This window comes from Mesorhizobium australicum WSM2073, assembly GCF_000230995.2.
GTDB classification, from domain to species: Bacteria; Pseudomonadota; Alphaproteobacteria; order Rhizobiales; family Rhizobiaceae; genus Mesorhizobium; species Mesorhizobium australicum.
In genome coordinates, this window is record NC_019973.1 from 1750001 (window position 1) to 1805712 (window position 55712).

Annotated in this window: 53 protein-coding genes, 1 tRNA gene, 2 rRNA genes and 2 pseudogenes (2 of these 58 running past the window's edge); 23 read left to right on the forward strand and 35 right to left on the reverse strand. The window is 63.4% G+C overall.

What is annotated here, in order from left to right; translation table 11 throughout:
- From MESAU_RS08340 to MESAU_RS08350, 3 genes are all read left to right on the forward strand, one after another.
- Positions 1–1267 (forward strand): 23S ribosomal RNA (locus tag MESAU_RS08340) (it extends 1565 nt beyond the left edge of the window).
- Between the two features lie 272 nt (positions 1268–1539).
- Positions 1540–1654, forward strand: a 5S ribosomal RNA gene (rrf, locus tag MESAU_RS08345).
- Positions 1655–1898: 244 nt separating this feature from the next.
- Positions 1899–1975: transfer RNA gene (locus MESAU_RS08350), tRNA-Met, on the forward strand.
- A gap of 106 nt (positions 1976–2081) precedes the next feature.
- On the opposite strand, the gene MESAU_RS08355 is transcribed toward MESAU_RS08350, so the two are convergent.
- Positions 2082–2999 (reverse strand): LysR family transcriptional regulator, encoded by a 918-nt coding sequence (locus tag MESAU_RS08355; RefSeq protein WP_015315612.1) that lies wholly within the window; start codon positions 2997–2999, stop codon positions 2082–2084.
- 140 nt (positions 3000–3139) lie between these two features.
- Here MESAU_RS08355 and MESAU_RS08360 point away from each other — a divergent pair, with 140 nt between their 5' ends.
- Positions 3140–3778, forward strand: coding sequence for a DsbA family protein (locus MESAU_RS08360; RefSeq protein ID WP_015315613.1), 639 nt, complete (start codon positions 3140–3142; stop codon positions 3776–3778).
- 36 nt (positions 3779–3814) lie between these two features.
- Positions 3815–4426, forward strand: a complete 612-nt coding sequence (locus MESAU_RS08365; RefSeq protein WP_015315614.1) for an NAD(P)-dependent oxidoreductase — start codon at positions 3815–3817, stop codon at positions 4424–4426.
- Here the strand turns inward: MESAU_RS08365 and MESAU_RS08370 are convergent.
- Positions 4410–5867, reverse strand: a complete 1458-nt coding sequence (locus tag MESAU_RS08370) for an ROK family protein (protein WP_245262951.1) — start codon at positions 5865–5867, stop codon at positions 4410–4412. The two genes, MESAU_RS08365 and MESAU_RS08370, sit on opposite strands and share 17 nt — an antisense overlap.
- Positions 5868–5917: 50 nt before the next feature.
- The gene (locus tag MESAU_RS08375) at positions 5918–6826 is read right to left on the reverse strand and encodes a tagatose-bisphosphate aldolase (protein WP_015315616.1); all 909 of its coding nucleotides are present in this window, start codon (positions 6824–6826) and stop codon (positions 5918–5920) included.
- Between the two features lie 251 nt (positions 6827–7077).
- Between MESAU_RS08375 and MESAU_RS08380 the strand changes: the two genes are divergently transcribed.
- The 4 genes from MESAU_RS08380 to MESAU_RS08395 all read left to right on the forward strand — a co-directional run bounded on the left by MESAU_RS08380 (position 7078) and on the right by MESAU_RS08395 (position 11300).
- Complete coding sequence (locus MESAU_RS08380) at positions 7078–7983, forward strand: sugar-binding transcriptional regulator (protein WP_015315617.1); 906 nt, start codon at positions 7078–7080, stop codon at positions 7981–7983.
- Between the two features lie 428 nt (positions 7984–8411).
- Positions 8412–9389: an ABC transporter substrate-binding protein gene (locus MESAU_RS08385; RefSeq protein WP_015315618.1), complete on the forward strand. Its 978-nt coding sequence runs from the start codon at positions 8412–8414 to the stop codon at positions 9387–9389.
- Positions 9390–9487: 98 nt separating this feature from the next.
- Positions 9488–10552: an ABC transporter permease subunit gene (locus tag MESAU_RS08390; protein ID WP_015315619.1), complete on the forward strand. Its 1065-nt coding sequence runs from the start codon at positions 9488–9490 to the stop codon at positions 10550–10552.
- Positions 10545–11300 (forward strand): ATP-binding cassette domain-containing protein, encoded by a 756-nt coding sequence (locus MESAU_RS08395; RefSeq protein ID WP_015315620.1) that lies wholly within the window; start codon positions 10545–10547, stop codon positions 11298–11300. Before MESAU_RS08390 ends, MESAU_RS08395 begins: the two co-directional genes overlap by 8 nt.
- 36 nt (positions 11301–11336) lie before the next feature.
- On the opposite strand, the gene MESAU_RS08400 is transcribed toward MESAU_RS08395, so the two are convergent.
- The 5 genes from MESAU_RS08400 to MESAU_RS08420 all read right to left on the reverse strand — a co-directional run bounded on the left by MESAU_RS08400 (position 11337) and on the right by MESAU_RS08420 (position 16550).
- Positions 11337–12113, reverse strand: a complete 777-nt coding sequence (locus MESAU_RS08400) for an ATP-binding cassette domain-containing protein (RefSeq protein ID WP_015315621.1) — start codon at positions 12111–12113, stop codon at positions 11337–11339.
- Positions 12110–12991, reverse strand: coding sequence for an ABC transporter ATP-binding protein (locus MESAU_RS08405; RefSeq protein ID WP_015315622.1), 882 nt, complete (start codon positions 12989–12991; stop codon positions 12110–12112). Before MESAU_RS08405 ends, MESAU_RS08400 begins: the two co-directional genes overlap by 4 nt.
- The gene (locus MESAU_RS08410) at positions 12988–13818 is read right to left on the reverse strand and encodes an ABC transporter permease (protein ID WP_015315623.1); all 831 of its coding nucleotides are present in this window, start codon (positions 13816–13818) and stop codon (positions 12988–12990) included. Before MESAU_RS08410 ends, MESAU_RS08405 begins: the two co-directional genes overlap by 4 nt.
- Positions 13815–14795: an ABC transporter permease gene (locus MESAU_RS08415; RefSeq protein WP_015315624.1), complete on the reverse strand. Its 981-nt coding sequence runs from the start codon at positions 14793–14795 to the stop codon at positions 13815–13817. Before MESAU_RS08415 ends, MESAU_RS08410 begins: the two co-directional genes overlap by 4 nt.
- Before the next feature lie 144 nt (positions 14796–14939).
- Positions 14940–16550, reverse strand: a complete 1611-nt coding sequence (locus tag MESAU_RS08420; RefSeq protein ID WP_015315625.1) for an ABC transporter substrate-binding protein — start codon at positions 16548–16550, stop codon at positions 14940–14942.
- A gap of 366 nt (positions 16551–16916) precedes the next feature.
- Here MESAU_RS08420 and MESAU_RS08430 point away from each other — a divergent pair, with 366 nt between their 5' ends.
- Positions 16917–18107: a M24 family metallopeptidase gene (locus tag MESAU_RS08430; RefSeq protein ID WP_015315626.1), complete on the forward strand. Its 1191-nt coding sequence runs from the start codon at positions 16917–16919 to the stop codon at positions 18105–18107.
- Here the strand turns inward: MESAU_RS08430 and MESAU_RS08435 are convergent.
- Genes MESAU_RS08435 through MESAU_RS08445 form a run of 3 tightly spaced genes read right to left on the reverse strand, consistent with a single transcriptional unit; the run spans position 18104 to position 20601 of the window.
- Positions 18104–18532, reverse strand: a complete 429-nt coding sequence (locus tag MESAU_RS08435; RefSeq protein WP_015315627.1) for a cupin domain-containing protein — start codon at positions 18530–18532, stop codon at positions 18104–18106. The two genes, MESAU_RS08430 and MESAU_RS08435, sit on opposite strands and share 4 nt — an antisense overlap.
- Positions 18533–18537: 5 nt before the next feature.
- Positions 18538–19395 carry a phosphoenolpyruvate hydrolase family protein gene (locus MESAU_RS08440; protein ID WP_015315628.1) on the reverse strand — a complete coding sequence of 286 codons (858 nt, stop codon included), beginning with the start codon at positions 19393–19395 and terminating at the stop codon, positions 18538–18540.
- Positions 19396–19404: 9 nt separating this feature from the next.
- Positions 19405–20601: a Tm-1-like ATP-binding domain-containing protein gene (locus tag MESAU_RS08445; protein WP_015315629.1), complete on the reverse strand. Its 1197-nt coding sequence runs from the start codon at positions 20599–20601 to the stop codon at positions 19405–19407.
- 139 nt (positions 20602–20740) lie between these two features.
- On the opposite strand from MESAU_RS08445, the gene MESAU_RS08450 reads away from it, so the two are divergent.
- The 7 genes from MESAU_RS08450 (at position 20741) to MESAU_RS08480 (ending at position 27464) form a co-directional block, all read left to right on the forward strand.
- Positions 20741–21421 carry a TetR/AcrR family transcriptional regulator gene (locus MESAU_RS08450; protein ID WP_041163315.1) on the forward strand — a complete coding sequence of 227 codons (681 nt, stop codon included), beginning with the start codon at positions 20741–20743 and terminating at the stop codon, positions 21419–21421.
- A 360-nt stretch (positions 21422–21781) separates the two neighbouring features.
- Positions 21782–23098, forward strand: a complete 1317-nt coding sequence (locus tag MESAU_RS08455; protein WP_015315631.1) for an ABC transporter substrate-binding protein — start codon at positions 21782–21784, stop codon at positions 23096–23098.
- Positions 23099–23167: 69 nt separating this feature from the next.
- Positions 23168–24073, forward strand: coding sequence for a carbohydrate ABC transporter permease (locus MESAU_RS08460; protein ID WP_015315632.1), 906 nt, complete (start codon positions 23168–23170; stop codon positions 24071–24073).
- Position 24074: 1 nt separating this feature from the next.
- Positions 24075–25034: a carbohydrate ABC transporter permease gene (locus MESAU_RS08465; RefSeq protein WP_015315633.1), complete on the forward strand. Its 960-nt coding sequence runs from the start codon at positions 24075–24077 to the stop codon at positions 25032–25034.
- The gene (locus tag MESAU_RS08470; protein WP_015315634.1) at positions 25031–25261 is read left to right on the forward strand and encodes a hypothetical protein; all 231 of its coding nucleotides are present in this window, start codon (positions 25031–25033) and stop codon (positions 25259–25261) included. Before MESAU_RS08465 ends, MESAU_RS08470 begins: the two co-directional genes overlap by 4 nt.
- Positions 25258–26361, forward strand: coding sequence for an ABC transporter ATP-binding protein (locus tag MESAU_RS08475; protein ID WP_015315635.1), 1104 nt, complete (start codon positions 25258–25260; stop codon positions 26359–26361). Before MESAU_RS08470 ends, MESAU_RS08475 begins: the two co-directional genes overlap by 4 nt.
- The gene (locus MESAU_RS08480; protein ID WP_015315636.1) at positions 26361–27464 is read left to right on the forward strand and encodes an ABC transporter ATP-binding protein; all 1104 of its coding nucleotides are present in this window, start codon (positions 26361–26363) and stop codon (positions 27462–27464) included. Before MESAU_RS08475 ends, MESAU_RS08480 begins: the two co-directional genes overlap by 1 nt.
- A gap of 7 nt (positions 27465–27471) precedes the next feature.
- On the opposite strand, the pseudogene MESAU_RS31790 reads toward MESAU_RS08480, so the two are convergent.
- Positions 27472–27745 (reverse strand): annotated as a pseudogene (locus MESAU_RS31790) (DUF4437 domain-containing protein); the annotation flags it as partial.
- Between MESAU_RS31790 and MESAU_RS29580 the strand changes: the two are divergent.
- Positions 27688–27915: pseudogene (locus MESAU_RS29580) on the forward strand (MFS transporter); the annotation flags it as partial. The pseudogenes MESAU_RS31790 and MESAU_RS29580 overlap by 58 nt on opposite strands.
- Positions 27916–27953: 38 nt before the next feature.
- Here the strand turns inward: MESAU_RS29580 and MESAU_RS08490 are convergent.
- A complete protein-coding gene (locus tag MESAU_RS08490) occupies positions 27954–28301 on the reverse strand; it encodes a GFA family protein (protein ID WP_015315637.1) in 348 nt (115 codons plus the stop codon).
- A gap of 115 nt (positions 28302–28416) precedes the next feature.
- Here MESAU_RS08490 and MESAU_RS08495 point away from each other — a divergent pair, with 115 nt between their 5' ends.
- The gene (locus MESAU_RS08495) at positions 28417–29748 is read left to right on the forward strand and encodes an amidase (RefSeq protein ID WP_015315638.1); all 1332 of its coding nucleotides are present in this window, start codon (positions 28417–28419) and stop codon (positions 29746–29748) included.
- On the opposite strand, the gene MESAU_RS08500 is transcribed toward MESAU_RS08495, so the two are convergent.
- The 5 genes from MESAU_RS08500 to MESAU_RS08520 are packed head-to-tail and all read right to left on the reverse strand — an operon-like array spanning position 29737 to position 34001.
- Positions 29737–30126 (reverse strand): hypothetical protein, encoded by a 390-nt coding sequence (locus MESAU_RS08500; protein ID WP_015315639.1) that lies wholly within the window; start codon positions 30124–30126, stop codon positions 29737–29739. The two genes, MESAU_RS08495 and MESAU_RS08500, sit on opposite strands and share 12 nt — an antisense overlap.
- 40 nt (positions 30127–30166) lie before the next feature.
- Positions 30167–31147 carry a hydroxyacid dehydrogenase gene (locus MESAU_RS08505; protein WP_041163666.1) on the reverse strand — a complete coding sequence of 327 codons (981 nt, stop codon included), beginning with the start codon at positions 31145–31147 and terminating at the stop codon, positions 30167–30169.
- Between the two features lie 14 nt (positions 31148–31161).
- The gene (locus MESAU_RS08510; protein WP_015315641.1) at positions 31162–31881 is read right to left on the reverse strand and encodes a FadR/GntR family transcriptional regulator; all 720 of its coding nucleotides are present in this window, start codon (positions 31879–31881) and stop codon (positions 31162–31164) included.
- Between the two features lie 2 nt (positions 31882–31883).
- Positions 31884–33053: a mandelate racemase/muconate lactonizing enzyme family protein gene (locus MESAU_RS08515; RefSeq protein ID WP_015315642.1), complete on the reverse strand. Its 1170-nt coding sequence runs from the start codon at positions 33051–33053 to the stop codon at positions 31884–31886.
- A gap of 60 nt (positions 33054–33113) precedes the next feature.
- The gene (locus MESAU_RS08520) at positions 33114–34001 is read right to left on the reverse strand and encodes a sugar phosphate isomerase/epimerase family protein (protein WP_015315643.1); all 888 of its coding nucleotides are present in this window, start codon (positions 33999–34001) and stop codon (positions 33114–33116) included.
- A gap of 400 nt (positions 34002–34401) precedes the next feature.
- Here MESAU_RS08520 and MESAU_RS08525 point away from each other — a divergent pair, with 400 nt between their 5' ends.
- From MESAU_RS08525 to MESAU_RS08535, 3 genes are all read left to right on the forward strand, one after another.
- On the forward strand, positions 34402–35457 hold the full coding sequence (locus tag MESAU_RS08525) for a sugar phosphate isomerase/epimerase family protein (RefSeq protein ID WP_015315644.1): 1056 nt from the start codon (positions 34402–34404) through the stop codon (positions 35455–35457).
- 53 nt (positions 35458–35510) lie between these two features.
- Positions 35511–36698 carry a Gfo/Idh/MocA family protein gene (locus MESAU_RS08530; RefSeq protein WP_015315645.1) on the forward strand — a complete coding sequence of 396 codons (1188 nt, stop codon included), beginning with the start codon at positions 35511–35513 and terminating at the stop codon, positions 36696–36698.
- Between the two features lie 213 nt (positions 36699–36911).
- Entirely contained in the window at positions 36912–37763 is an 852-nt protein-coding gene (locus MESAU_RS08535) for a sugar phosphate isomerase/epimerase family protein (RefSeq protein WP_015315646.1), read from the forward strand.
- 294 nt (positions 37764–38057) lie between these two features.
- On the opposite strand, the gene phnE (MESAU_RS08540) is transcribed toward MESAU_RS08535, so the two are convergent.
- The 12 genes from phnE (MESAU_RS08540) to phnG form a co-directional block, all read right to left on the reverse strand.
- Positions 38058–39425, reverse strand: a complete 1368-nt coding sequence (phnE, locus tag MESAU_RS08540) for a phosphonate ABC transporter, permease protein PhnE (protein WP_015315647.1) — start codon at positions 39423–39425, stop codon at positions 38058–38060.
- Positions 39426–39428: 3 nt separating this feature from the next.
- A complete protein-coding gene (phnE, locus tag MESAU_RS08545) occupies positions 39429–40385 on the reverse strand; it encodes a phosphonate ABC transporter, permease protein PhnE (protein ID WP_015315648.1) in 957 nt (318 codons plus the stop codon).
- A 59-nt stretch (positions 40386–40444) separates the two neighbouring features.
- The gene (gene phnD / locus MESAU_RS08550) at positions 40445–41353 is read right to left on the reverse strand and encodes a phosphonate ABC transporter substrate-binding protein (protein ID WP_015315649.1); all 909 of its coding nucleotides are present in this window, start codon (positions 41351–41353) and stop codon (positions 40445–40447) included.
- Between the two features lie 111 nt (positions 41354–41464).
- Complete coding sequence (gene phnC, locus MESAU_RS08555) at positions 41465–42322, reverse strand: phosphonate ABC transporter ATP-binding protein (protein ID WP_015315650.1); 858 nt, start codon at positions 42320–42322, stop codon at positions 41465–41467.
- Between the two features lie 130 nt (positions 42323–42452).
- Complete coding sequence (locus tag MESAU_RS08560; protein ID WP_015315651.1) at positions 42453–43163, reverse strand: DUF1868 domain-containing protein; 711 nt, start codon at positions 43161–43163, stop codon at positions 42453–42455.
- Between the two features lie 443 nt (positions 43164–43606).
- Complete coding sequence (locus tag MESAU_RS08570; RefSeq protein WP_015315652.1) at positions 43607–44221, reverse strand: DapH/DapD/GlmU-related protein; 615 nt, start codon at positions 44219–44221, stop codon at positions 43607–43609.
- Positions 44218–44925, reverse strand: a complete 708-nt coding sequence (phnL, locus tag MESAU_RS08575) for a phosphonate C-P lyase system protein PhnL (protein ID WP_015315653.1) — start codon at positions 44923–44925, stop codon at positions 44218–44220. The genes MESAU_RS08570 and phnL overlap by 4 nt, the downstream gene beginning before the upstream one ends.
- A gap of 46 nt (positions 44926–44971) precedes the next feature.
- Complete coding sequence (phnK, locus tag MESAU_RS08580) at positions 44972–45748, reverse strand: phosphonate C-P lyase system protein PhnK (protein ID WP_015315654.1); 777 nt, start codon at positions 45746–45748, stop codon at positions 44972–44974.
- Positions 45745–46656: an alpha-D-ribose 1-methylphosphonate 5-phosphate C-P-lyase PhnJ gene (locus MESAU_RS08585; RefSeq protein ID WP_015315655.1), complete on the reverse strand. Its 912-nt coding sequence runs from the start codon at positions 46654–46656 to the stop codon at positions 45745–45747. Before MESAU_RS08585 ends, phnK begins: the two co-directional genes overlap by 4 nt.
- The gene (locus MESAU_RS08590; RefSeq protein WP_015315656.1) at positions 46653–47765 is read right to left on the reverse strand and encodes a carbon-phosphorus lyase complex subunit; all 1113 of its coding nucleotides are present in this window, start codon (positions 47763–47765) and stop codon (positions 46653–46655) included. Before MESAU_RS08590 ends, MESAU_RS08585 begins: the two co-directional genes overlap by 4 nt.
- 1 nt (position 47766) lies before the next feature.
- Positions 47767–48378, reverse strand: coding sequence for a phosphonate C-P lyase system protein PhnH (gene phnH / locus MESAU_RS08595; protein ID WP_015315657.1), 612 nt, complete (start codon positions 48376–48378; stop codon positions 47767–47769).
- A complete protein-coding gene (gene phnG, locus MESAU_RS08600; protein ID WP_015315658.1) occupies positions 48378–48839 on the reverse strand; it encodes a phosphonate C-P lyase system protein PhnG in 462 nt (153 codons plus the stop codon). Before phnG ends, phnH begins: the two co-directional genes overlap by 1 nt.
- Before the next feature lie 111 nt (positions 48840–48950).
- Between phnG and phnF the strand changes: the two genes are divergently transcribed.
- A complete protein-coding gene (gene phnF / locus MESAU_RS08605) occupies positions 48951–49700 on the forward strand; it encodes a phosphonate metabolism transcriptional regulator PhnF (protein WP_015315659.1) in 750 nt (249 codons plus the stop codon).
- A 2-nt stretch (positions 49701–49702) separates the two neighbouring features.
- Here phnF and MESAU_RS08610 read toward each other — a convergent pair whose 3' ends face one another.
- The 5 genes from MESAU_RS08610 to MESAU_RS08630 form a co-directional block, all read right to left on the reverse strand.
- The gene (locus tag MESAU_RS08610; RefSeq protein ID WP_015315660.1) at positions 49703–50719 is read right to left on the reverse strand and encodes a zinc-binding alcohol dehydrogenase family protein; all 1017 of its coding nucleotides are present in this window, start codon (positions 50717–50719) and stop codon (positions 49703–49705) included.
- A gap of 64 nt (positions 50720–50783) precedes the next feature.
- Entirely contained in the window at positions 50784–51749 is a 966-nt protein-coding gene (locus MESAU_RS08615; protein WP_015315661.1) for an ABC transporter permease, read from the reverse strand.
- Positions 51746–53299 carry a sugar ABC transporter ATP-binding protein gene (locus tag MESAU_RS08620; RefSeq protein ID WP_015315662.1) on the reverse strand — a complete coding sequence of 518 codons (1554 nt, stop codon included), beginning with the start codon at positions 53297–53299 and terminating at the stop codon, positions 51746–51748. Before MESAU_RS08620 ends, MESAU_RS08615 begins: the two co-directional genes overlap by 4 nt.
- Before the next feature lie 151 nt (positions 53300–53450).
- A complete protein-coding gene (locus tag MESAU_RS08625; protein ID WP_015315663.1) occupies positions 53451–54443 on the reverse strand; it encodes an ABC transporter substrate-binding protein in 993 nt (330 codons plus the stop codon).
- 330 nt (positions 54444–54773) lie between these two features.
- Positions 54774–55712, reverse strand: partial view of an aldo/keto reductase gene (locus MESAU_RS08630; protein WP_015315664.1) — the 3' portion only. 60 nt of this gene lie beyond the right edge of the window; only the last 939 of its 999 coding nucleotides appear in the window; its start codon lies beyond the right edge, outside the window; it ends in the stop codon at positions 54774–54776.

A 55712-nucleotide genomic window follows, 5' to 3' on the forward strand; every position in this document is an offset into this window, starting at 1 on the left:
ATAAACCGTACCCGAAACCGACACTGGTGGTCTGGTAGAGTATACCAAGGCGCTTGAGAGAACTATGCTGAAGGAACTCGGCAAATTGCACGCGTAACTTCGGAAGAAGCGTGACCCTTTTCCACGCAAGTGGAGGAGGGTGGCACAGACCAGGGGGTAGCGACTGTTTATCAAAAACACAGGGCTCTGCGAAGTCGCAAGACGACGTATAGGGTCTGACGCCTGCCCGGTGCTGGAAGGTTAAGAGGAGGGGTGCAAGCTCTGAATCGAAGCCCCAGTAAACGGCGGCCGTAACTATAACGGTCCTAAGGTAGCGAAATTCCTTGTCGGGTAAGTTCCGACCTGCACGAATGGCGTAACGACTTCCCCGCTGTCTCCAGCATAGACTCAGTGAAATTGAATTCCCCGTGAAGATGCGGGGTTCCTGCGGTTAGACGGAAAGACCCCGTGCACCTTTACTATAGCTTTACATTGGCATTCGTAGTGGCATGTGTAGGATAGGTGGTAGGCTTTGAAACCTGGGCGCCAGCTCAGGTGGAGCCACCCTTGAAATACCACCCTTATCACTATGGATGTCTAACCGCGGCCCGTTATCCGGGTCCGGGACAATGTATGGTGGGTAGTTTGACTGGGGCGGTCGCCTCCTAAAGAGTAACGGAGGCGCGCGATGGTGGGCTCAGAACGGTCGGAAATCGTTCGCTGAGTGCAATGGCATAAGCCTGCCTGACTGCGAGACTGACAAGTCGAGCAGAGACGAAAGTCGGTCATAGTGATCCGGTGGTCCCGCGTGGAAGGGCCATCGCTCAACGGATAAAAGGTACGCCGGGGATAACAGGCTGATGACCCCCAAGAGTCCATATCGACGGGGTTGTTTGGCACCTCGATGTCGACTCATCGCATCCTGGGGCTGGAGCAGGTCCCAAGGGTATGGCTGTTCGCCATTTAAAGCGGTACGTGAGTTGGGTTCAGAACGTCGTGAGACAGTTCGGTCCCTATCTGCCGTGGGTGTAGGAATATTGAAAGGATCTGTCCCTAGTACGAGAGGACCGGGATGGACGGATCTCTGGTGGACCTGTTGTGGCGCCAGCCGCATAGCAGGGTAGCTATATCCGGACGGGATAACCGCTGAAGGCATCTAAGCGGGAAACCCACCTTAAAACGAGTATTCCCTGAGAACCGTGGAAGACGACCACGTTGATAGGCCGGGTGTGGAAGAGCGGCAACGCTTGAAGCTTACCGGTACTAATAGTTCGATCGGCTTGATCGTTCTCATTCCTAATATCCATTTGAAGTCAAATGGTCTGACCAGCGCTCACGCATGAGCGGCCCTTACGGGCCTAAGCTTAAGCGAGGGCGCCGGACGACCGGCGACGCGCAGTCGCGCTTGCGGGCTTTGCCCGGAAGCAAACTGCGGATGTCGCTCAGGCACAAAAAGACAGGTGAAGAGCAGTGAGCCAATGGCGAATAGGTATCCCCTACTCACTATTCGCTACTCACTATTCCCTATTCCAGCTTCTCGAATAACGTGCGTTTTGCCGACCTGGTGGTTATGGCGGAGCGGCTGCACCCGATCCCATTCCGAACTCGGCCGTGAAACGCTCCAGCGCTGATGGTACTTCGTCTCAAGACGCGGGAGAGTAGGTCGCTGCCAGGTCTGCAAAACGCACGTTCAAACTCTCATCCAATCGGATGACCGTGAAATCTTCTCTGCACTTCGTTCGATGCATGTCGTTGCCCCAAAACCGCTAACTCTTTTGGGCAACATCCATAAAGGCCCGCCAAGGGATCCCGGGCCGCTCTAAGCGGCCCTTTCATTTGGTGGAGACAGAATACCGCAATCGCCAAATAAAACGGCGATCGCAAATACCGCAATCGCCACAAGGCGATCATGGTGGTGACGCGGGGTGGAGCAGCCCGGTAGCTCGTCAGGCTCATAACCTGAAGGTCACAGGTTCAAATCCTGTCCCCGCAACCAAACAAAAACGGCCCGCCTGGCTCTATGCCGGCGGGCCGTTCGCGTTCCGATCTCATATTGCTGCGGACGACTTGTTTCGGGTACCGACCTTCTGCCGCGGTTGCATTCACGCCACGACACTGCCGCGCGATCGCTTTCTCTCGGCGGCGGCGAGCAGGTCCACAAACGCGCGCACCTTGGCGGGCCTGAACCTTGCCGGCGGAAAGACGGCGTGGATGCCGCCGGTGGGCAAGGCCCAGTCGGCAAAGACCGGCACCAGCCGCCCCTCGGCGATGTCGTCGCTGACGCTGTAGTCGGGAAACACACCCAGCCCTATGCCGGCAAGCACGCAGGCATGGGCAGCCGGGCTCTTGTCGCATGTGATGACCGGGTTGAGTTCGGTCAGTACCTTGTCGCCATCCCTGGAAAACAGCCATTGGCCGACGCCGCGAAGCTGGGCGTTTCCGACCCAGGCCAGCGACCGCGCCTGCCGCGGGCTCACGCCCTGCGGCAGGCTTGCGGCGAACGCAGGACTTGCCACCACGATCTGCCGGATCGTGCCCAAGCGCCGCGCCTGGTTGGAGGAATCAGCAAGCCAGCCGACGCGGATGCCGAGGTCGATCTGCTCGTCGACCAGATTGCTTACCGCGTCGTCGAAGATCACCTCGACGCGCATATGCGGATAAGTTCTCAGATAGGCGGCGATGACCGGTGCAACCACCTTCGTGCCGTAGTCGAGCGGCGCCGTCAGTCTCAACATTCCAGCCGGTTCGACGGCCGCGCGCGAAATCTCGCCATAGGCGGCCTCCGCTTCCCGCAGGATTATCATCGCACGATCATAGAAGAGGCGTCCCTCTTCGGTCGGCGCGACACGCCGTGTCGTTCGTCGCATGAGTGTCGCGCCCAACTCCTCCTCGAGCTTGCCGATCTGATGGCTGACCACGGCTTTGGCGACGCCAAGCCGGTCGGCCGCCGATGTGAAGGAGCCGGTCTCCATCACGGTGGTGAAGTAGACCAGTCGATTGAGGTTCAGCAGGTCAGCCACGGCGATCGCTTTGTATGAACTGGTCAGACAATCTATATTATTGGATGGTGTTTATCGCAAGATCGTTGTCTGCCACATAGGAGCAACAGATTTTGGCAATCCAGACCGCTGCACGCCGCGCCAAGGGATATCAGGCAATCATGAGCAATTCGGATGTGATTTATCTTTTCGATCCGCTCTGCGGCTGGTGCTACGGCGCCGCCCCGATGCTGGACAAATTGGCTGCCAGCGGCGTGCGCGTCGAATTGCTGCCGACTGGTCTGTTTTCGGGAGCGGGCGCGAGGCCGATGGATGAAGGTTTTGCCGCTCACGCCTGGGCGAACGACCAGCGTATCGAGCGTCTGACCGGACAAGCGTTCACGCAGCCCTATCAGCACAATGTCCTCGGCATCCGTGGCACCTTGCTGGACTCGCATGCGGCGACCCTCGGCATCAGCGCCGCCGGCCTGGAAGACCCAAGCCGCCGGTGGACCGCGCTCAAGGCAATCCAACGTGCGCGCTATGTCGACGGTCGCGATATCGTGACTGTCGAAGGCGTGGCTGCCGTGCTCGGCGGCGCGGGCATGATGGATGCCGCCGCGATCCTGAAGAGCCCGACCGAAACCTTGCTGACGGCGCACCTCGACCTGGTCAATCGTGGCCGCGCGCTATTCCAGCGCTTGCATGCCAACGGCGTGCCTTCGCTGGCGGTCATCCGCAACGAAGCGCCTCGGCTCATCGGTTCGAACGCGCTGTTCGGCAGCTTTGACAATCTTGTCGCCCATATAGCGGCGGCGTAATCCCCAACCGACCTCCAACAAGGACTGGAAAAGAACATGGCAAACCTCGCTCTCATCGGTGCATCCGGCGCTGTCGGCTCGCGCATACTCAAGGAACTCTCCGATCGTGGCCACACGGTCACCGGTATCGCCCGCAGCCCTGAAAAAATTGCCGCGCTGCCCGGCGTGACCGCCAAGAAGGGCGATGTCTTTGACAAGGAAGGCCTTGCCGAGTTGATCCGCGACCATGACGCGGTGATCAGCGCGGTGCATTTCGTGGATAGCGACCCCGACACGCTGATCGCCGCGGTGCGTGCCTCGGGCGTGAAGCGCTATCTCGTCGTGGGCGGCGCGGGCAGTCTCGAAGTCGCGCCCGGCAAGCGTCTGGTCGATACCGCCGAATTTCCTGCGATCTACAAGGCCGAGGCACAGAAGGGCGCCGACTTCCTGGACAAGTTGAAGACAGTCAGCGACCTCGACTGGACGTTCCTGTCGCCGTCCGCGATGTTCGTCCCAGGTGAGCGCACCGGCAAGTTCCGCGTCGGCAAGGACACGCTTCTCGCCTCGGATAAGGGTAGCAGCATCTCCTTCGAGGACTATGCGATCGCGATGGTCGACGAAATCGAGAAGCCGACGCATGTCAGGCAGCGCTTCACCGTCGGTTATTGATTGAAAGGACCGACGTGTCGCCGGCCAGGGTCGCGCGGAGCCATGCGGCGATGGCCTCGAAGTCGATCGGCTGCGTCGTGTCGACGTCGAACAGCGGCCCGCGCCGCAGCGGTTCGGCGCGCTTGGCCAGCTCGATCAATTCGGGGATATAGGCAGCGCCGGGATGACCCGGGAGGCGCTGACCTAGCCGGGCGCCGTAGCGTTCGGCCAGAACTTCGCCCGGCGCGTGGCACCAGATTTCGACCGTATGTTCGACGCCGGCGTTGCGCAGATGATCCTCGAGCACTTGCCGCGGCTGGAAGCCGAACCAGGCATCGACGATGAAGGTGCTGCCGGCCGGGGCGTCGCCGACGAGCGACCAGATTGCCTGGTAGCTGGCGCGGCCCAGCGTGCGGTTGAATTCGCGGTCGCCGCCGCCGAGCACTTCGAGGAACGGGTTCTTGACCGTATCGAGCGCGAGCAGCGGCCATCCCATGCGGTCGGCGATGCCGCGTGATACCGTGCTCTTGCCGCTGGCCGGGATGCCGTTGACGAGCACGGCGCGTCTGGCGCGGCCGGGCTGAACGGAAAGCGATGTCGATGTCGGTGCCGAAAGCGCCTGGAGACCGGCGCCGATCACTCCGGCGTCGTCGCCGAGCTGCGCCGGCGCCACCGGGCATTGGTACCACGGCGCCAGCGCCGGCGCGTGGCCAAGCGCTCTGTGTGCCGCCCGGCCAAGACCGCCGCCAAGCAGGACGAGGTCGGGGTCGAACACGGCAACGGTGGTATCGATGGCCGCGCGCAGTGGCCTCGCCCAGGCTTCCAATATGCCTCGCGCCTGGATGTCGCCGGCGGCATCGCGGGCAAAGAGTTGGTCGACCGAAACCTCGGGACCAAGGCCAGCCCGCGCTATGTGACGGCCGAGCGCCGTACCCGAACTGGTGGTTTCGACACAGCCGCGCCGCCCGCAAGCGCAGAGTTCGCCGTTGACATCGACGGTGATGTGCCCCAGTTGCCCCGCTGTTGCCCGGCCGCGCATGATCCGTCGGTTCTGGACGACGGCGCCGCCAATGCCGGTGCCGATGGTGAACATGGCGATGTTGTCGTGGCCTTGGCCGGCGCCAAGCGCCATCTCGGCGGCCAGCGCCATGTTGCAGTCATTGTCGACGATGACAGGCTTGCCGGTCATGCTTTCCAGCCGCTGCGCGAGCGCGACCGAAGCGAGGTTGACATAGCCTCCCGACAGGACCGCGCCGCGCCGCGCGTCGACGCGGCCGGGAACGCCGACGCCGATGGCCGCCACATCAGGCGTATCGAGAAGGCGCGCCATGTCGGCGATGCGGCCAAGCACCAGCTCCGCGTCGGCCGCGCTCTTTTCGGAAAGACGTTCGAGGATTTCACCGGCGCCCGAGATGCGGGCGGCACGCAAATTGGTGCCGCCGATATCGATTCCTATGGCCATCGACTTTTGTGGCATGACGTCCTGCACGTGCCGGCGCTCAAACGTGGATATCAGGCGGCAGCCTTCCGCCGATAGTGCCCGATCACCGCCTGGATCTCTCGCAGCCGCGGGACCGCGATGGTCATAAGCCTTTCGCGCTGAATGTCACGATCGAGCGAGATGCAGTCCTTCCACAGCGATCGGCCGGCGATGACGCCGGAGGCGCCATTTTGCATGGCGACCTCGACCTGGCCAAGGAAAGTGGTGTGGTTGACGCCGGCCGAAAGTACGGCCCACGGCACTTCGCCGGCCATTTCAGTGATGTTGGCGCAGGCTTCCGGCGTTCCGGGGTAGGGAAGCTTCAGCACCTTCGCCCCGCATTCCAGCGAAATCCTCGTACCCTCCTCGACCAGCCAGGGCGTCTTGGCCGCATAGTCCTCGGGGCTTTCCCCTTCGAGCTGATAGGTCAGGAATTCGACGACGAGCAGCAGGTCCTCTTTGCCGAAGTCGGCGATGCATTGGTGCAGGATGGCGATGTTGTGTTCGTTGGCTTCAGGCTTGTCGGCTCTGAGATACACCATGATCTTGCCGCCCGTGCCGCCGAGTTCGCGCACGCGCCGCGCATCGATGCCGGGGACCAGCCGCGACAGCCGGTAGCCCTCCGGCGAAACGTCGAAACCGGACGCGTCGAGGCCGATGAGGAGTGCGGTATCCCGGTTCAGTACGCCGTCGTCGACAACTCTCGGCACCGCGCAGAGCGGGTCGAGCAGCACGCAGGACGCCGCACTTGCGAGGTAGCGCGTGATGTCGGCCTTGGTGTCGCCGAGCATGTCGTTGGTGATTCTGGCCTGGTCCTCGGGGTCCGACGCCAACAAGGTGCGCATGCCGCCGCGCTGATCGCAAGCGATGGCCACCATGGCTCCGTCCTTGCCGCATATCTGCTGGTAGCCGCGCAGTTCCGCGGTGGTCATCCTGGTCATGGTTTTCTTCTGTCCGATGTTGGCGCGCCGAGGCGCTGATCCCGTGGAAACAAATGGTCAGTTTGCCGCCTGATACATCGCCGGCTGCTGGGATAAGCAGCCCAACCGGCGTTTGGCCTGGTATGCCTCAAGTTGCGAGTTCACCGGATTTGCGCGATAACTCGCATCGGCGTATACGTGTGTAACACGTTGCTGAAAGGAATTGCAAGCTGTCTGTTCCCTCCGCCCAGGACGCGACCGCATCGCGCACCATGCTGCACACGGTTGCCAAGTTGCACTATGTGGAGGAGATGTCGCAGGTCGATATAGCGCGGCAGCTCGGTGTCTCCACCGCGACGATTTCGCGCCTGCTGCAGCGGGCGCGGGCCGAAGGGATCGTGCGTATCGAGGTGATCGACCTGGCGACGCCGGAGGATATTACCAGGCAACTTGTCGACGGATTGAAATTGCGGGACGCCGCCGTTGTCGAAACGCCGGCAGCGGGTGCGCTGACTGCGCTTTCCGCCCCGCTTGGCGCTTTGCTCAGGCAGGCGCAACTGGTTGCCGGCTCCGTGGTCGCCATCGGCTGGGGACGCGCCGTGCGCGAGGTCATTCGAGCCGGCCTGCCGCGCATGCCGGGCGTGCTGACTGTGGCCGCGACTGGCGGCATGCAGCAGCACGCGGCGCATTTCCAGGTCAATGAATTCGTGCGGCTCGCCGCCGAAGAGTTTGGCGGGACACCGCACTTTATCCATGCGCCCTATCTGCCGTCCAGCGAACTGCGTGACGTCTTCCTCGGAGACGCCACCATCCGCGATGCCGTCGGGCTGTGGGACAGGACCGACGTTGCCATCGTCGGCATTGGCCTGCCGCACGCCATCAACCCACCCGAGGCGAGTGCCGCCACGCCGACCGAGCAGGCGCTGGTCCATGCGGCTGGCGACGTCCTTCGCCATTATTTCGATGCGGAAGGCGCCCTGATGGCCTGGGAAGGGGAGAGCCGGATGATCGCCATGTCGCCGGCGCAGCTTCGCGCCGTGCCCCTGGTGATCGGCGTCGCAGCCTCGCCGGAGAAGGCGACGGCAATCATCGGCGCCGTTCGTTCCGGGCTCATCAACACGCTGGTGACGGATACCAAGACGGCTCAGGCCATCCTCGCGGTTCTTGCAACGCGATAGCGGCAGATATGCGGACTGATGCGGCGCTGTCGGTGCGGAGAGAAGCCGCTGCGAAATCGATTGTGTCGCCGGGGAGTCGGGACGATAGTTCGCCAGGGCTCGGAGGAGCAGTCAGATGGCGTCTGGAAAAGCCGGCGTTGCGGTCGCGGAAAAACCGAGTTGCAATTTATTTCTGCAAAGTGTTACAAAATGCGGACCCATCGTGCAGGCATGTCGGCGCGATGGTTCCCGGACCTCGCGGGCGAGGAAAGTGAGCACGGGATGCTGGTCGGTTCGACCGGCTGATATTTAGACTGGAGGGCGCTTGGGAGGAGCTGCCCGCGAAAGGCAAACAGGCGTTCCGGCCGTCGGCATCCTGCCTCTGAGCGGATAACGGCCATTCCAATGTCACCGAAAACGGCAGAACTGCCAACAATGAGGAGGATGTCATGAAGAAGATCGTTGCCGCGCTCGCGGCGCTTGCCGTCAGCGCAACGGTGCTGATGGCGCCCGCGCAGGCGCAGGACAAAAAATACACCATTGCGCTCATTCCGGGCCTCACCACCGACGGCTTTTACATCACCATGCGCAAGGGTGCCCAAGCGGCCGCCGATGCGCTCGGCGTGAACCTGGTCTTTCAGGGCGCTCCGGACTTCAACCCGGTCACCCAGGTGCCGGTGCTCGACGCGGTCATCGCCAAGAAGCCGGATGCGATCCTGATCGCGCCGACCGACAAGGTCCAGCTGGTCGAGCCGCTGCGCAAGGCCAACGACGCCGGCATTCCGGTCATAACAGTCGATACTTTCATCGGCAGCGGCGTCTACCAGACGGGTGCTGGCGATGCCGATTTCCCGCTGGCCTACATTGCTTCTGACAATGTTCTGGGCGGCGAGATCGCCGCGCGTGCGCTTGCCACCGCCGTCGGCGACAAGGGCAAGGTCTATGTGTCGAACGTCAAGCCCGGCATCTCGACCACCGACCAGCGCGAAGAAGGCTTCAAGAAGGAAATGGCCAAGCATACGGGCATCACCGTGCTGGAGACCCAATTCAATGACGACGACGCCAACAAGGCGGCCTCGCAGCTGCAGGCCGTCTTCGCGCGCAATCCCGATCTGGTCGGCGTGTTCGGCGCCAATCTGTTCTCCGCGCTGGGTGCGGCCAACGGCGTCAAGCAGGCCGGGCAGAGCGGCACCGTCAAGGTCGTTGCCTTCGATGCACCGACCAGCATCGTCGACAACATCAACACCGGCCTGGTGGACGTGGCGATCGCCCAGCATCCCGCCGAGATCGGCTACTTCGGCGTCGTCTCGGCCTATGCCCACCTGACCGGCCATTCCATCCCGGTCACGATCGGCACCGGCTTCACGATCATGGACAAGTCCAACATCGCCGACCCGAACATCTCGAAGTACCTCTACTCCGAGTAGGTCAAGACGAGCTTGGCTCCTCCCGGTCCGCCGGGGGGAGCTCGTGCCGGGTCCCAAAGGCGGGGCCTGTTTGAACGCAGCCGCGCCGCGGAGTATTCATGACCTCGACGACATCACCAGCCCAGCCGGCCGAGAAGCATGTCGCCCCCCAGGCCGATCATGGCGATCCGGCCAGGACCCTGATCGGACGCATCGCCGAAGGGCGCGCCTGGTTGTTCCTCGCCGGTCTGATCATCTGTTTCGAGGTATGGTCGAGGTTCGCCTTCGGCGCGACGTTCGTGCTCAACCCGTTCAACCTGCAATCCATCGCGATCTTTGCCATAGCGCCGCTGCTGCTTGCGACCGGACAGACCTTCGTCATCATTTCGGGCGGCATCGATCTGTCGCTGGGGTTCATCATGGGGCTTGCCGCCGTCGTTGCCGCGCATGCCACCAATATGGCGGGCGCCGCCATTCCCTTGCCGCTGGCCATGCTGGCGGGCATCCTCGCCGCGGTGATCGTCGCCGGCTTTCCCGGCATCATCAACGGCCTGCTCATCTCGCGCCTCAGGGTGCCGCCGTTCATCGGCACGCTCGGCATGTTCGGCGTCGCGCGCGGCGTTGCCTTCCTGCTTGCCGGCGGCACGACGGTGCCGGTTCAGAATTCCTGGTTCGCGCTGCTCGGTAATGGCAAGTTCTACGGCGTGCCCTATCTGGTCATGATCGCTGCCGTGTTCGTCATCGTGATGCATTATCTGCTCAGCCAGACACGGTTCGGCCAGCACAATTATGCCATCGGCGCCAATGTGCAGGCGGCGCGGCGCGCCGGCATCGACATCAGGGGCCACATATTGCGGCTCTATGTGCTGTCGGCGATGTGCGCCGGCCTTGGCGGGGCGCTCTACGCGGCGCGCTTCACGGCCGGTGCGGCACAAGCCGGCGAGCCGCTGCTGCTCGACAGCGTCGCGGCGGTCGTCATCGGCGGCGCCAGCCTGTTCGGTGGCTCCGGCACCATCCTGGGCACGGTCGCCGGCGCGCTGGTGATCGCGGTCATCCAGTACGGGCTGGTCTTCGTCAATGTCGAGCCGTTCTGGCAGTTCATCGCCGTTGGCGTCGTCATCATCATTTCCGTGCTCATAGACCAGGCGCAGCGCCGGTTCAGTGGAGGCCGCCAGGATGAATAGCACCGACCAGAACACCCCCTTGCTCGAGGTCCGCAACCTGTCCAAGCATTTCGGCGCCGTGCGCGCGCTCAACGATTTCTCCATGGCAGTGCGGCCGGGCGAAGTGGTGGCGCTGGCCGGCGACAATGGTGCCGGCAAGACGACGCTGATCAAGGCAATCTCGGGCGTGTTCCAGCCGACAGGCGGCGAAATCCTGCTCAGGGGCCAGCCGGTGGCATTCGCGACGCCGCAAGAGGCGCGCGAAAAAGGCATCGAGACGATCTACCAGGATCTGGCTCTCGCCGACAATCTGTCGATCGGCGCCAACATTTTCCTTGGCCGCGAACCGATGCGCAAGGCGTTCGGCTTCCTGCCGATGCTCGACCGCAAGGCCATGGCCGAGGCGGCCAGGGAGACGATGAAGCGGCTGGATTTCCACGTCAGCCGGATGAACGCCCCGGTCAGCAATTTCTCCGGCGGCCAACGCCAAGCCGTCGCCATCGGCCGCGCTGTCTACTGGGATGCGCAGATCCTCATCATGGACGAACCGACCGCGGCACTTGGCGTGCCGGAACAGCGCAAGGTGATCTCGCTCATCCACCAGCTCAAGGCGCAAGGACGCGGCGTGATCTTCATCTCGCACAATCTGCAGGATATCTTCGCGGTCTCGGACCGCATCGTCGTGCTGCGCCGCGGCGTCCAGGCCGGCGAGCGCAAGATTTCCGAGACCAACCATGACGAGGTCGTCAGGTTGATGGTTGGAGGGTAGGCCGTCCTGTCGGTGTGATCTTGTTCGAAGAGCGGATCATGGTCTGTTTCTGTTCAATCTGGGCGCAGCCGCCACCAGTGCCTTGCCGATGGCCGATTGCGGCGCGTCGATGACGGTTCGGGCATCGCCGCTCTCGGCAATCCGCCCGGCATCGAGAAGGATGACGCGGTGGGCGACCGCCCGGACGACGCCAAGATCATGCGAAATGAAGAGATAGGCGATCCGTTCCTCGCGCTGCAGGTCCAGCAGGAGATCGAGGATCTGGCCGCGCACCGAGACATCGAGCGCCGACACCGCTTCGTCAAGCACGATCAGCGACGGCTTGGTGGCGATGGCGCGGGCAATCGCCACACGCTGCCGCTGACCGCCGGAGATTTCATGGATTGCGCGGGGCGCGAGATCGGCCGCCAGGCCGACCCGCTCCAGCAAGGCGGCGATGCGGCGCGGGCGCTCCGTGCGCGGGGCGACGCCATGAATGCGCAAGGGGTCATCGAGGACGCGCGCCACTGTGGCGCGCGGGTTGAAGGCGGCCAGCGGATCCTGGAACACCATTTGCACGCGCGCGCGACGGGCTCGAAGTGCCGAGCCGCCCAGAGCCAGGAAATCATCGCCTTCGAATTCAATGCGTCCGCCATCCGGCTCGATCAGGCGCAGCACCAACCGCGCGATGGTCGACTTGCCGCTGCCGGAAGGGCCTGCCAGCGCCAGCGTTTCGCCGGGCTCGATATGAAAGGAGACATCGCTCACCGCAGCAAGGGTCTTGCCGCCGCGACTGTAGCGTTTGGTGAGATTGGACACTGTCAGCAGGCTCATGCATTCAGCCTGCTTCGGTGCAGCAGCGGCTCGGCGTCGAGGTCGATATGGGCGTCGAGCAGCGCGCGGGTATAGGCTTGCGTCGGGGCTTCGACAATCTGCTCGGTCTTGCCAAACTCCACCAACTCGCCGTGGCGGAACACGGCGATGCGTTCGGCAAGCTCCGCGGCGAGCGCAATGTCATGGCTGATGAACAGCAGCGTCATGCCGTCCTCGGCCACAAGCCGTCGAATCAAAGCGACGATCTCGGCCTGCACGATGGTGTCGAGCGCACTGGTCGCCTCGTCGGCGATCAGCAGTTTCGGCCCGGCGGCAATCGCGGCGGCAATCGCCACGCGCTGCTTCTGGCCGCCGGAAAGCTGATGCGGGAAGGCGTGCAGGGCGGAGTCGGGGTCGGGCAAGCGGACGCGTTCGAGAAGGGTTTTGGCTTTGGCATATGCCTGGGCCCATGTGAGGCCGAGATGCGTGCGCGCGACTTCGGCGATTTGTTTGCCGACTGCCATTACCGGATCGAGGCTGGCGGACGGATCCTGGAAGACGAAGCCGATGTCGCGGCCGCCAAGGGAGGCTTGATTGTGACGGTTGAGAGATAGGCGATCCTTCCCACCCCCCTCTATCCTGCCGGAGGGGGGTGCCTTGGCCCCCAACGTTGGCGGTGATCGCATGAACCAGTCGATACTCCCCTCAATCCTGGCGCTCGCCGGCAACAATCCCGCGATCGCCAGCGCCAGCGTGCTCTTGCCCGAACCGCTTTCACCGATGATGGCCAGCCGTTCGCCTGGCTGGATATCGAGAATAATATTCTTCAGCGCGGCGACCTCGCTGCCATCACGGCGGTAGGTCACCGTCAGATCTCGGATCGACGCCAGTACCGTCACGACAGGCCCCTTCGCACGGCCGTCGTCTCGACGATGCCTTCGCCGGCGAGATAGACGCCGAGCACCGTCAGCACCAGCGCAATGCCCGGGACGATCGAGAGGAACGGCGCGGTGCGCAAGACAGCGCGACCTTCCGCGATCATGCCACCCCAGGTGACCCGGTTGGGGTCGCCAAGACCAAGGAAAGACAGGGCTGCTTCGGTGAGGATCGCGGCGGCGACGATCACCGACGACATCGCCAAGATCGGCGGCAAGGCATTGGGCAGCACCTCGCGAAAGGCGATTTCCAGGGGATGCATGCCAATGACACGGGCACTGGCGACATAGTCGCGTTCGCGAATGGAGAGGACTTCCGCGCGGGCGACCCGCGCCGGCCCCGTCCAGGTGCCGAGCGCTATTGCGACGACGACGACGCCGAGCGAGGGCCCAACCACGCTGACGAAGGCCAGTGCCAGCAGGAAGCCCGGCACGGTCTGGAAAGCATCGGTGACGCGCATCAGCACCTCGTCGATCAGGCCGCCGGCGAAGCCGGCCAGCGTGCCGATCACCGCGCCGAAAGCGAGTGCCGCGGCCGCCGCGGCCAGACCGACGGCCAGCGAGGTACGGGCGCCATGAAACAGCTCGGCCAACACGTCCCGGCCGAGCCGGTCGGTGCCGAGCGGCAGCGACCAGTCCTGGAAAGGCGGCAGCAACGCCGCGCCAGCAATGGCTTGCGGGTCGCCGGGAAACAGCAGCGAGGCCGACAGCGCCATGGCAAAAAGCGCCGCCAGGATGATGGCACCGGCGGCCGCCTCGGGCGTGCGCAGAAAGCGGCGCAGACGGCTCATGCACCGGCCCCGCTGGCGCCGACGCGCGGGTCAAGGAACGCGTAGGCGATGTCGACGACAAGATTGATGACGATGACCAGGACGGCGCTGGTAAGAATGATGCCGAGCAGCAGCGGCGTGTCGCGCGCGGCGACCGCTTCCTGCGCCAGCCGACCAAGGCCGGGCACGGCAAAGACGCTCTCGATGACGACACTGCCGCCCAGCATCTGCGCCGACTGCAGGCCGAGCATGGTGACCAGCGGCAGCAGCGCATTTCGGGCGACATGAGCAAGCACGATGCGGCGGCGCGACAACCCCCGGGCGCGGGCGGCCAGCACAAAATCCTGGCGCCAGGCCTCGGCCATGCCGGCGCGCATCATGCGCAGATAAAGCGCCAGATAGATGAAACCGAGTGCGCAAACCGGCAGCACCAGATGGATGGCGATGTCGGCGGCGCGGTCGAGACCGGTCTTGTCCGAGGCCAGCGTCTCGACGCCGCCGATCGGCAGCCAGCGCAGGTCGACGGCGAAGATCACGATCAGCACCAGGCCGAGCCAGAAGCCGGGCACCGCGTAGAGAGCCAGCGAGGCGACGGAGAGAAAACGGTCGCGGAAGCTGCCTGGCCTGGCGCCGGCATAGATGCCGAGCACCGAGCCGAGGCCAAAGGAGAGCGCGGTGGCGCTGACCATCAGGACGAGCGTGGTCGGCAGGCGCTCGAGGATGACGTCCCGGATCGGCCGGGAAAAAGTGACGGACTGGCCGAGATCGAGATGCAGCAGTGCCCAGAGGTAGTTGGCGAGCCGCGTCAGCTCCGACTGGTCGAGACCCCAGCGGTGGCGCAACAGCTCGATCATGCCGGCGTCGCCGCCGGTCGAGACGATGTAGGCGTCGACCGCATCGCCGGGCGCTGCTTCTAGCAAAAGGAAAGTGCCGATGACGACGATCAAAAGCACGAAGATGCTGCCGACGAGGCGACGGCGCAGGAGGACGAGGGTCATGCGGACCTCGAATGCGCGATAAGGGACATAACGAAATGTCGAGCCCAGGCGCGCCCCTCTGTCCTGCCGGACATCTCCCCCTCAAGGAGGGGGATTGGCTGCTGCCGACGGCTTTCCTCGCGAATTCTCATCCGCGTGAGTGTGTCACGATTCCAAATATGTGTCCGCCCAGTTCGAGACCGCCCAGCGCGGGTTGTTGGCGATGTTGCTGACCTTGTCACTGGCGACGCTGATAAAACTCCATTCGGCGACGTTGATCAGCGGCAGGTCGGCCGCGACCTGTTTCTGGAACTCCTTGTAGAGGTCGGTGCGCGCCGTGGTGTCGAGCGTTTCGGAGGCCTTGGTGATCAGGGCGTCGAGCGCGTCATTCTTGTAGCCGCCCTGATTGGAAAACGGCACGCCATCGGGAATGCCGCTCTGCACCAGGATGGTGGTCGAGATCGCCGGGTCGCCGCGGAAAACCGGCGGACCGACCGCAAGGTCGAAGGCGTGGTCGGTATAGACCGCCTTGATGTGGGCGGCCGAGTCGTTGTTGACCAGCTGCGCGTCGATGCCTATTGCCGCGAGCGCCTGGCGCAGGTAGTCGCCGAACTGTTTCGTCTCATTAAAATAGGGGGCAGGCAAGAGCCTGAGCGAGAAGCGGTTGCCGTCGGCGCCTTTCTTATAACCAGCTTCATCGAGCAGCGCGTTGGCCTTGGCGACGTCGAAGGCATAGATCGGCACGTCGGCGGTGTAGAATTGCGGATCGTTCTTCGGCACCGGGCCGGTGGCCGTGGCGGCGTAGCCGAGGAACACTGTCTTGACGACGAAGTCCTTGTCGATGGCGTGCGCGATGGCCTGGCGCACCTTGAGGTCGGCCAATTCCTTGCGGCGATGGTTGATCTCCACCACGAGCTGGTAGGTCAGACCCTCATAGCCCTTGGTGATGACCTTCAGGCCGGGAACCTTGGAGATGCGGTCGAGATCGGCCAGCGGCACGGCCGAGAAAGCCGCGAGCTGGATTTCCTCGGCCTCCAGCGCGGCGGCGGCCGAGGTACGGTCGGGCAGGACCTGATAGATGATCTCGTCAAGATAGGGCTCGTCCTTGCCCCAGTAGTCGGCGTTCTTCGTCAGCCGGTAATACTGGCCGGCCTTGTACTCGCCGAACTTGAACGGACCCGTACCGATCGGTGCGTTGTTGGCGGGGTTGTCCTCGATCTTGCCGACTTCGTAGATGTGCTTCGGCACCACGCTCGACAGCGCCGGCAAGGCGTTGCGGATCAGCTGGAACGGCGTCGGCTTGGCGAATTTGAACACGGCGGTCAGATCGTCTGGCGTGTCGACCGTGCTGAGGTCCTTGAACACGGTGCGGCCGAGATTCTGCAGCGGCTTCCATATCTGCAGCGCCGAGAAGGCGACGTCGGCCGAGGTGAACGGCTTGCCGTCATGCCATTTGACTCCTTCGCGCAGCTTGAAGGTCGCCGAGAGACCGTCGGCGGCACCTTCCCAGCTCACCGCCAGCCGAGGCGCGAGCCCGTCCTTGCCGTCGAAGGAGGCTTCGGCCAGCGTCTCGACGATCTTGCTGGAGATGAAGAAAACGCCGTTGGAGGCGACGATCGCCGGGTTGAGATTGCGCGGCTCGGAATCGGCGGCAAGCACGAGCCGTCCGCCCTTCTTTGGCGTCTGCGTCCAGCCCAGGGCCGGCATGGCGGTGGACGCCAGCAGCATTGCCGACCCGGTAAGCATGGTGCGTCTGGAAATCGTGAAACCTGACATGATCGACCTCAATCCTCTCCTCCACCCGACCGGGCGCGACCTCGAACGCCGGCGCGCGCATCGGCATCCTTGCGGCGGGATTATGGGCCTTGCCGAGGGTTTCGCCAGAGACGGAATTGGCGCATCCCTGCTTGGCTTTGAAATTTCCGTCCGCTGGACCAGTTTAGCACAAGTCCAGTCAATTCGGCTGGCTGGTAGGACCAGATTTCCGGATATGTGAACAAATGACGCTTTGGTGACCGCCCTGGCGCTGTGTTCGTAAACATTCTGGCTGGACCAGAGCGAGAAAAATGGTGCAGATTTGACCGCGAGCCGGCGGATCGGGTGCGAAACAGCGCCGATCCCGGGCAATTCTGGGAGAGAGTGATGAACATTGCGCCGGGCAAGAGTGCCGTCAGCAATATCCCGTTCGAGCAGGCCAGGGTCGACCGGCTGATGGAGGAGGCCGGCATCGACGTGCTGCTCGCGACCTCCAAGCACAACACGCAGTATCTGCTGGGCGGCTACAAGTTCATCTTCTTCGCCGCCATGGATGCGATCGGCCACAGCCGCTATTTGCCGATCGTGGTCTACGAGAAGGGCGGTCCGGATCATGCAGCCTATATCGGCAACCGCATGGAAGGCGGCGAGCACCAGAACCACCCGTTCTGGACGCCGACGCTGCATGCCGCCTGCTGGGGCACCCTCGACGCCGCCAATCTTGCCGTCGAGCATGTCAGGAAGATCGGCAAGGGCGATGCCCGCATCGGTATCGAGCCCGGTTTCCTGCCGTCGGACGCCTATGCGCTGATCCGCAAGGCATTGCCCGACGCGAAGCTGATCGATGCGACTGACATGCTGGAACGCATGCGTGCCATCAAGACCGACGCGGAGTTGGAGAAGCTGCGCACGGCCTCCGAGCTGATCACCGATTCCATGCTGGCGACCATCGCCTGGGCGCGCGAGGGCACGACCAAGGCCGAGATGATCGAGCAGATCAGGCGCGAAGAGACCAATCGCGGTGCGCATTTCGAATATTGCCTGCTCACGCTGGGCTCCAGCCACAATCGCGCCACCTCCCCGCAAGCGTGGAAGAAGGGCGAGGTGCTGTCGATCGATTCCGGCGGCAATTATCACGGTTATATTGGCGATCTCTGCAGGATGGGCATTTTGGGCGAACCCGATGCCGAGCTCGAGGATCTGCTGGCCGAGGTCGAGACGGTGCAGCAGGCGGCCTTCTCGAAGGTGAAGGCGGGCACGCTTGGCGGCGACATGATTTCTCATGCGGAGAGTGTGCTGAAGACATCCAAGGTCGCGCCCTATACGGATTTCTTCGCCCACGGCATGGGCCTGATCACGCATGAGGCGCCGTTCCTGATGACCAACCATCCAGTGACTTATGAAGGCACCTATGCGGCCAAACCGCTGGAGAAAAACATGGTGCTGTCGGTGGAGACCACCATGCTTCACCCGACGCGCGGCTTCATCAAGCTGGAGGATACGCTGGCGGTGACCGAGAGCGGGTACGTGATGTTTGGCGATCGGGGCCGGGGATGGAATAGGGGTGGGACGGCCTAATTTTGGAGGCCGGCGCCCGGCGGGATCAGCCTGAAATCCGGCAGTTCGCGCAGACCCAGTTCCGGCCCGGCCGGCGAATAGACGACGAACAGCTGCATGGGCCCGTCGCCGGTGTTGAGCGTCGAATGAAACCGACTCTCCGGCACGTAGATGGTGCAGCCGGGGCCGACTTTCTCCACCACCGGATTGCCCTTCTCATCCTCGACCATCTGCTCGCCATGGCCCGAGATGACGAAGATAATCTCTTCCGCGCCCGGATGGTTGTGGCGGGTATGGCCCTTGCCTGAGGGCAGGTCGACGACGCCGCCGGAAAAGCGGGTCGCGCCGTTCACTTCAGGTGCCACCGTCAAAGACAGTTTTCCCCAGTCGAAGCCGAAGGCGCTGACGTCCTTCGGGTAGACAAACACCTTGCTCCTGTCGGTCATCTCTCTCATCCCTTCTTGTTCTTTGCGGCGGCGCCGAGCGTCACCGCCTTGAAATCCGCCGTCTGCCCGGCGATCGCGGCTTCCGCCGGCAGCCGTTCCATCGAGCTCGCGCCATAAAAGCCGTGCAGGCCCTTGGCGTGGGAGAGGATGTAGCGGGCGTCGTCGGGCATCGAGATCGGGCCGCCATGGCAAAGCAGGATGACATCGTTGCGCACCGAGCGCGCCGCCTCGGCAATGGCGTCGATGGCAATGACGCAGTCGTCGAGCGACTTGGCCGAGGTGGCGCCGATCGAGCCGCCGGTGGTCACGCCCATATGGGCGACGACGACATCGGCGCCCGCCTTGGTCATGGCGCGTGCTTCTTCGGGGTTGAAGACATAGGGCGTGGTCAGGAGGTCGAGCTTGTGTGCCTCGGCGATCATGTCCACCTCTAGGCCGAAGCCCATGCCGGTCTCTTCGAAACTCTGCCGCATCTGGCCGTCGAACAGGCCGATGGTGGGAAAGTTCTGAACGCCGGAAAAGCCCATCGTCTTCAGTTCCGCCAGCAGCAGCGGCATGATGACGAAGGGATCGGTGCCGTTGACGCCGGCCAGCACCGGCGTCTTCTTAACCACCGGCAGCACCTCATAGGCCATCTCCTTGACGATCTCGTTGGCGTTGCCATAGGCGAGCAGGCCGGCGGCCGAGCCGCGACCAGCCATGCGGTAGCGGCCGGAATTGTAGATGATGATGAGGTCGATGCCGCCGGCCTCCTCGGCCTTGGCCGACAGGCCGGTGCCGGCGCCGCCACCGACGATCGGCACGCCTTTGTCGATCATTCCCCGGAACTTTTTCAGTATGTCCTTGCGCGGTATGGCTGGCATGTCTGGGTCTCACTGTCTGGCGATGTCGAGAAAGGCCGCGACCGCCGCCTTGGCAAAGTCCGGATCGTTGATGTGCAGCGGCAGGCGGGTGACGCGGCGCGTCGCACCCGGCCTGATGGTGCGCTCGACGGCTTCGAACAGAGCTGCGTCGGCTTCCGGATCGAAGAAGGCGCCGCCTTCGATGTCGAGCGCGGAAACGCCTTTTTCCGGGATCAGGAAATGCACCGGGCCTTCGCAATGGGCGAGCCTTGTGCCGATCCATTCGCCGATCGCGCGGCATTCCCGCGCGGTCGTGCGCATCAGCGTGACGTTCGGATTGTGCTCGTAGAACAGCCGGCCACGATAATGCTCCGGAATGGTCGATGGCGCCCAGAAATTGACCATGTCGAGCGCGCCGACCGAGCCGACATAGGGTAGCTTGGTGCGGGCAATGGCACCGAAACGATCCTGGGTCGCCGGCAGCACGCCGCCGAACAGCAGGTCGCAGACCTCGGTCGTGGTGATGTCGATGACACCCGACAGCAGGCCGCTGTCGGCCAGCTTCTCCATGCTGCGGCCGCCGGTGCCAGTGGCATGGAAGACCATGCAATCATAAGTCGAGCGGAGGTGTTCAGCGATTGCCGTCACGCAAGGCGTGGTGACGCCGAACATGGTGAGGCCGATCGAGGCCTTGCCGTCCGCCGCAGGCGCCGGATTGACCGCCATGCCCGCTATCGCCTGGGCGGCGTTGTGCAGCACGACACGAGACAGCCGGTTGAGGCCGGCCATGTCGGTCACCGATGGCATCATGATGATGTCGGACACGTCCACATAGGGGGCGGTGTCGCCCGAGGCCAGCGTGGAGACCATGAGCTTGGGCAGACCGAGCGGCAGCGCGCGCATGCCCGCTGTGATGATCGAGGTGCCCCCGCCGCCGCCAATGCCGATGATGCCCGATATGTCGTCGCGGGACTGGACAAAGCGCGTGAAGGCCCCAGCCATTGCCGCAACCGATCTGCCGCGGTCGTCGATGCCGAGCACCGCACCGCGGCCATCGGGATGATGGGCGGCGACCTCTTCAGCCGAGACGTCGACCGGCACGGTCGCGCCTCGCGTGCCGACATCGACACGGCAGACGACGGCACCCGTCGCGGCGATCGCATCGGCCAGGAATGCGAGTTCCTCGCCCTTGGTGTCGGCGGTGCCCACCACATGGATGCGCTTCATCCGCGCCTCCCTCTGCTGGTTGGTTCGAAGGTGGTGATGTTCATCAGATGAAAGCTTTGTGCGCCGTAGAGCGTCAACGTGGCCACTCCAGGAAAAGGGCTGCCATTGCAAATTTTTGAGACGCGCGTATCGTATTGGCATGGATGTCTCACGTCAACAACCCGCAACGGACGACAACGCCGGGGAGAGAGCAGAGCGCGGACCGCGGGCGCGGACAAAGCGGCTGATGCTGGAAACGGCCACGCGGCTGATGCAGGCGGGTGGGACGCCTTCGGTCAGCGAGGTGGCGGAGGCAGCCGAGGTCTCCCGGGCCACGGCCTACCGTTACTTCCCCAGCCAGGCAGCCCTGGTGCAGACCGTCGTCGACGAGGGGCTGGGGCCAATCTTGACCTGGAAGTCCACTGCCGCCGATGCCGAGCGCCGCGTCACCGAACTGTTCGATACGGCCATGCCGCGCATCGAGGCCTTCGAGGCGACATTCAAGGCTGCTTTGAAGCTGTCGCTCGATCAATGGGCGCGGCGCCAGGCGGGCACGCTGGGCGGAGAGCCGGCCTTCACGCGCGGCCATCGCGTCGAATTGCTGAAGGAGGCGCTCACGCCGCTCAAGGGCCGCTTGCCGCCGCGCGACTTCAAGCGGCTGGCGCAGGCTCTGTCGCTGATCTTCGGCGTGGAGGTGCTGATCGTGCTCAAGGATATATGGGGGCTGGACAGCCGCCGGATGATGTCGGTGGCGCAATGGGCGGCGAGTGCGCTGGTGCGCACAGCAATCGCGGAGTCGGCTTATGGTGGTGATGAGTCCGCTTCAGGAGCGGCGAAATAGCCCCAATCTGGTTGGACCAGATTTGCCTGCATACCGCTGATCCTAGCCCAAAATGCGATCATGGGGCAAGGTCAATGTATATCATTGAGTAGGAAAATCATTGGAAAACAGGCAGATAAAGCTTTAATTCGACAGTAACGGCCCATGCCGGCTTTCAAGAAAGGGCTTGACGTCGCCGCAGGATTGGTAATACCAGATCAAGGAAGATAAGCGGATCGAAAGTGAGGGCTGCGATCCATTTCCGGACAGAGCGAGGAGGCTCCGAATTCGGAAAAGCGCGACCACGGGAGGAACTACCAGGGCCGGCTCCGTCGCTGGCTCGTACGACAAGGTAGAATGCGCACAAGGGAGGAAATCATTATGCGCAAGTTAGTGACCAGCATGCTTGCTGGTATCGGCTTAACGCTTGCCTGCGGAACGTCCGTCTACGCGCAGGAAAAGTCGCTCACCATTTTCTGGGCGGAATGGGATCCGGCCAATTACCTGCAGGAACTCGGCAACGAGTACGAGAAGGAAACCGGCGTCAAGATCACGGTGGAGACCACGCCCTGGTCCGACTTCCAGACCAAGGCATTTACCGAGTTCAACGCCCATGGCGACGCCTATGACCTGGTCGTCGGCGACTCGCAGTGGCTCGGCGCCGGCTCCACCGGCGGCCACTACGTCGACCTGACCGACTTCTTCAAGAAGCATGATCTCGGCAACGTCATGGCACCGGCGACGGTGAAATATTATGCCGAGTATCCCGGCAACAGCGGCAAATACTGGGCGATCCCGCTTGAGGGCGACGCCGTCGGCTGGTCCTATCGCAAGGATTGGTTCGAGGATCCCAAGGAAAAGGAAGCCTTCAAGGCCAAATACGGCTACGACCTCGACGTGCCGAAGGATTTCAAGGCGCTGCGCGACATCGCCGAGTTCTTCCACCGGCCGGATCAGAAGAGATACGGCATCGCCATCTACACCGACAATTCCTACGACGCGATGGCGATGGGCTTCGAGAACGCGCTGTTCTCCTATGGCGGTGAGCTGGGCGACTACACGACCTACAAGGTCGACGGTCACATCAACTCCGACAAGGCGGTGGCCGCGCTCGATGCCTACAAGGAGCTCTACAAGTTCACGCCTCCGGGCTGGGCCAAATCGTTCTTCGTCGAGGACAACCAGGCAATCACGGAAAACCTGGCCGCGATGAGCATGAACTTCTTCGCGTTCTTCCCCTCGCTGATCAACGAAGCGTCGAACCCGAATGCCAAGAACACCGGCTTCTTCGCCAACCCTCCCGGCCCAAATGGCGACCAGTTCGCCGCACTCGGCGGGCAAGGCATCTCCGTCATCTCGTACTCGAAGAAGCAGGACGAGGCGATGAAGTTCCTCGAATGGTTCATCAAGGACGAGACCCAGAAGAAGTGGGCGGCCCTTGGCGGCTATACCTGCAGCCAGGCGGTGCTCAAGTCGCCTGAGTTCCAGAACGCCACGCCCTACAACAAGGCCTTCTACGAGACCATGTTCAAGGTGAAGGATTTCTGGGCAGTGCCGGAATACGCAGAACTGCTGCAGCAGCTCAACCAGCGCGTCTACCCCTACATGATCGGCGGCAGCGGCACCGCCAAGGAAACGCTGGACGCATTGGCGGGAGACTGGAACGCGACCTTCAAGAAATACGGCCGCGTCCAATAATCCTTCATGTCCCGCGGAGGGGGCGATGTCGCCTCCTCCGTTTCTTTTTCTTGAACCGGGAGCAGGGTCTTGGCGACCACGATGATCACCACCCTCGACAGATCCTCGCGCGCCGCGGCACGCGGCCTAAGCGATATCTCCATCCGCAATCTCTTCATCATCCCGACGGTTCTGTTCCTGATCGTCTTCAACATTTTTCCGCTGATCTACTCGCTCGGCTATTCCTTCACCGACTTCCGCGCGTCGACCAATGCGCCGGCGAATTTCGTCGGGCTGCAGAATTATCGCGACCTGCTCAACGACCCTTATGTCTGGTCGAACTTCGCCATCACGGCGAAATACGTGATTGTCTCGGTCGTCGGACAGCTGCTTGTCGGCTTCGGCGTGGCGATGCTGCTCAACCGGGACATTCCGCTCAAGGGTCTTATCACCACGCTGCTGCTGCTGCCGATGATGCTGTCGATGGCGGTGGTCGGGCTGTTCTGGAAACTGCTTTACGACCCGTCATGGGGGGTTATCAACTATGCGCTCGGGCTCGGCAATTTCGAGTGGCTGGCCGACCCCAAGATGGCGCTCTACGCTGTTGCGTTGACCGACATCTGGATGTGGTCGCCCTTCGTCATGCTGCTGTCGCTGGCCGGGCTGTCGGCGGTGCCGAAGCATCTCTATGAGGCCGCCGCGATCGACCGCGCCGGGCCGTTCTACACGTTCTTCCGCATCACCCTGCCGCTGGTCGCGCCGATCCTGATGATCGCCGTCATCTTCCGCACCATGGAAGCCTTCAAGACCTTCGATCTCGCCTACATCCTGACCAGCCAGCCGACGGCCGAGCTGATCTCGATCCGGCTCTACAAGATGGCGTTCCAGGAATGGCAGACCGGGCGCTCCTGCGCAATGGCCTACATCGTGCTGATAATGGTGCTGGCGATCACCAACATCTACGTCAAATATCTCAACAAGGTGAAGGAGCGCTGAGATGGCGGCCGTCCGCACTTCTTCCGAAATCACCTTCAACCGCGTCGCCATAGTCGCCGTGCTGCTGGTGACGATCATCTTCCTGGCGCCGATCTACTGGATCGCCTCGACAGCGTTCAAGCCGCGCAATCTTGCCACCACCATTCCGCCGACCGTCGTCTTCCAGCCGGAGATATCGCCGTTCGTGAAGCTGTTCACCAAGCGCTCTCAATTGCGCAGTCCGCCGTCGCCGGAAGAGTATGCGGCGGCCCCATGGTGGGAGCGCGTCGTCTTCGACGGTGGCGAAAAGATCGTGCGCGACGGCAAGGGCCAGGTGCAGTGGTCGGGCTATCCGAGCCGCTTCCTGAACTCGCTGATCATCGCCATCACGTCGACGGTGCTGGCCGTCGGCATGGGCACGTTCACCGCCTATGGCTTCTCGCGCTTCAGGGTGAAGGGGGAGGCGGACCTGCTCTTCTTCATCCTGTCGACACGCATGCTGCCACCGGTGGTGGTCGCGATCCCGATGTTCCTGATGTACCGAGCGGTCGGCCTCAACGATACCCACATCGGGCTGATCATTCTCTACACCGCCTTCAACCTGTCGTTCTCGGTGTGGCTGATGAAGGGTTTCATGGATGAAATCCCGAAGGAATATGAGGAGGCGGCACTGGTCGACGGCTACACGCGCATGGAAGCCTTCTTCAAGATCGTGCTGCCGGAGGCCGCCACCGGCATCGCCGCCACCGCTGTCTTCTGCTTCATCACGGCGTGGAACGAATACGCGTTCGCGCTGATCATGACCAACCGCCGCGCCCAGACGGCGCCGCCGTTCATCCCGAGCCAGGTCGGTTCGGGCCTGCCGGACTGGACGGTGATCGCCGCCGGCACCTTCCTGTTCCTGCTGCCGGTCGCCATCTTCACCTTCCTGCTCCGCAACCATCTGCTGCGCGGCATGTCCTTCGGAGCGATCCGCAAATGAGCTTTCGCGCCATCAATCAGAAATATCTGGAACCGGGTTCGCAGATACTCATGGTGCTCGGCATCGTGGCCCTCTGCCAGCCCTGGAACATGACCCTGCACACCTACGGCCTGACCATCATCCTGATCGGGCTGATCGGCTTCAACATCACCTCGAAGATCGCCCCCGAGGAACAGGCCGGCACCGGTCATGCCGGGGACGCGCGAAATCCGGGAGCACAGCATTGACCCAGATCGAGCTTCGCGGTGTCCAGAAATTCTTCGGTGCCGTCCAGGTCATCAAGGACCTCAACCTCAAGATCGCGGACAATGAGTTCATCGTGCTGCTCGGCCAGTCCGGTTGCGGCAAGACGACGACGTTGCGCGCCATCGCCGGACTGGAAACCATCGACGAGGGCGACATCCTCATCGACGGCAAGCCGGTCCAGCATCTGAAGGCCGCCGACCGCGACATCGCCATGGTGTTCCAGTCATTCTCGCTCTACCCGCATATGAGCGTCTACGAAAACATCGCCTTTCCGTTGCGCGCCACGCGCAAGAGCAAAAGCGAGATCGACCAGGAAGTGCGCTCGGTCGCCAAGACGCTGCAGATAACGGATCTGCTGGCGAAGAAGCCGTCGGCGCTTTCGGGCGGCGACATGCAGCGCGTTGCGATCGGCCGAGCGCTGGTGCGGCGGCCGAAGGCGATGCTGATGGATGAGCCGATCGGCGCGCTCGACGCCAAATTGCGCGAAGAGATGCGGGCCGAGATCAAGCGGCTGCACATCAAGCAGGGCTCGACCACCATCTATGTCACGCACGACCAGATCGAGGCGATGAGTCTCGCGGATCGTATCGTCATCATGCATGAGGGCGTGCTGCAGCAAGTGGGAACGCCCGACGAGGTCTATTCGCGTCCGGCCAATCTGTTCGTGGCCCAATTCGTCGGCAGTCCGGTGATGAATGTCGCCGACGCGGCGGTTGCCGAAACAACGTCATCGGCCTCGGTCACCGTTGGTGGAGCGGCTTCCGGCTTCGAGTTTCCGCGGGCGCTGCTGTCGAAACTCAATGGCCACGCCAGCGGCCAACTCGCACTCGGCATCCGGCCGGAAGGCGTCCTCATTCGTCGTGACGCGGCCGATGGCTTCATGGCCGTCGAGACGCAGATCGTCGAACCGCTCGGCTCCTTCGACATCGTCGACCTCAAGGTTGGCTCGAAAATGCTGCGGGCCCGCACCAAGAGCGGCTTCGTTGCCGGACCGGGCGAGAAGGTGTTTGCCCGAATCGATCCGACCCAGGCGCATTTCTTCGACAAGGCAAGCGGCAGGTCGCTTGAGGTGAGGCTCTGATGGCCCATATCCAGCTCAAGAACATCTCCAAGACTTTCGGCAACCACACGGCCTTGACCGGGCTCGACCTCGACATCGCCGATGGCGAATTCTTTGTCCTGCTCGGCGAGACGGGCGCCGGCAAGACGACGACGCTGCGGCTGATTGCCGGTCTGGAGAAGCCGAGCGAGGGGCAGGTCTTCATCGACGGCGTCGACGTCGCCGACTGGGGTGCGGCCGAGCGCGACGTGGCGCTGGTGCTGCAGCAATATTCGCTCTACCCGCGCTACACGGTGCGCGAAAACCTCGAATTTCCGCTGAAACCGAAGATCCGCCGGCTGCCGGATGCCGAGATCAAGGACCGCGTCGACCGCGCCGCCCGCACGCTGCGGATCGAGCACCTGCTCGACCGCAAGACCGACCGCCTGTCCGGCGGCGAGATGCAGCGCGTCTCCATCGGCCGTGCCATCGTGCGCAAGCCGCGCGTGTTCTTGATGGACGAGCCGCTGTCGGCGCTCGACGCCAAATTGCGCGAGGCGCTCCGCACCGAATTGAAGAACCTGCAGATACAGCTTGGCGCCACCTTCCTGTTCGTGACCCACGACCAGATCGAGGCGATGTCGATGGGCGACAAGGTCGGCGTGCTCAACCATGGCCGCATCATCCAGACCGGCACGCCGCACGAGATCTACAACAATCCGCGCGACACCTATGTGGCGAGCTTCGTCGGCTCGCCGCCGATGAACCTCATCGACGGCAGGCTGGTTAACGGCCGCGCGGTGATGGCGCCATTGAATTTCGAACTGCCCTTCGCGGGGGCGGCCAAGATTTTTACGGGGGCTGGGGCGAGTGCGGCGACCGACGGTCGCCCGCTCGTCTTCGGCATCCGTCCGGAGGATGTCTATCTGGAAAGCGGCGCACCGGTCGAGGCGCGTGTCCACGACGTCGAGAACCATGGCGTGGAAAAGATCCTGACGCTGCGGGTCGGCGATACAACGCTTCGCGCCACGGTGCCGGCCAGGACCGATGTCGCGATCGAGCAACCGGTGCGCTTTGCCTGGAATCCCGACAAGGTGGTGCTGTTCGACAAGGGCAGTGGTGTCAGCCTGCGGCACGCATCATAGGGCGCGGCTATTTCGGCGGGTAGGTCTCGTAAGGCGTGTCGTTGATCAGCAGGATCACGCATTCCGTCTCCGAGAGGCAGGCGTCGTCATGCATCTCATTGGCCTTCTGGGTCCAGTAGGAGCCAGGTGGCAGTTCGACCTTGGTCGCCTCACCGCCAGTTGCCGGGGACTTTCAGCAAGGTTCCGGCAGCGCCTTTGGCCCTTTCGCCCCACAATGGTCCCAAGCGTGCCGGTAGAGCTGCAGAGCTGGCTGGTGCGGGCAGCGCCCGACCAGGCTGAAAGCGCCGGTGGCCGGATGGTGGCGAGCTTCCAGGTAGCGATTGCGATGGGCGCCGTCTTCGGCGGGCTGCTGGTCGACCATGCCGGTGTCGGCAGCGCGTTTGCCTATTGCGGCGCCGCGACGCTGCTGGCGGCCATCGTGGTGTTCCTGCGCGGCCCACAGGCCGAATAGTCTCTCGCAACGGCCACCGATAGGGGATGATGGGAAGCTTAGACGGCCCGCCCGTCGAACTCGAAGATCGACAAGGTGGACGGGTCGGGACCGATGACGCAATTGATGTTGATGTAGGCGCTGCGTTCGCCGCCTTCGCTGGTGTCCTCGGCAAAAGGATGGATGCCGCAGGTTCGGCAGAAGCGGTGCGCTATCTTCGTTTCGCCGAATGTGTAGCGGCCGAGGTCATCGCCCCAGGCGACGAGCGTAAGCTTGTCGTGTGGCACGGCCCATAGCAGCGCACCCTTGCGGGCGCAGATCGAGCAATTGCAGCGCACGACGCCCTCAAGTTCGCCCTCCACCTCGAACGCAACCTTGCCGCAATGGCAGCTGCCTTTGTACAGCATCAGTATCTTCCTGTCGCTGGCAGGTGCAAAGGCACGCTGGCCGGGTTATCCCTTCTGCAGTCCCAACGGCTGCTTGCCTTAAAGACGTTCCATCCTGGCGGAGTCCGACACCAACATGCAACCAATCCGCGACCGCCTCGAAATCATCCTGTCACGTCTTGCCAACCGTGCGGCGGACGAGAAGGTCTTTACGAAGCTCTATGCCGAAGCGGCGCGGGTCGCGGCTGACGCCAGCGATGCCCGCAAAAGAGTGGGCGTGACACTCGGCCCGCTCGACGGCACCATTGTCTCGATCAAGGACCTGTTCGATGTCGCCGGCGAGCCGACCACGGCCGGGTCGCTGATGCGCAAGACCGCCGCGCCGGCACAGCGCGACGCCGCCATCGTCAGCCGGCTTCGGCAAGCCGGTGCGGTCGTCATCGGCAAGACCAACATGACCGAGTTCGCCTTCACCGCGATCGGCGACAACATGCATTACGGCACGCCAGGCAACGCCGTTGATGCCAGCCGCATTCCAGGCGGGTCGTCCTCGGGCGCCGGCGTGTCCGTAGGCGAGGGGACGAGCGACATCTCGATCGGCTCCGACACCGGCGGCTCGATCCGCATTCCGGCGGCGCTCAACGGCGTCGTCGGTTTCAAGCCGACTGCACGGCGCGTCCCGCTCTCTGGCACCTTTCCGCTTTCGGGCACTTTGGACTCGGTCGGACCGCTTGCCCGAACCGTCTCGATATGCGCCGCCGCCGACGCGGTGATGGCCGGCGAAGCGCCGAAGGAGTTGGTGGCCATTCCACTCGCCGGGCTTCGCATCGGCATTCCGCGCGGCGTTCTTTTCGGCGACACGGAAGGCGAGGTTGGATCCGCCTTCGAGTATTGTCTTGGCAAGATCGAACAGGCTGGCGCACACATTACGGATCTGTCGATCGACGACATGATCGCGGATCTACGCGCGGCCACCAGGCGCGGATCGATCGCGGCGATGGAGGGCGCGGAAGTGCATGCCGACTGGCTGGCGACAGGCGCATCCGTGCCGGTCGACCCGCATGTCAGCGGGCCATTGTCGCGGGCGGCGCTGCTGCCGACGCCGGTCTATATCAGGGCGCTCCGCCGCCGTGCCGCGCTGGCCGCCGCCATGGATGAGCGGCTGGCATCGGTTGACGTGCTGGCGTTGCCAGCCACACCGGTGACGGCGCCGGCCATCGCTTCCATGGCCGAGGATGCCGAGTTGCGTGACCGCACCGAAGGCCTGCTGCTGCGCAACACCCAGGTCGCCAACCAGTTCGACCTTTGTGCGATCTCGTTGCCGATGCCGGGGCCATCGCTGCCAATGGGGCTGATGCTCGTGGCGCGCAATGGCCATGACCGGCATCTGCTGCGGATCGCCGTGTCGGTGGAGAGGCTGCTGGGGGTTGATCGGCAGCGAGTCATGGATGACGGATCAGTGCGATGAACAGTGCTTGCGTTCGCCGTCCTTGGCGGTGCGCACGATGCGGGTCGCGACCAGCCAAGGCAGGCTGTATTCCTTGCCGGTGAAGGTCTGGATGCGGTGCTCGATCGAGCCTCTGACCACGATCTTTCCGCTATAAAGCACGTCGGGCTGGGCCGTTATCGCCTCGTCGGCCTGCGGCAATCCGCTGGTGTCGATCGACACGCCCTTGGTGATGGTGCCGGTGGCAAGGTCGAGCGCGCTGTTCGACGGGCAGGGCGCCTTGAAGCAGCGTAGTCCGTTGTCGCAATAGACATAGCTGCTCTCGGCCGCTGCGAATGCCGGCAAGGTGCAGATGGACGAAGTTGCGACAATCAGAACTGCAAGGCGAAGACCGGACATGGCTCGCAACGTCGCGGAGAATTGGGGCGAAACCGCGATGCTATATCTGCGCCGGAAAGCGACGCCGGTAGTGATCGACCACTTCTGGATTGCGCAGATTGACCGGCAGTTTGCCCGCCAGCACCAGCAAGGCTTCGCCGGCCGCGCCGACGCCCATGCGCATCATCGATTCCTCGGTAATCCCCGCCATATGCGGGGTGACGATGACGTTGTCGAAGCCGAAATAGGGATGGTTTGGCGGCAGCGGCTGCGTCGAGAAAACGTCGAGCGCGGCGCCGCCGATGCGACGCCCCCGCAAGGCCTCGATCAGCGCGTCGTCATCGACGACCGGCCCGCGCGACACGTTGATCAGCAGTGCGTTGGGTTTCATGCGGGCGATGCGTTCGCGGCTGATCAGGCCGCGCGTTTCCGGCGTCAGCGGACAGCAGAGCACGATGATGTCGCTCTGCTCGACCAGCGCGTCGATCGACAGGAAGCCGACCTTTTCCGGCGCCGGCTGCATGCTGCGTGTCGTTGCCACCACTTTGAGATCGAAGCCGTGTGCGGCGATGTGGCCGACCGCCTGCCCGACGGCGCCGAGACCAACAATGCCGATGGTCTTGCCGGCGAGTTCGATGTTGGCATTGGCGTGCTCGCGTCCGGCCAGCCAGCCCTTGGCGCGCAGGTCGCGGTCGACCCGGCGGAACTGCCGCAGCAGTGCAAGCGCGGTGAACATGACATGCTCGGCCACCGAGCGGGCATTGGCCGCCGGCACGTTGGCCACGAGCACGCCGGCCGCCGCGGCCGCTTCCATCGGGATCATGTCGAGACCGGCGCCATGGCGGATCGCGGCCCTCAGCTTCCATGCACCCTCGAACAGCGCCGGCGGCAGCGGCGCCCGCACGATGACGATGTCGGCATCCTTGGCCTCCCCCGCCAATGTGCCGGGGTCGAGCGCCGAAGCGATGACCAGCTGGCCGGCGCCGGCCAGCTTGGCCGTGGCGCGCGGGTGCAGCGGATGCGTCGACAGGATCTTTGGCACGGTCTGGGTCACGGTCAGGCCTTTTCGAGTGCCGCGCCCGCGGGCGAAGCCGCCATGCCGCCCTCGATCAGGCCCTTCCAGTAGCTTTCCGCGCCCTGCAGATGGGCGCTCATGAGCGCCTGGGCGAGATTGCCGTCGCGGCGCAGCAGCGCCTCGTAGATCTGCACGTGCTCGGCATGCGAGCGCACGCTGCGTTCAGGATCGTTGAAATAGATCGGCAGGCGCTGCTCGCCCATCAGATAGTAGACGCTGCAGATGTTGTGGAAGACGCTGTTCTTGGTGGCGCGCACGATCTCGAGGTGAAACTCGCGGTCTTCCTTGGCCAGACCTTCGCCAGCTGCGATGCGGTCTTCCGAGGCTTTGAGGATTTCGCGCAGGCGCTCGAAATTCTCCTCGGTGGCGCGCGAGCAGGCAAGCTCGGCGGCCTTGATCTCATGGATCTTACGCAACTCGACCGTTTCATAGATCTGCAAGGGATCGAGCGGCAGGCCGGCACGTGCGAACAGCGCCAGCGCCTCGACGCTGGCCTGCTTGGTGTCGATGTAGATGCCGGACTTGGCGCGGCGCTCGACGATGCGCATGGCCTCGAGGATGGCGAGCGCTTCGCGGATCTGGCCACGGCTGACGCCGAAATGCTCGGCCAGCTCGCGTTCCGACGGCGTGCGGCCGCTCTCCTTGTCCGAGTGGGAGAACAGATAGGCGGCGAGTTCCGCGAGAAGGTTCTTTTCTTTCATCGTCAATTGCGTTGCGCGTGCGCCTCCAGGAATCGCTCCGAAACGGTGAATCCCAGTCCGGGCTTTTCCGGGATCGCTATCATACCGTCCTGGGCTTCGACAGTCTCTTCGACCAGATCGTGGATCATCGGGTTGGCGCCGAGCGAATACTCGACGGTGAAACTCGAAGGCGACGCGGCGCAGACATGCAGCCCGGCGAAGAAGCAGGGCGCGCCGGCCCACAGATGCGGCGCAAAGCGCAAATTGAAGGCGCTGGCGATGGTGCCGATCTTCATCGCCTCGCTGATACCGCCACAGAAGGCAGGATCGGGCTGGAAGATGTCGGCGGCCTTGAGAACGGCGAGATCGCGGAAGGCATAGCGTGTCGCCTCGCTTTCGCCGGTGGCGATCGGAACGGCGCCGGAGGCGCGCACTTCGGCCATGCCTAGCTTATCGTCGGCGATAACAGGCTCCTCGAACCAGGCGAGATCGAGGTCGTTGACGAGATGGATGAAGCGTTTGGCTTCCGCTACCGTATAGGTGCCATGGGCGTCGACCATCAGCTCGATGTCGGGGCCGAGGGCCTGGCGCGCGGCGCGCACGCGGGCGGCGGAAACATGTGCCGCGCCGTCCATGGCGCCGACCCGCATCTTCAACGCCTTGAAGCCGCCTTTGGCGATATAGGATTTCAATTGCTCGCCGATGGAATCGGCGGAGGCCCAGCCGCCCGAGGCATAGGCCTGCATGCGATCGACCTTGCGGCCGCCGAGGAGCCGCCAGACCGGCTGGCCCAGCGACTTGCCCAGGATGTCCCAGAGCGCGATATCGACCGCGCTGATGGCGGCGACGCTCATGCCACGCCGCGCCAGTTGTGGCATGGCGTGGCCGGCGCGGGCGGCGCTCTCATGGCGCACGCCGTTGTAGAGCATCTCCCAGATGACTCCGATGTCGGCCGGATCGCGGCCGATCAACTGCGGCCCGACCTCGTGATTCAGCATGTGAACGAGTGCGCCGTAGCTGCCGGCACTGCCGGCCGCGTTCTTGCCTTCGCCCCAGCCGACCAGCCCGTCATCGGTTTCGACGCGCAGGATGGCGGCGTCGAAGGTCGTCACCTGGCCGAAGTCGCTGCGATGCTGCTTCGCGGCTTCGATCGGCACGCGGACCCACCAGGCCTGGACTGTCTTGATGCGCATATTTTTCCCCAGCCCTGCCGCCGGTCGGGGCGGAAGGACAAATTTCCCAGCGGCAGTCGACTATTTGATCAGCGGCAGCAGTGTTTCGGCGGTGATGCGCATCTGGTCGGTGTAGAATTTCTCGGTCAGCACGCTGGAGCCATGGTCCTGGATGAACTTCAGCTGCTCGGGCGAGATATCGACCGGATGGCGCTCGACCATGTCGGGATAGGGTGCTGCCGGCGTGCGGTCGACCGGGGCGACGAACTCGTTGGTCAGTGCGCCGTCGTAGCCGACTTCCTTCAAGGTGGCGACGATCCTTGGCCAGTCGATCTGGCCGAGGCCGGCGGCAAAGCGGTTGTTGTCGGCGACATGGAAGTCGAACAGGCGCTTTCCGACCTGGCGGATAGCGTCATGCACGTTAAATTCCTCCATGTGGATGTGGTAGGCGTCGAGGCAGACGCCGCATTCGGGGCTGACCGCGTCAGCCAGCGCCAGCGCCTGGGCGCCGCGGTTGAACAGATAGGTTTCGAAGCGGTTGAGCGGTTCGACGGCGATCTTGACCCCGACCTTCTTAGCGTGGGTGAAACATTCGCGGGTCGCGTCGACCACCCACTTCCATTCCTCTTCCTCGGTACCGTCCGGGACCACCTTGCCGACGGTTGCCGGAACCAGCGTGATGATCTCGCCATCGAGTTCGCCGACCATCGTCAGCACGTCCTTGACGTATTGCACGGAGCGCTCGCGCTGGCCCTGGTCCCTGGCGGCGAGGTTGCGTTCACCCAGCATCAAGGTCACCGCGCCCCAGCAGCGGATGCCATGCTCCTTCAGCAGCGCCCGTGTCTCCTTGGTCTTGTACTGCGCGGGCTCGCCGGAAATCTCGATCGACTCATAGCCGAATTTCTTGATGCGCTTCAGCGTCGTCTCAAGCGGTTCCGCGCGCATCCAGTTGTGCGTCGAAAGATGCATGGTCTGTCCTTCCCAGATTCGTCCGTATGGTTTGCCTGCGACATGCATCGCCGGAAGACGATGCAAGGGTTCCTCCCCAAGGCATCCCCAGCCTTTTACTGCAAACTGGTTAGACCAATTGGGTCTGAAATGAGGTCTACAGCAAATTCCTTGAGACGGCAACAACTGTGGCGACGCAACTTTCAGGGTGAATTAGTTTGTTGATTACATTGCAATATGTGCCGTTATTTTGGGCTTTCGGAGTGCCTTTTCGGCGCATTCCAAGGCTTGACCAGATTGCCTTATTTGGTCATACCAGAATGGCGGTGTCGGCAGAGCGTCCGACGCGATAAAGACCAAAGTGACTGGCCCTGCTTTCATCAGGCGCTATGCTTGGTCGTGACAAACGAGGAGGATGCCGATGCCGACGACAATGAAGGGCCCTGGACTGTTTCTGGCGCAGTTCGCGGGTGATGCCGCACCGTTCAATTCGCTGACGTCGATCACCAAATGGGCCGCCGGCCTCGGCTACAAGGGCGTGCAGATCCCGACCTGGGACGCGCGCCTGTTCGACCTCAAGAAGGCGGCGTCTTCCAAGGCCTATTGCGATGAGGTGAAGGGCATCTGCACTGACGCCGGGGTCGAGATCACCGAACTGTCGACCCATCTGCAGGGGCAATTGGTGGCGGTGCATCCGGCCTATGACGCGCAGATGGATGGGTTCGCGCCGCCGTCGGTGCACAACAACCCGAAGGCGAGACAAGAATGGGCTGTCGAACAGATGAAGTTCGGTGCCAAGGCATCGCGCAATCTCGGGCTGAATGTCTCGGTGTCGTTCACCGGCTCGCTGGCTTTCCCTTACCTCTATCCCTTTCCGCAGCGCCCCGCCGGACTGATCGAGGAGGCCTTCGGCGAACTCGGCAAACGCTGGAAGCCGATCCTCGACGCCTATGAAGACAATGGTGTCGATGTCGGCTACGAAATCCATCCTTCGGAGGACGTGTTCGACGGGGCGACCTTCGAGATGTTCCTCGACGCGGTCGGCGGCCACAAGCGCTGCAACATCAACTACGACCCTTCGCATTTCCTGCTGCAGCAACTCGATTATCTCGAATTCATCGACATCTATCACGAGCGGATCAAGGCTTTCCACGTCAAGGACGCCGAGTTCAATCCGACTGGACGGCAGGGCGTGTACTCCGGTTACCAGAGCTGGACGAACCGCGCCGGCCGCTTCCGTTCGCTCGGCGACGGGCAAGTGGATTTCGGCGGCATCTTCTCCAAGTTGACCCAGTACAATTACGATTCGTGGGCGGTGCTGGAGTGGGAATGCTGCCTAAAGCATCCGGAGGATGGTGCGGCCGAAGGGGCGCCCTTCATCCAGCACCACATCATCCGGGTGACGGAGAAGGCATTCGACGATTTCGCCGCCGGCACCACGGACAAGAAGCTGCTGCGCGCCATGATGGGAATTTGACACGGCTTTCCCTCTCCCTCGGGGGAGGGGTATCTCACACGAGGGAGAAAAACATGGTTGGTGCATCGAAGTCGGAAACGGGAGGCGGCCCGATCCGCTACGGCATGGTCGGCGGCGGGCAGGGCGCATTCATCGGCGCGGTGCACCGGATCGCTGCGCGCATGGACAATGATTTCGTGCTGGTCGCCGGCGCCCTGTCGGCCGATCCGGCGCGTGCGAAAGCCTCGGCCGCCGAACTCGGGCTCGATCCCTCGCGCAGCTATGCGTCCTACGCCGAAATGGCCAAGGCCGAGGCGAAGCGCTCGGATGGCATCGAGGCGGTGGCCATAGTCACTCCCAACAACGTGCATGTGCCGGCGGCCAAGGCCTTCCTGGAAGCAGGCATCCACGTGATCTGCGACAAGCCGCTGGCAACGACCCTGGCCGAGGCGAAAAGGCTTGCGGCGATCGTCGAAAAGACCGGCAAGGTGTTCGTGCTCACCCACAACTACACCGCTTATCCGATGGTGCGGCAGGCGCGCGAAATGGTCGCCAAGGGCGTGCTCGGCGACATCCGCATCGTGCAGTCGGAATATCCGCAGGACTGGCTGACCGAGGACCTCGCCGCCACCGGCCAGAAGCAGGCGGCTTGGCGTTCAGACCCCAAGCAGGCGGGTGCCGGCGGCGCGCTCGGCGATATCGGCACCCATGCCTACAATCTCGCCCGCTTCGTCTCCGGGCTCGAACTCGACTCCCTGTCGGCCGATCTCGACGCCTTCGTGCCGGGCAGGCTGCTCGACGACAATGTCAACGTCATGCTGCGTTTCAAGCCGACGGGGAAAACGCATCCGGCCAAGGGCATGATCTGGGCGAGCCAGGTGGCGCCCGGTCATGAGAACGGCCTGAAGCTGCGCATCTACGGTTCGAAGGGCGGGTTGGAATGGGTGCAGGCCGATCCTAACTATCTCTGGTACACGCCCTTCGGCCAGCCGAAACAGCTGATCACCCGCAACGGCGCCGGTGCGCTGCCGGTGGCGGGCCGCGTCAGCCGCGTTCCGTCAGGCCATCCCGAGGGTTACCTCGAAGGCTTCGCCAACATCTACCAGGAGGCCGCACGGGCCATCCGCGCGGCACGCAAGAAGGGTGGCAAGCCAGCAAAGGATGTCGTCTTCCCGACCATCCAGGACGGCGTCGAGGGCATGGCCTTCATCGAGGCCTGCGTGAAGTCGTCGAAGAAGAACGGGGCCTGGACCAAGCTGTAAGAGGCGCCGAGTAACGAGGGCCCCTCACCCGGATAGCCAATCGAATTGCGAAGGCAATTCGGGGCAATCCGACCTCTCCCCGAGGGGGAGAGGAGGCGTTGGCGCATATCTCTTCTCCCTCTCGGGGTGAAGGTGGCCGCGAAGCGGCCGGATGAGGGGGGTGGCGAAAACCGGCGGTGCAATCAGCCGGCCGCCAAAAAGAGGAGGGCGTCGATGAAGATCGGCATGTGCATGTTCTTGTGGACGACGGCGGTATCGAAGAAGCACGAGCCGCTGCTTCGAGACATCAAGGCAACCGGCTTCGATGGTGTCGAAATCCCGATCTTCGCCGGCACGCCGGACGACTACAGGAAACTGGGCGAATTGCTCGACCGTATCGGGCTGGAGCGGACCGCTGTGTCAGCCATGGGCGATCCGGCGATGAACCTGATTTCGGCCGATGCTGCAACACGCAAGGCCGGTGTCGACTACATGAGATGGGCGATCGATTGCGCCGATGCGCTTGGCGCCCGCACGCTGAGCGGACCGTTGCATTCGACGCTCGGCGCATTTTCCGGATCCGGACCGATCGCCGCCGAAAAGAAGCGCTCGATCGCCTCGCAGCGTGCCATCGGCGACCATGCCGGAAAGCGCAACGTCACCGTCGGGCTCGAGGCGCTGAACCGCTTCGAATGCTACCTCCTCAACACCATGGCCGACCTGTCGGAGCATATCGATGCCATCGACCGGCCGCACATCAGGGCAATGTACGACACGTTCCACGCCAATATCGAGGAAGCCGACCCGATCGGCGCCTATACGAAGCACCGGGGCAATGTCGTGCATATCCATATATCGGAGAACGATCGCGGCGTGCCGGGGCGTGGCAACATTCCGTGGAAGGAAACTTTTTCCGCCATTCGCAAGAGCGGCTATGACGACTGGCTGACGATCGAAGCGTTCGGTCGCTCGCTGAAGGATCTGGCGGCGGCGACCAAGGTGTGGAGGGATTTTTCCGAGACGCCGGAAGCCGTCTATCGCGATGGGTACAGGCATATCAGGGACGGGTGGAGGAAGGCGGCTTAGGCGCCTACGTCTGGTCCATTTTCTATTTGTGTTCGCGTCGCTTGCCAGGTGGTTCCCCCACTCCGTCTCGGCTTCGCCGAGCCACCTCTCCCCCTCCGGAGGGAGAGGAAGGGGCTTGGTGGCGCCGGGACACGAAGAGAAGCCTCGGCCTTCGGGGACAAGCGCGGATCGGACAGTCTGGTGCCTTTCCTCTACCCCGTCGACCGGGGGAGAGGTGTCGAGCGAAGCTCGACGGAGTGGGGGTCGACCCCTCGGCGCCGGGCGAGACGATGCTTGCGCTTCTGCGTCACAACACTAACCCTGCCTGGCCTGGATCCTGTTGTAATCGTGGATCGTCCGGCTCAGCCGGCGGCGCAGGAAGTTGGATATGTTGTCGAAAATGAAGACGACGAGCAGGATCAGCAGCACCATGTAGAAGACGTTGGCCCAGTTGGAATTGGTGCGCATCGCTTCCCACAGTTTCAGGCCGATGCCGCCGGCGCCGACGGCGCCGATGATGGTGGCGCCGCGGGTGTTGGATTCCCACTGGTAGAGCGTCTGACTGATGAAGACCGGGATCACTTCGGGCATCACGCCGTAGCGCTGCACCAGGATGCCGTTGGCGCCGGTCGAGAGCACGCCTTCGCGCGGCTTGTCGTCGATGTTCTCCAGGCCTTCCGAATAGACTTTGCCGAGGGTGCCGATCTCGGTGAAGAAAATCGCTGCACTTCCCGCCAGCGGGCCGGGGCCGAAGGCGCGGGTGAAGAACAGCGCCCAGATCAGCATGTCGACCGAGCGCATGAAGTCGAAGAAGCGCTTGAGCACCTGGCTGAGCACGCCGCTCGGCGTGATGTTGCGCGCCGCGAAGAAGGCAAGGGGGAAGGCGACGATGCCGCCGAGCAGCGTGCCGAGGAAGGCCATGACAATGGTCTGCAGCAGCTTCGTCCAGACGTCGCCGTGCTGCCACTGGGCGTTGTTCCAGACGTTGTCGCCGGCAAGAGCAAGGTTGGTGGTACCTGGTTTCAGCTCTGGTCCCGAGACGATCAGCGAGATCACTTCCCGCGCTGATTTGCCGAAGAAGGGCGAGCGCGTGTCGAAAATGAAGTTCGCCCAGCCGAGGAAGCGCTTGCGCACCTTGACGCGGTCGACAGTGACGCGCACCTCGCCGACGAAGCCCATCTTGGCCACCACCTCGTCGTCATGGGCGGTGATCCAGTCCGGTACGGCACCCGTGACCACCGGCTTGCCGCTGGTCAGCGAAACAGGCACGGTCTGGCCGTTGGCGACGATCGTCGCCTGCGTCTTGTCGAAGGTGACGGATTTTGCCGGCCCGTCGATCAGCACGGTGAAGGTGCCGTCCGGATTCCTGACCACCCAGTCGGGATTCGGGTTGTCGCCCAGCGCGGAAAAGCGCGGGTATTTGGGCGTGATCTCCGGCTGGTCGAGACGGAATTCCGGCTGCAGATCGTAGCTGATCCATTGTGTCAGGAAGAGCGGCAGGCGCTCCCAGTGCGATTCCCGCAGCACCTGCGGCAGGCTGAAGAACCACAAGGCATAGATCAGATACAGGAGAGTCCCGACGAACAGGAGCAGCGGACCAAAGCGCTTGTATGCCGGGCGCCGGAACACCTGCGGGTGGCGCGCCTCGATCGACAGAATCTCCTCGGCGGTCATGGTCGCCATGATTTACGCCCCCATCATAAAGGCTTGTTCGCCGACCAGCTTGCGACGAAGCCAGGCGGAAAACTGGTCGATGATGAAGATGGTTGTGAACAGCAGCAGCACCAGCGCCAGCGTCTTGGCGCCGAAGCCGCGCGAGATCGAGAGCTTCAGCTCTTCGCCGATGCCGCCGCCGCCAACGGCGCCGATGATGGTCGAGACGCGGACGTTGATCTCCACGCGCAGCAGCGTGTACGACATGAAGTTGGGCAACACCTGCGGCAGGCCGGCAAAGCGAACCCGCTCGAACCAGTTGGCGCCGACTGCGCGCAGGCCTTCCTCGGCTCGCATGTCGATGTTCTCGTTGATCTCGTAGAACAGCTTGCCGAGTGCGCCGATGGAATGCAGGCCGATGGCGATGATGGCGGCGATCGGACCGGTCGAGACGATGGCCGCGAACAGCCCGGCGATGACGATCTCCGGAAAGGCACGCAGCAATTCCATGAAGCGCTTGACCACCAGCCTCAGTGCCGGATGAGGCGTCAGGTTGCGCGCCGCGATGAAGGAAAAGGGCACGGCGAAGACAAAGCCGATGAAGGTCGAGACCAGCGCCACGTTCACGGTGGTCAGCATCAGCTCGACATATTCGGGGATGTAGAAACCGTCCCAGACGTAGACGCGGCCGAGCGGGAAGTTGAATTCCTGGGTGCCGGTATCATGCGGCGAGGCAATGTCGAACAGCGCCCGCCAGACGTCGTTCCAGTCCTTGGGGACCAGCCAGCTCAGGAAATCCAGAATATGCGGCAGCCGGTCGAAGAAGTGCCCGGCGTTGGCTTCGTCGGCGAACCACATGCTGGAAAGCATCGCAGCAAGCAGCAGGCCGACGCCGAGCACGGTATACAACCTGCGCAGCGACGTCTGGCGTCGCCAGGCATCGGCCATCTCGTGGGTGGCGCCGGAGGGGGCTGTCACGGAAAGGGTCATGATCGGAGATGCAAAAAGGGCGGTACTTGATGAGGTACCGCCCTTTTGCAATTTCGCCGTTAGCCGCCGATGGCTGCCTTACGGGCTTCGACGATGACGCTGTAGAAGTCCGGCTTCACCGGAACGTAGCCGGTGAAATCGCCGCCTTCGACGCCTTCGAAGCAAGCCTTGTCCTTCTTGGGCAGGTCGGTGAAGAAGGCGGCCAGCTTGGCGGTCATGTCGTCGCCGATCGCGGTGCGAACGACCAGCGGGCCATTCGGGATCAGGCCCGAGCGCCAGACTTCGACGAAGTCGTTGGGGTCGACGGCGCCCTTGGCGACTTCCTTGTGGAAGGTGCCGGAGGTGTAGCCGTTCTTGAAGTCGCCGATGCCCGAGGAATCGTCGACCGCGACATCTACCTTACCGTCACGCACGGCCAGAACGTTGTTTTCGTGGCCGCCATTGAACTGGGTCGACGCGAAGTAGGTCTCGTTCGAGGCGCCGGTGGTCTTCGGAATCTGGGTCAGCGGGATCAGATAGCCGGAGGTCGAATCCGGATCGGCATAGCCGAGCTTCTTGCCCTTGGCTGACTTGATGTCCGTGATCCCCGACGTCTTCAGCGCCAGGCCGATCGAATAGTAGCCGGTGGAGCCGTCCGTCTGCTTGGTGGTGAGGATCGGGGTAACCGCCTTCGGATCCTTGAGATAGACGCTGGCGTAGCCGGAAGCGCCGAGTTCGGCGAAGTCGAGCGTGCCGCCGAGCAGGCCCTGGATGACGCCGTCATAGTCGGCGGCCGGGAACAGCGAAACCTTCTCGAAGCCGAATTCGGCCTTCAGGTGATCGGCCAGGCACTGGTAGTTGCGCAGCCGGTCGGTTTCGTTTTCACCGCCGAGAATGCCGACGCGAAATTCCTTCATGTCGGCGGCGTGGGCCATGCTGGTGGCCATGGCGAGCACCGAAACGGCACCGAAAACCATCTTCCTGAACATTGATATCTCTCCTGTAAGTTCCGGCCCCGCGCCGGCAGCGTTCTTGATCTTGACAAGTGCCCTTGACGCGGGCGGACGATCCAGGCTGCTCGCTATTGGCCCTTACTGGGCTCAGTATCCCGGGAATGCGGGCTCGAGCGGTCCGGCGGATGCGGCGATCTTCTGCTTGAAGGCAACACTGGTGGAGGTGATGACCTCCGATATCTCGCCGCCATTGCTGTCGGCGCCATAGACAAGACGCACGGCTTGGCGGTCGAGCTCTTCGGGCGGCCCGTCGAAGACGACCTTGCCGGCGGCCATGCCGATGATGCGGTTGCAATAGGTGCGGGCGGTATCGAGCGTATGCAGATTGGTGACAACGGTGATGCCTTCGCGCAGATTGATGTCCTGCAGAGAATCCATCACCACCTTGGCGTTGAGCGGGTCGAGCGAGGCGATCGGCTCGTCGGCGAGGATCACCCTGGGCTGCTGCATCATGGCGCGGGCGATGGCGACGCGCTGCTGCTGGCCGCCCGACAGCGTGCCGGCGGGCTGAAGTGCGGTGCGGGCGATGTCGAGCCGCTCGAGCGCGGCGACCGCCTCCGCGCACTCGGCGCGCGAAAACATGCCCAGAAGATTGGACAGGGTCGAACGGTGGTTCAATTTGCCGAGCAGCACGTTGGTCAGCACATCGAGGCGCGGCACCAGGTTGAACTGCTGGAAGATCATGGCGCAGTCGCGCTGCCAGCGCCGCAGCGGCGAGCCGCGCAGCCGGGAGACCTCGGCGCCGTCAAAAAAAATCGACCCCTGGCTGGGGTCGACAAGACGGTTGATCATGCGAAGAAGAGTGGATTTGCCGGCGCCCGAACGACCGATGACGCCGACCATCTGCCCTTGCGGGATCGAGATGTTCACGTCGCTGACTGCGGTGTTCTTGCCAAATCGTCGGCTGACGCCGCGGATTTCGAGCGTGGCAGAGTTTGCTGACATGGGCTGGTTCCAGTCCGGTCCATATTGATCGTCAGGCACTCGCCTAACGCAACCACATGAACCTGCCGTGTCGCGATGATGTCAGTTTTGTTACGCTCCACAGGCGCGGCGACTGGCGCCTTGCGGGCGATCAGCCGAGCAGCAGCAATTCCTCGAAATGCTTCATGTCGCGGAACGCGCAGAAGGCGGGAGCCTTGATCTCGATCACCGGCGCCTGGCGCGCGAAAAGCGCCAGGCAACCGTCAAACAGCGCCTGCCACGCGGCGGCCCTATCATCATCAAAGCGCTGGATCTGATAGGCGAAGGTGATGTGGAAGACGTAGGTGTCGTGATCGGGATGCCGGTAGCCAAACGGCACCGCGAGCGCATCGCGCCATGCACGCATGATGCGCGCATCCTCGTCGGTCGCGCCGGCAACGGTGAGGCCGGTCGGCAGGATCTCGACAACCTTGATGTTGAAAGGGCCGAAGCCCTGGAACTCCTTCAGGCGCTCCAGATAGAGGCGGGTCATGGCGTCGATGCTGGTGTCGAGCGGCACGTCCCGCGGCCAGAAGGGCAGGCGACGGCGATATTCGATTATGCCCTGGAACAAGGTCATGTGCAGGCTGGAGACCGGCGTGAAGGCGAGACGGTCGGCATCAGGCATTGCCAGCATCTTCTCGCGGACGGCCAACACCACCGCCTCCGACGGCGAGCCGCTGACGAGGTGGCTGACCACCGTGTTGCCGGGCTCGAGGAGAAAGTTGCCCGACGCGTCGTAGCGGGTGCCGAGATGCGTTGGCGGGGGCGGATTGGAGCCGGCAAAGAATCCGGCGAGCGAGGGTCTGACGGTGTCGAGCATGGCGATCTCCTTGAAGGAGATCGCGTCCTGTCCGAGTCCTGTGTCAAGGGTGTGAAGGCCGAATCGATCCCCTGACGGAGGAATCGCCCAATCTGCTAGCAGTTGAAGCAGCCCATGTTACTAGCGACAAACAATACGAAGAGGATTACGAGCCCAGCTGCTAATAGAGCCAACCCAAAGAGCGCCGCTACGATCACCGCACCGGGACCAGCTTCTCTCCACCGGTAAATACTGCGCACCACGACCAAAAGCCCAAGCGCCGCCAGCGCAATTCCGATGCAGAGAACCACTAGCAAAGATCGCTGACCATTACCCATAGGCTATGGCTATTCGGCATTTATTGCTAGGAAATTAAGCCTTTTTTTTAATTATTCATGTTGTTACACGCGCTATCTTTCAATGGCAATTTGTTGAAGCGCCAACGGCCGTGAATATCGGTCGCGTCAGCCGTATTTCTCCAGAAACGCCTCGGCCGACAGTTTCCGGAAATCGTCGAGCGTGGCACGCAGCCTCGCATGGTCCCAGTCCCACCAGGCCAGCGCCTGATAGCGCTCAGCGGTGCGGCGGTCGAAGCGTTCGCGGATCGGCTTTGCCGGCACGCCGGCGACGATGGTGTAAGGCGCGACATCCCTGGACACGACGGCGCCGGCGCCGACCGCCGCACCATCACCGACGGTGACGCCGGGCAGGACGGTCGAGCCGTGGCCGAGCCAGGTGTCGTGGCCGATGGTGACGCGCTTGGCGCGGCGCTCGGCGAAGAATTCGCTCTCATGCTCGGCATCGTCCCAATAGTCGGAGGCGCGGTAGGTGAAGTGGTGCAGCGTCGGCCGCCAGGTCGGGTGGTTGGTCGCATTGAGGCGCACGCTGGCGGCGATGTTGGCAAACTTGCCGATCGTCGCGCACCAGATCGCGCAGTCCTGCATCATGTAGGAATAGTCGCCGAGCTCGCTTTCCGAAACCCGGCTGCGGTCGGCGATCTCGGTCCAGCGGCCGAGTGTCGAGTTGTGGACCTCCGCCGTCGGGTGGATCAGCGGCGTCTCCGATAGCTTCCTGGTCATGCGGCGATTTTTCCCGGAGCGAAGGCGGTAACGTCGATGATGCGGTCGGCCACCGCCTCGCGCACATCGTGATCGTGGAAGATGCCGAGCAGGGCGACGCCCGCCGCCTTCTTGGCGGCGATGAGTTCGATCACCACGTCGCGGTTCGTCGCGTCGAGCGATGCGGTCGGCTCGTCGAGCAGCAGGATGGGGTGCTCGGTGATGAAGCCTCGCGCGATGTTGACACGCTGCTGCTCGCCGCCCGAGAAGGTTGCCGGTGGCAGCATCCAGAGTTTTTCCGGCAGGTTGAGCTGGGCCAGCAACGCGCGTGCCTTGGCTCGGGCTGCCTCGCGCTCCTCACCGCGTTCAACCAGTGGCTCAGCGACGACGTCGAGAGCCGAGACGCGCGGCACGGTGCGCAGGAACTGGCTGACATAGCCGATCGTTTGCCGGCGTACGGCAAGCACGGTGCGCGGGCTGGCATGGGCGAGGTCGATCAGTCCGTCCTCGTGCCTGACGATGATCTGGCCTTCGTCGACGGCGTAGTTGCCGTAGAGCATCTTCAGGATCGAACTCTTGCCGGCGCCGGACGGACCACCGAGCACGGTGCATTCGCCCGCCTTGATCGAGAACGAGACACCCGCGACGACAGGGAGTTTGATGCCGTCGCGCAGATGCATGGTGAAGCTTTTGGCAACGTCGGAAACAACGAGTGGGGTCGGCATCAGAAGGTTCTCCAATCGTCAATCGTCGGCGGGACACGCGCCATCATCACACCTGCAAAATCGAGGAAACGAGCAATTGCGTGTAGGGCGCGCGCGGGTCGTCGAGGACGCGGTCGGTGAGGCCGCTTTCGACGACGCGGCCGTCCTTCATCACCATCATGCGCTGCGACAGCAGCCGCGCCACGGCGAGGTCGTGGGTGACGACGATCGCGGCAAGGCCGAGGTCCGTGACCAAGCCGCGCAAGAGATCAAGCAGGCGGGCCTGCACCGAGACATCCAGGCCGCCGGTCGGCTCATCCATGAACACCAGCCGTGGCCCGGTGACGAGATTGCGGGCGATCTGCAGCCGCTGACGCATGCCGCCGGAAAAGGCGCGCGGTTCGTCGTCGATGCGGTCTTCCTCGATCTCGACGCGCGACAGCCAGTCGACCGCGGTAGCGCGGATCTTGCCGTAGTGGCGGTCGCCGACCGCCATCAGCCGTTCGCCGACATTGGCGCCGGCCGAGACCGTCATGCGCAGGCCGTCGGCTGGGTTCTGATGGACAAAGCCCCAGTCGGTGCGCATCAGGAAGCGGCGCTCGGCCTCGCTCATGCGGTAGAGCTCGCGGAACTGGCCGTCGCGCATGCGGTAGCTGGCTGTGCCGGAGGAAGGCAGCAGCCGCGTCGACAGGCAGTTGAGCAGCGTCGTCTTGCCGGAGCCGGACTCGCCGACGACAGCCAGAACCTCGCCCGGCCACAGGTCGAAGGAGACATTGTCGCAGCCGACCCGCGAGCCATAGAACTTGGAGAGCGCCGAGACGCGCAGCAGCGGTTCGTCGGTCATTGCGCCGGCTCCATGTTTCCTGCTGCAAGATCGGTTTCGGGGGCAAGGTGGCCGCGATGGCCGTCGGCGCGCCGCTTCTCGCAATAATCGGTGTCGGAGCAGACGAACATGTGGCCGCCATGGTCGTCGAGGATGACCTCGTCGAGATAGACATTCTCGGCCGCGCACAGCGCACAGGGCTGATCGAAAGTCTGCACCTCGAACGGATGATCCTCGAAGTCGAGGCTCACCACATCGGTGAAGGGCGGCACGGCGTAGATGCGCTTTTCGCGGCCGGCGCCGAACAGCTGCAGGGCCGGCGAGCGGTGCATCTTGGGATTGTCGAATTTTGGCGTCGGCGACGGGTCCATCACATAGCGGCCCTCGATCTTGACCGGATAGGCATAGGTGGTGGCGATGCGGCCGTGCTTGGCGATGTCCTCATAGAGCTTCACATGCATGAGGCCGTATTCTTCCAGCGCATGCATTTTCCGCGTTTCGGTCTCGCGCGGCTCGAGGAAGCGCAGCGGTTCGGGGATGGGCACCTGGTAGACCAGCACCTGGCCCGCCGTGAGTGGATGTTCGGGGATGCGGTGACGGGTCTGGATGATGGTGGCGGTGGCGGTATCGGTGGTGACCGCGACGTTAGCGACTTTCTTGAAGAAGGCGCGGATCGACACGGCATTGGTGGTGTCATCGGCGCCCTGGTCGATGACCTTGAGCACATCGTCGGGGCCGATAATCGACGCGGTGACCTGCACGCCGCCAGTGCCCCAGCCATAGGGCATCGGCATTTCGCGCGAGGCGAACGGCACCTGGTAGCCCGGAATGGCGATGCCCTTGAGGATCGCGCGGCGTATCATCCGCTTGGTCTGCTCGTCGAGATAGGCGAAGTTGTAGGTGGCGATGTCTGTCGGTTGCGCAGTCATTCCGCTGCCTCCTTTTTTTCTTCCGCCTTCGCTGGATTCTCGCGTGCTTCGTACTCGGCGCGCATGCGACGTACGAGATCGAGTTCGGCCTGGAAGTCGACGTAGTGCGGCAGCTTCAGGTGCTCGACGAAGCCGGTGGCCTGGACATTGTCGGAGTGCGAGATGACGAACTCCTCGTCCTGGGCGGCGGCGACGATATCCTCGCCGAGCTCGGAGGCGCGCAAGGCGCGGTCGCAGAGCGCCATGGCCATCGCCTTGCGTTCGCTCTGGCCGAAGACGAGGCCGTAGCCGCGGGTGAATTGCGGCGGCGCCTTGGCCGAGCCCTTGAACTGATTGACCATCTGGCATTCGGTGACGCGCACCATGCCGAGCGGCACGGCGAAAGGCAGTTCGGGAACGTCGAGCTCCAGCTCGACCTCGCCGATGCGGATTTCGCCGACAAAGGGATGGTTGCGGGCATAGCCGCGCTGGGTGGAATAGCCGAGCGCCAGCAGAAAACCTTCGTCGCCGCGCGACAGTGCCTGCAGGCGGATGTCGCGCGCCATCGGGAATTCCAGCGGCTCGCGTGTGATGTCGCCGGGAACATGATCCCCAGGCATGTCGCCATCGGGCTCGATCAGGCCTTCGCGGGCAAGGATAGCCGAGACACGCGGCATCGCCTGGGCTTCCGTCTCGCGCCGCAAGGGCTCGGCGACATCGACACCGGCGGCGAGCTCGGGGTCGAGCAGGCGGTGGGTGTAGTCGAAGGTCGGGCCGAGCAACTGGCCACCGGGCAGATCCTTGTAGGTCGCCGACACACGCCGCTCGACCAGCATGGTGCTGGTGTCGATCGGTCTGGAATAGCCGAAGCGCGGCAGCGTGGTGCGGTAAGCGCGCACCAGGAAGATCGCCTCGATCATGTCGCCGCGCGCCTGAACGATGGCTAGCGCGGCCAGTTCCCTGTCATAGAGCGAGCCTTCGCTCATCACCCGGTCGACGCCGAGCGCCAGCTGTTCCACGATCTGGTCGAGGCGAAGCGGGGGCACCGAGCGGTCGCCGCGCCGGCGGTCGGCAAGCAGGCTGTGGGCGTTGGCAATGGCGGCTTCGCCACCTTTTACCGCGACATACATCTTACGCCTCCATCGTCTTGATACGCGTCGTGCGCGGCAGGCAGGCTATGCGGTCCGATGTGGCGAGGATGATGTCGACGCCGCGCGGAAAGCGCCTGATATTCTGCTTCCACTGCTCGACGAAATGGCGCGGCATCTGTGCCGGCGCGATCGTGGCGCTGGTTTCGATGCCCGGGCCTTCCAGCAGTAACGGAGTGCCTGAAACGAGGTCGCCGACCTGCAGGATCAGCGTCGTCGATCGGTCGGGATAATCCTGCGTGCCCTGCGAAAAACCGTCGAGCGCCATCATCTCGGCCGGCGTGGCAACAAACGCGAAATGCGCGTCGGCCGGCGTGTTGGCCAGCGGCGCGCCTGTGTGGAAACCAAGCCAGGACCCGATCGCGGCGGAGGCATGCAGGGGAGGGTCGAGCCAGAGCGGCGTGTCGTTGTCGCATAGCGCCAGTGCTACGGCGCCCGACGTCGCCGAGAGCGGAGCCGGTGGGCGGGCCAGGGGTGGCAAGGGGTGGACACTGCCCGGCCGCGCCATGGCATCCATGACGGCCCGAAACACGGTCTGAGCGTTGAAGACCGGATCGGCGAAACCGCCCTCGATCGATTGCGCAGCGATATCCATCAATCTTCTCCGCGAACCATGGTGAAGAAATCCACCTTCGTTGCCGCCGTCTCGGCGCGGCGTTTTTCCTGGACAGCGGCAAGCGCCGACCGCAAAGGCGCGATCAGCCTGGTCTCGACCTCGGTGCGGCGGGCAGGGTCCTGCCAGAGCGCGTCGGCTATTGCTCCCAGCTTCGCCTTCTGCTTGTCGCGGCCAAGCGCGTAGCAATGGCCGACCTGCCCGGATGGCAGCCGGACAGTGGCACGCGTGACGGTCGCCTCGCCGACATTGAAGGGCGCGCCGCCGCCGCCGATGCGGCCACGCAGCGTGACCAGGCCCGTCTCGGGACCGCGCAGAAGTTCGGCTTGCGAAGGCAGGCCGGACTCGTTCCAGAGCCGCACGATGTCGTCGCCGCTCGATTGCGCCAGCGTCGCCATGGCGGCCTTGCGCTCGGCCTGGTCGCGGCCTTCCTGTCCTCGCATCGCCAACTTCCTCTCAGCTAAATTTGTCTATTGATATAGACAACTATACAAATTATACATATTACCTAACGCGAGTCCATGACGGGTGCGTGACAGGCCGGGGGGCAAAACATGATCGGGCATGATGTGGCCGACAGCATCGAGCGGCGCAGCGGCGTCTCACTGTGGCGCCAGATCGCCGACAGGATCCTGCAGTCCATCGCCGCCGGCGATTTCGCCGAAAACGCCGCGCTGCCGCCCGAAGTCGCGCTGGCCGAGCGCTACGGCGTCAACCGTCACACCGTACGCAGCGCCATATCGGCCCTCGTGCAGGAGGGCGTGCTGCGGGCCGAGCAGGGACGCGGCACCTTCGTCCTGTCACGCAAGCGGCTGTCCTATCCGATTGGCGCGCGGACACGCTTTTCGGCTGGCCTGCAGGGGCAGACGTCGGAACGGCACATCGTGCTGCTCGCTTCGTCGGTCGAGCCCGCCAGCCAGCGCGTGGCCGAAGGCCTTGGCCTTGCCAGGGGTGCCGAGGTGATCCGGTTGGAGACACGCGGCGAGGCTGACGGACGGCCAGTGTCGCGCGCCGCTGGATGGTTCGATGCCCGGCGCTTTGCCGGCATCGACAAGGCGATGGCGCAAACCGGTTCTATCACCGCCTCGCTCGCACGTTTCGGTATCGACGATTATCTCAGGCAATCGACCGTGCTCTCGGCGCGCCATGCCGACGCCGCCGATCTCGCCGATCTCGATCTGCAGCCGGGCGCCATCGTGCTGGTCACGGTTGCGGTCAACGTCACACCCGACGGCCAGCCGATCCAGTTTTCGGAGTCGCGTTTTCCGGCCGAGCGGGTGGAGTTGAAGCTGTCGGCGCTGTAGGGCTATCCGATCTCGATCACGGCCTTGATCAGGCCCGACTTTTCATGCGCCCAGCGTGCGAGATCTCCTGGCGTATCGGCCAGCGTGGTGCGGTGGGTGACAAGCTTGGCCAACGGCACGGCACCATTGCGGATCGAGGCCGCGACATGGTCGAAGTCGGCGCGCAACGCATTGCGGCTGCCGATCAATGTCATTTCTCGCTTGTGGAACTCGGGATCGGAAAAAACAATATCGTCCTTGACGACGCTGACCAGCACCAGCGCTCCGCCATGCGCGACGTGGGCAAAGGCAGATTGAACCGATCGCGTGTTGCCGGTGGCGTCGAAGACCACGTCGAAGCCTTCGCCGTCGGTCGCATCACGCACCAGATCGGACACGGGTCCTTGCGAGCCGTCGAGAATCGAAAAGCCGAGTTCACTCGCCGCGAAGACCAGTCTTTCGGTGCTCATGTCGAGAAGTGTCACGTCCAACCCGGCAATGCGGGCGAAGATGGCGGTGCCGAGCCCGATCGGGCCAGCGCCGATGACCAGGGTGCGGGCGCCAGGCTCGGCCCGGGCGCGCCGGACGGCATGCGCGCCGATGGCCAGGAATTCGACGGCGGCGGCGTCGGCGAGCGACAGGCCGTTGGTGGGATAGAGATTCTTAGCCGGCACCAGGATCTGTTCGCACATCGCGCCGTCGCGGTGCACGCCGAGCACTTCGATCCTGACACAGCAATTGGGCTTGCCGTGCCGGCAGGCGATGCATTTACCGCAGGAAAGGTAGGGGTTGATGATCACCGGTTCGCCAAGGGCGAGGTCGACGCCTTCGCCCCGCTCGGTCACTGTGCCGGAGACTTCATGGCCCATGATGCGGGGATAGGCGAGGAAAGGGTGCTTACCCTCGAAGATATGGTAGTCGGTGCCGCAGATGCCGACATGACTGACCGCCACCAGGGCCCAGCCGGGAGGCGGGGCGCCGGGAGCCGGGTGGTCTTCGACAACAAGGTCGCCGGGCGAGCGGCAGACGACGGCTTTCATGCTTTGATCCAGTCTGTTCAAGAAATCGCCGGCCCGCGCCAGGCCGGCGATCGATTGGAATGCGTCATTTGCCGCGGCGGCGCAGTCCGTCGAAGTAGACGATGATGATGATCAGCGCGCCGGTGATGATGCGCTGCCAGAACGAGTTGACGTTGAGCAGGTTGGCGCCGTTGTTGATGGTGGCCAGGATGAAGGCGCCAAGCAGCGGCCCGTGCACCGAGCCGACCGCGCCGAACAGCGAGGTGCCGCCGATGACCGAAGAGGCGATCGCCTGCAGTTCCCAGCCCTCGGCCTGGGTCGGGTTGCCGATGCCGATGCGGGCGGCGAGCAGCACGCCGACGAAGGCCGCGCACAGGCCGGACAGCGTATAAGCCATGTAGATGGTGCGCTGGACATTGACGCCGGACAGGCGCGAGGCCTCGGCGTTGGAGCCGACCGAAAAGAGGTAGCGGCCCCAACGGCTGTGATGCAGGAAGACATAGGCGGGCACACCCACCAGGATCACCATCCAGAACAAATTGGGGATGCCGATAAAGGAATTGCGCGAGAAGGCGGTAAAGCTGTCGCTGTTGATGTTGATCGAGTTGCCGTTGGTCATCAAAAGGCCGATGCCGCGCAGCGAGGTCAGCGTCGCCAGCGTGATGATGAACGGCGGCAAGCCCATCTTGACGATGCCGAAGCCATGGAAAAGGCCGATGGCGACACCGACGAGCAAGGTGATCAGGATGGCGACCGCGATCGGAACGCCGGCATTGATCAGCATGGCGACGACGACGGTGGCGAAGCCGACCACCGCGCCGACCGACAGATCGATGCCGCCGGTGATGATGACGAAGGTCTGGCCGACCGCCATGATGGCGATCATCGAGCCCTGCCGCAGAAGATTGGCGATGTTGTTGCCCGAGGCGAAGCTTGGCGTCGCCAGGGACAGGACGATCCAGAGCAGCACCAGCAGCGCCAGCAGCGTCAGCCCGAACAGGACGTTGTAGTTGCGCTTCGGTTTTTCGGCGGGGATCGCCTCGATGCTCATGTCTGTCCTCCCAGTTTTTCTTGTTTCTCGGCGAGCGCCTGCGTGAGAATGTCCTCGTGACTGGCGGTGTGGAACCCGTGCGTGGCCACCAGCTTGCCGCGCCGGAACACGTGCAGCGTGTCGGCCAGTTCGTAGACCTCCGGCAAATAGGACGAGATCAGGATGATGCCGGCGCCCTTCGACAACAGCTCGCCGAACAGGCGATAGATCTCCGCCTTGGTGCCGACATCGACGCCGACCGTCGGTTCGTCGAAGATGAACAGCTTGGCGCCGTGCGCCAGCCATTTGCCGATGACGATCTTCTGCTGGTTGCCGCCCGAAAGGCTCGACGCCAGCGCCCCGCGCGTCGGCGTCTTGATCCTCAGGCCGGCGATCTGACGGTCGGCCTCGGCCTTCTCTTTCGCGTTCGAGATCAACAGATTGCTGGAGATGCGCTTGTAGATCGGCAAATTGAGGTTGAGGCCGACCGGCAGATTGAGGCAAAGGCCCTGGTCGCGGCGGCTTTCCGGCGCCAGTGCCATGCCGAGCTTGATAGCGTCGTGCTCGGAGTTGATCTGGACGTCCTTGCCTTCCCACAGGATCTGGCCGGCCGACTTCTTGTGACGTCCATAGAGCGAGGTGACAAACTCGCTGCGGCCGGCGCCGATCAGTCCATAGAGGCCGACGATCTCACCGGCACGCACCGTCATCGAGATGTTCTCGAAGCCTTTGCCCGACAGGTTCCTTGTTTCGACGATCGGAGCGCCCGGCGTGAAATGCTCCTTGTGATAGACCTGTTCGATAGAGCGGTTGATCATCATCTTGACCAGCTCGGCATCATTGGTCTCGGCGATATTGCGTGTGCCGACCAGCGTGCCGTCGCGCAGCACGGAAACCCGGTCGGCGAGTTCGAAGACCTCCTCCATGCGATGGCTAATGTAGATGATCGTCACGCCTTCACCCTTCAGGCGCCGGATCAGCGTGAAAAGCTGGTCGGCCTCCTTGCGGGTGAGGTAGGCCGTGGGTTCGTCGAAGATCAGGAATTTGGTGCCGCGCACCGTGGCGCGGGCAGCGGCGATCAGCTGTTGCTGGCCGATGGTGAGATCACCCAGCATGACATGCGCCGGCAGGTCGAAGCCGAGATCGTCGATGATCGTCTGCGCTTCCCTGACCATGGCGCGCTGCTGCAGGATGCCGAAACGGGAATTTTCCTCGCCAAGGAACATGTTGGCGGCGACCGTCAGGTGACGGCACAGCACGACTTCCTGGTGCACGGCATTGATGCCGAGCGCCATCGCTTCATGCGGCGTCGCCAGGGCTGCCGGCTGGCCTTCCCAGAGGACCTCGCCAGAGGTGCGCGGCATGACGCCGGTCAGGAGTTTGATGAGGGTCGATTTGCCGGCGCCGTTCTCGCCGACGATGGCGTGGATTTCGCCTGACTTGAAGGCGAGATTGACCGGCTTCAGCGCATGGGTGCCGGGGTAGCGTTTTTCCAGCCCGCGCAGTTCGAGGATGGTCCTGCCGGGTTCCAGCACGGGGGCCGGATGCAGTTCCTGCGCCGTCGGCGTCATGACAATCCTCCCAGATTGGCCTCGCGGTTGGCATTCGGCGAGGCTGCGGTCGTCTTTCAGGCGAAGGCCAAACGGGCTGATCGCCAAGCCGCTTTGGCGGCGGATGCTTCCGGGGCCTCTAGCCCCGGAAGCGGTTTTGAACGCCGGCTGCTTAAAGCTTGGGATTGAGCAGCGCGTCGATCTTGGGGTCCTTCATATTGGCCTTGGTCACCAGATTGGCGCCGGTGTCCACATTGGCCTCGACCTTTTCGCCCTTCGAGGCGGCGAGCGCGGTCTTGATGCCGTCATAGCCCATCCGGTAGGGATCCTGGACGACGAGGGCGGAAATGACGCCGTCGTTGAGGAACTTGATCAGCTTCTCGTCGCTGTCGAAGCCGACCAGCGCCAGCTTGCCGCCAAGGTTGTTCTCGGCGACGGCCTGGCCGACGCCCTGCGCCATGATCAGGTTGGAGGCGAAGATGCCCTTGAGGTTCGGATTGGCTGTGATCAGGTCGGTGGCGATGTTGAGGCCGGTGGTGGCCTGGCCGTCGGCGTATTTGTCGGCGACCAGCTTCAGGCCGGGATATTTTGCCTTGAGCTGCTCGGTGAAGCCCTGCTTGCGCTGTTCGAGCGAGCCGGCGCCGGGAGCGTTGGTGATCAGGGCGACGTCGCCCTCGATCTTGCCGCCATTGGCGGCGCCGATGGCGGCGGCAAGGCCGTCCGCGGCGACGCGTCCGCCCTGCACGTTGTCGGTGGTCAGGAACGAGGTGAAGGCCTTGGAGTCGGCGCCGGAGTCGATGCCGATGACCTTGACCTTGGCGGCCGCTTCATCGATCGGCTTGCCCAGCGCCTTGAACTCGGTGGGCGCGATCACGATTGCGGCCGGGTTGCTGGCGACGGCGTTCTCGAGGATCGAGACCTGGCCGTTGACGTCGGTCTCGGCCTGGGCGCCGAGTTCCGGCACGTTGATGCCGAGATCCTTGCCGGCCTTGCGGGCGCCGGCCAGAACGATCTGCCAGTAGAAGGACGTGGTGTCCTTGACGATGATCGGGATAGTCACATCCGCCGCCGAAACCGGTGCGGTATGCATGACGCCGGTGAGCATCGATGCTGCCGCCAGGGCCATGACGGCGCGGCGGTTGAGAATGCTGGTCACGAATTTCATAGGATCCTCCCTAAGTCGCCCGGTGAACGTTAACGGAAGCTCCGTCCGGATAGGCGTAGCCCAAACAGAACTTTATCAATAAAAAACAGTTGCACCGTTTTGATAGTGCATCGATCCAGCCGATGCAAGCGGTGTTTCAGCCAGTTCTTCCAGACAATGACTCCCCTAGCGGCGGCTTCTCCCTTGTCGCGGTCAGGCGCTCCCGTTTCCGTTCTGTAAAGCCATGGAATATTAATTCCATAGCTCAGTCAATATGGAATGTTCATTCTTCTTTGGATCGCGACATCGCGAAGGCGGGTCGCGCGCCCGTGCACATCGCGACGATGCGCTTCAATGCAGTTCCTGCACCACCGTGTAGGGACGATACCTGGCATAGTCCGTCTCCGGCACGTCGATATCGAGCAGTTCGAGGTTGCGCGTCAGGTTTGCCAATTTTGCGGTACCGGTCAGCACAGTGGCGACCGCGGGTTCGTGCAAAGGAAACTGGAACGCGGCGGCGGGCAGCGGGTAGCCACCTTCAGCGGCGATCTTCTCCATGGCATCGACACGGTCGAGAACATCGCGGCTGGCGGGCTGGTAGTCGAAATGCGCCCCTTGCACCGGCCCGGTCGCCAATATGCCTGAGTTGAAAACCCCGCCAATGACAAGCGAGGTCCGTTGCGCCCGGCACAGCGGCAGCAATTCGGCTTCCGCGCTGCGGTCGAGCAAGGAATAGCGGCTGGCGAGCAGGATGCAGTCGAGCGGCGCGCGGCGCATCACGTCGAGGCAGATCTGGACTTCATTGACGCCGAGCCCGTAGGCGGAAATCGTGCCGGCCCGCTTCAGCTCCTCGAGCGCCTTGAGGCCGCCGTCCATCAACTGGCGAAAGTGCAATTTGGTTTTCTCGACACCGTGCGTGTAAACGCCGATATCGTGGACAAACAGGATGTCTATCCTGTTTAGCCCAAGGCGCGCATAGCTGAACTCGACCGAGCGCATGATGCCGTCATAGGAATAGTCGTAGTCCAGCGCGAAGGGCAGCGGATCGACATAGGAGTGGTCTGGCACCTGATCTTCGGGCACCGGGTGAAGCAGGCGGCCGACCTTGGTCGACAACACATAGGAATCACGTGGCTTGTAGCGCAGGAAATCGCCGAAGCGCCGTTCCGACAGGCCGAAACCGTAGAAGGGCGCGGTGTCGAAATAGCGCAGGCCCGCCTCCCAGGCACCCTGCAGCGTTTCCATTGCCGCTTCGCGCGAACACGCCCGGTAGAGGCCGCCGATCGCGGC

Bases quoted from the DNA above. Each gene is read 5' to 3' on its own strand.
- phnE (WP_015315648.1), bottom strand. From the start codon at position 40,385: ATGACCCTTTCCGTGACAGCCCCCTCCGGCGCCACCCACGAGATGGCC.
- MESAU_RS08430 (WP_015315626.1), top strand. From the start codon at position 16,917: ATGAACATTGCGCCGGGCAAGAGTGCCGTCAGCAATATCCCGTTCGAG.
- MESAU_RS08585 (WP_015315655.1), bottom strand. From the start codon at position 46,656: ATGACTGCGCAACCGACAGACATCGCCACCTACAACTTCGCCTATCTC.
- MESAU_RS08525 (WP_015315644.1), top strand. From the start codon at position 34,402: ATGCCGACGACAATGAAGGGCCCTGGACTGTTTCTGGCGCAGTTCGCG.
- phnK (WP_015315654.1), bottom strand. From the start codon at position 45,748: ATGACCGACGAACCGCTGCTGCGCGTCTCGGCGCTCTCCAAGTTCTAT.
- MESAU_RS08465 (WP_015315633.1), top strand. From the start codon at position 24,075: ATGGCGGCCGTCCGCACTTCTTCCGAAATCACCTTCAACCGCGTCGCC.
- MESAU_RS08385 (WP_015315618.1), top strand. From the start codon at position 8,412: ATGAAGAAGATCGTTGCCGCGCTCGCGGCGCTTGCCGTCAGCGCAACG.
- phnD (WP_015315649.1), bottom strand. From the start codon at position 41,353: ATGTTCAGGAAGATGGTTTTCGGTGCCGTTTCGGTGCTCGCCATGGCC.
- MESAU_RS08365 (WP_015315614.1), top strand. From the start codon at position 3,815: ATGGCAAACCTCGCTCTCATCGGTGCATCCGGCGCTGTCGGCTCGCGC.
- MESAU_RS08520 (WP_015315643.1), bottom strand. From the start codon at position 34,001: ATGCATCTTTCGACGCACAACTGGATGCGCGCGGAACCGCTTGAGACG.
- MESAU_RS08390 (WP_015315619.1), top strand. From the start codon at position 9,488: ATGACCTCGACGACATCACCAGCCCAGCCGGCCGAGAAGCATGTCGCC.
- MESAU_RS08510 (WP_015315641.1), bottom strand. From the start codon at position 31,881: ATGAAAGAAAAGAACCTTCTCGCGGAACTCGCCGCCTATCTGTTCTCC.
- MESAU_RS08420 (WP_015315625.1), bottom strand. From the start codon at position 16,550: ATGTCAGGTTTCACGATTTCCAGACGCACCATGCTTACCGGGTCGGCA.
- MESAU_RS08560 (WP_015315651.1), bottom strand. From the start codon at position 43,163: ATGCTCGACACCGTCAGACCCTCGCTCGCCGGATTCTTTGCCGGCTCC.
- phnG (WP_015315658.1), bottom strand. From the start codon at position 48,839: ATGCGAGGACAGGAAGGCCGCGACCAGGCCGAGCGCAAGGCCGCCATG.
- MESAU_RS08450 (WP_041163315.1), top strand. From the start codon at position 20,741: ATGGATGTCTCACGTCAACAACCCGCAACGGACGACAACGCCGGGGAG.
- phnE (WP_015315647.1), bottom strand. From the start codon at position 39,425: ATGGCGACCATGACCGCCGAGGAGATTCTGTCGATCGAGGCGCGCCAC.
- MESAU_RS08530 (WP_015315645.1), top strand. From the start codon at position 35,511: ATGGTTGGTGCATCGAAGTCGGAAACGGGAGGCGGCCCGATCCGCTAC.
- MESAU_RS08445 (WP_015315629.1), bottom strand. From the start codon at position 20,601: ATGAAGCGCATCCATGTGGTGGGCACCGCCGACACCAAGGGCGAGGAA.
- MESAU_RS08415 (WP_015315624.1), bottom strand. From the start codon at position 14,795: ATGACCCTCGTCCTCCTGCGCCGTCGCCTCGTCGGCAGCATCTTCGTG.
- MESAU_RS08615 (WP_015315661.1), bottom strand. From the start codon at position 51,749: ATGAGCATCGAGGCGATCCCCGCCGAAAAACCGAAGCGCAACTACAAC.
- MESAU_RS08495 (WP_015315638.1), top strand. From the start codon at position 28,417: ATGCAACCAATCCGCGACCGCCTCGAAATCATCCTGTCACGTCTTGCC.
- MESAU_RS08400 (WP_015315621.1), bottom strand. From the start codon at position 12,113: ATGAGCCTGCTGACAGTGTCCAATCTCACCAAACGCTACAGTCGCGGC.
- MESAU_RS08455 (WP_015315631.1), top strand. From the start codon at position 21,782: ATGCGCAAGTTAGTGACCAGCATGCTTGCTGGTATCGGCTTAACGCTT.
- MESAU_RS08490 (WP_015315637.1), bottom strand. From the start codon at position 28,301: ATGCTGTACAAAGGCAGCTGCCATTGCGGCAAGGTTGCGTTCGAGGTG.
- MESAU_RS08610 (WP_015315660.1), bottom strand. From the start codon at position 50,719: ATGAAAGCCGTCGTCTGCCGCTCGCCCGGCGACCTTGTTGTCGAAGAC.
- MESAU_RS08625 (WP_015315663.1), bottom strand. From the start codon at position 54,443: ATGAAATTCGTGACCAGCATTCTCAACCGCCGCGCCGTCATGGCCCTG.
- phnC (WP_015315650.1), bottom strand. From the start codon at position 42,322: ATGTCAGCAAACTCTGCCACGCTCGAAATCCGCGGCGTCAGCCGACGA.
- MESAU_RS08440 (WP_015315628.1), bottom strand. From the start codon at position 19,395: ATGCCAGCCATACCGCGCAAGGACATACTGAAAAAGTTCCGGGGAATG.
- MESAU_RS08620 (WP_015315662.1), bottom strand. From the start codon at position 53,299: ATGACGCCGACGGCGCAGGAACTGCATCCGGCCCCCGTGCTGGAACCC.
- MESAU_RS08410 (WP_015315623.1), bottom strand. From the start codon at position 13,818: ATGAGCCGTCTGCGCCGCTTTCTGCGCACGCCCGAGGCGGCCGCCGGT.
- MESAU_RS08480 (WP_015315636.1), top strand. From the start codon at position 26,361: ATGGCCCATATCCAGCTCAAGAACATCTCCAAGACTTTCGGCAACCAC.
- MESAU_RS08435 (WP_015315627.1), bottom strand. From the start codon at position 18,532: ATGACCGACAGGAGCAAGGTGTTTGTCTACCCGAAGGACGTCAGCGCC.
- MESAU_RS08570 (WP_015315652.1), bottom strand. From the start codon at position 44,221: ATGACCAGGAAGCTATCGGAGACGCCGCTGATCCACCCGACGGCGGAG.
- phnF (WP_015315659.1), top strand. From the start codon at position 48,951: ATGATCGGGCATGATGTGGCCGACAGCATCGAGCGGCGCAGCGGCGTC.
- phnH (WP_015315657.1), bottom strand. From the start codon at position 48,378: ATGGATATCGCTGCGCAATCGATCGAGGGCGGTTTCGCCGATCCGGTC.
- MESAU_RS08395 (WP_015315620.1), top strand. From the start codon at position 10,545: ATGAATAGCACCGACCAGAACACCCCCTTGCTCGAGGTCCGCAACCTG.
- MESAU_RS08470 (WP_015315634.1), top strand. From the start codon at position 25,031: ATGAGCTTTCGCGCCATCAATCAGAAATATCTGGAACCGGGTTCGCAG.
- phnL (WP_015315653.1), bottom strand. From the start codon at position 44,925: ATGCCGACCCCACTCGTTGTTTCCGACGTTGCCAAAAGCTTCACCATG.
- MESAU_RS08380 (WP_015315617.1), top strand. From the start codon at position 7,078: ATGCTGCACACGGTTGCCAAGTTGCACTATGTGGAGGAGATGTCGCAG.
- MESAU_RS08590 (WP_015315656.1), bottom strand. From the start codon at position 47,765: ATGTATGTCGCGGTAAAAGGTGGCGAAGCCGCCATTGCCAACGCCCAC.
- MESAU_RS08360 (WP_015315613.1), top strand. From the start codon at position 3,140: ATGAGCAATTCGGATGTGATTTATCTTTTCGATCCGCTCTGCGGCTGG.
- MESAU_RS08500 (WP_015315639.1), bottom strand. From the start codon at position 30,126: ATGTCCGGTCTTCGCCTTGCAGTTCTGATTGTCGCAACTTCGTCCATC.
- MESAU_RS08515 (WP_015315642.1), bottom strand. From the start codon at position 33,053: ATGCGCATCAAGACAGTCCAGGCCTGGTGGGTCCGCGTGCCGATCGAA.
- MESAU_RS08375 (WP_015315616.1), bottom strand. From the start codon at position 6,826: ATGACCAGGATGACCACCGCGGAACTGCGCGGCTACCAGCAGATATGC.
- MESAU_RS08535 (WP_015315646.1), top strand. From the start codon at position 36,912: ATGAAGATCGGCATGTGCATGTTCTTGTGGACGACGGCGGTATCGAAG.
- MESAU_RS08370 (WP_245262951.1), bottom strand. From the start codon at position 5,867: ATGGCCATAGGAATCGATATCGGCGGCACCAATTTGCGTGCCGCCCGC.